A 57,671-nucleotide genomic window follows, 5' to 3' on the forward strand; every position below is an offset into this window, starting at 1 on the left:
GGCATCGACCGGTTGAATCCGCCGTTCGTTAAGGACATTCGAGTGTCCATTTCAATGTGATGACCACCGGCAGTAGTTGGCCGAAGCTTGCCCGACGCAGTCGGCCCGAGGCAAGCCTTGCGCCTGGTGTTGTCCTGCCTGGATCAAGCGCGCCGCAGCCGCAGTTTAACCACACAATCTTTCTACTTTCGACCCTGTCGTTGAGAACGATCTCCGATCGGAGAAAGAGGCTGTTTCTTTCGGGAACGGTGCATATCACGTTACCTATCTCGAGGTCGCGCGGCGCAAATATCTTCCGATCAACCGCGATGTCGCATTCTCCGCCGAGACTGCGCGCGTAGTCGATGAGTTGCCCCTGTGGCGTTCCTGCCGGAAAGCGCATCGTGAGAGCCTTCGAGACCTTCGCGATGAATTCTTCGCTGTCGCCATGGAAGTTGGTCTGGTCTGGTCCGGAAAGCGTTTTTGATGCAATGGCTTCCTGGTGATTGATAACGCATCCGCTGAAGCAAAGCAAAGTTATCGAGACAGGCACAATGAGCTTCCCCTGCCGTCGGAGTTCTCTGAACACAGCGAGACCTTTTATCGAATTGAATTCGTTTGTGAAGGGGGCAAAGCGTTCATGTGGATTCAGTGGTGCCTGAGGAAGGGCAACAAGTGCGCCGGAGTATAGCGCTATCCCGAGCATTGTCGGACTCGCCGCGTATGCCGTCAAAGTCTGTCGTTTGCCTTCGGCGAATCGGGAGGCAGGTTTCGGGCGGAAACGGACTGCGAGCTGGCCAGATTTCCGAGATGCGTAGAGGCCGGACTGGGTCATACTTGCCGTTTCCTTCAAATATCACCGTGACCGGTCCTCTGATCCTGACGGGTGCCAGCTGTCCCGGCTGCGCGAACGCCGTCGTCCTCCCGTTGGGCCGTTACCGCGCGACAACAGCAGGCCTGGAAGTACAGAACGACACCAGTCCTACGCATACGTGAAAACCGCGCCAGCATGCACCTCAAATCGGGCCTGGGTACGACGTCTGTACTTTGCCCAAGTACGACACTACTACTTTGCTCCTACATGAAAAATGTTGATAATTTAATTTATGTAAAATTTAGGACTGCGAATCGATATTAATTTTTCTCGATCTGACGAACATCGTCCTAATCTGAAGATATCCGATTTGGACTCAGGAAGGAAAATGCTCATGGGTGCGATACAGGATTGGCCAGTCGCCATCTTTGACTCCGCCGCATACATCCTGGTAGGCCAGGTAGCTCAGATGGAATTGTCTGCCGTCCCACAGCCATCGCGCATCCATCCCGCAGTCTCCCTTACCGCGAAAGTAATTCCGTATTGCGAGGTAGCCCCGTCGATTTGTGATCGCGAGTTGAGGGTTGGTATAAATCTTGATATCAGACCACTGAGGGCCAAATCCAAGCACTTTCGTCAGAGGCAAAATCAGTTGCTCCGATGAGTTCCCGTTCCGTGACGCAACGAAGAGCAGGGACCAGCCATTTTCCCATGTTTCGTCGCTTTGCCGGTAAACGCCCTGCGCGCACTGAAACGAAACCAGAACTTTTTCAGCGTTTAGGTCATCCACGTACGGCTCCTGAATTGGCTTGCATCCAGAGTCGGCCAGCACTTTTGCCTGACTAGTACGCACAATTTCACCGATCTGCCGAGCCTGTGGCTCTTTAATGGATCTAGGTACGACAACTGCCATCACATCTGGAATCGACACGCGTGGATAGCCAGGGCCCACTGGTAGCGGGCCTGGCCGGATGTATGCGGTTGGTCCGCCCACCCGGCCTTGGCGCTCGTCCATGCGAAGCAACGCGGCGACCATACCTTCCAACGGTATCGCCGGACTGCTGGATGTCCCGAAAGTAAGCGTCGAACCATTTCGCAGTCTAGCGATCAGTGCCCGGACTCCCGACTCTGATGCTACGAGAAACGACGTGATCGTGCCGCCGCCCTCGCCTCTTTCGCCAAAAGAGTTCACGGTTCCGATGCTGCTCAAACCTAGGGGCTGGTCATCGACTCTCAGGTCTTGAAACTTGAAGAGACCAACCGACACGGCCGATATCTCGACACGCCCCATGTCTTCCGCACTAGCTGATCGACTGATTTCGATTTGTGCCCTCTGGTCGGTTGTGAAACCCTTCGCATCACAGTTCAACTCGTTATCGCATGCGACCAGCCAGTTCTTGTAGCGGTCGTAGGAGGGGGCGACGCTATTGTCTGCCCGCACGAACGTCGCCGTCATGGAAAGCGCGGCACAAAGCACGACACGGACAACAGAATATTTGCTGGACATCGAGAAACTCTGTGAGTTGAATGGAAGTGTGTTCAGGCGAAATGGATTGGATTCGCTGCGGTCTATGTTTGTCTTATAGAGGAAACGATTTATTGCGCTCTGCGGTGACGTGATTCGGATTCCCATTCATTTCTCTCCCTGATCCGCCGGCGACAAATTATTAGCGCGACGCCGATACTCCCACATCGCACCACCCGCGATCAGCAGCAAAACACCCGCACCGATCAGCGTCACACGCTTGTGATGAGCGCGCAGGAAGCGCAAAACAGTGTGCTTCGTCTGCGTCAGGCGGAAATACTTCGCGGCGAGGAAATCCGGCGTGGCGCAGCGTGTGCCAAACGGGCCGCCGCCAAAATCCACATACGCGCCCCGCCCCACATACTGCTGATAGAAGTGCCGGGCGCGCGCCGTATCGTCGTTGAGGATCCACGCCGCTCCCTGACACAACACCGCCGCATAGGCCTGCGAGCGCGGCGGCAACAGGTCGGCGGCGTGCTGCACTTCATCGGCAGCGATGCCACGGTAGTGGTAACGCATGTACGGTTTGCTCTCGCTGGCCGCGTAGCGCACCTTCTCGCCATCGGTCACGAACGGGCCGCGCAACGCTGCTTGCGCGCGCGCCGCTGGATTGTCAGCGGGCTGTGGCAGATTGGCGTCCGGATCCGCGTCGGCGCCGAAAGCGTCAGTCCTGTCGCGGCCCGATCCGCCCTCGGACGAACCACCGACATCGGCATAATCGGGGTCCTGCTCGTAGCCCATCAACTCCATGCCGTTCTGCTTTGCAATCGTTGCGGCCTCGAACCACGCCTGCGCACGGGTGGTTCTGGACCAGCCGTGCTGCGCTGTGCGCAGCAGCGTGCCATAGCGTTGCGCCAGAGCGCGCAACTCACTCGGATGCACCTGCGGCTGGCCTTTGGCATCGTAGGTGACGCTCTGGTAACGCGGATCGCCATCCTGCGGGAAATACGGCAGCGCCTCATCGATACGGCCATCGCGCACGAGCCGGCGCGCGAGCAGATAGCGCAGCGTGTCGCCGGTTGTGACAGGCGCAGGCTGCGCGTTAGGGTCAGCGCCCGGCGCGGGCGGTTTCGATGTGCTCGCATGGGTATCGACGAAGGTTTTGAGTTCGTCGGTCGTCAGCACGCGCTCCGCGACATAGGCCATGTCGCCTGCGTAGTTGATGTCATAGGCGAGCGTAGCTTCGGCCTTCTGTGACGCGCTGTAAAACAGTCCCAGTGCCTCAACATATTGACCCCGCGCGAGCGTCAGCACGCCCCGCTCGCCTTCGATGAGCGACGCGCCCGCCGGCTCGACGCTCGTGTCGTTGGCGGGGAACGCCTGCGCCGCCGCCGCATAGGCCCGCAGCGCCCCGTCCGTATCGCCGTGACGCAAGGCCAGCTTCGCATGCACCCAGTTCGCGAGCGCGCTGTTCTGGCCGGTGAGCAGCTTTGAAGCCAGATCGTAGCGGCCGATGCGATACGCGAGCGCCGCGAGCTGATCCGTCCGGCCGATGTGTGTGAGTCCACGCGCGCGGATCGCCTCGACGAGCGCCGCGAGTTGCGGATTGGCTGTCGTCTTGCGACCGCCACGCGCGGCGTCGTTGTAACCCGAGGGCCCAACCGTGGTGTCCCAGCCGCCGCGGTATTCATTCGCACTCGCCGGGTCGCCGCTCTCGATGTCGCCGACGCGCGCCAGTGCGAAACTCACCAGCAGATGTTGTGCGACAGGATCGTCAATCAGCGCGCCAGCGCGTTGCGCATCGGCAAGCGCCCAGTCCGCGATGAACGTCAGCGACTCGACGCCGATGTTCGAGCCGCGCGCCGCCTGCTGCGCATAGAGCCCGATCGCGTGCTTTAGTCCGGCGGTGGGAATCGCCGTTGCGCACGGCGTCGCATTGACGAAGCTCAGCCAGTTGCAGGCATCGCCATTCTTCGCGTTGCGCAGGTCGAGCAGCGCTTCGTCGCCGTAGCTGTTGACGGCAATGCCCAGCGGATCCGGCACCCCTCGCAAGGCAAACGCACGTACCCGCGTGAACGCATCATGGGCAGCGCGCAGGGACGTCGCGCACGATGCCCCTACTCCGCATTGCAGTGCCTGTGTGCTCGCCAGCTGCGCCAGCTCGTCGGCCGCGATCAAGCCGACCTGCGCGCTCTGTGCCGGCGGCAGCGCCAGCACAGCGTCAAGGCGCGCGGCCGCGCGCCGGGTCGCCAGGGCGGGATCCGGGCAAGCGATTTTCGTCGCCGGCGTGGCATCGTCAGTCGCCGCGGGTGCCGTCGACGAGGCAGCCGATGCTGCGCTCGCCGCATCGGCAACGCACGCCTGGTCCGCCAACTTCAGATCGACCCGCGCAGCTGCTTCGAGCCGTTGCGCCTCCGGCACGCTCGCGCCCAGCGCGTAAGCCGCGTCGCCGTCGGCGGCATCCGCCATCCGCCTGAGCAACGCAATCTGCTGCACTGACAAGCCCTGCTCCAGCACCTTCGTCGTATCGATCACTCCGTTGTGACCGCCGTCTGTTCCTGGCGCGGGCAGCTTCAGTGCATTGTCGGGCGTCACGAGATGCGCGGCTTCGTAAGCGAAGGAATTCGACGGTGTGCCGAACAAGGTGGCCGTGCGGTTGTCCAGCAACTGCATCGGGAAAAACTGCCCGCACGCATAGACCAACGCGCCGCCGGCAACAAGCAGTGTGACGGCGCCGACTGCAAGCGCCGGCGTCTTAAGGTTCGACATGAAAGGTGACCTCGCTGGAAGGAACTGTGCCGCATTGCAGCCAGCCGATGTTGAGTTGATTACCCGCGCGCAGCAGGCCGGGTTGGGCGCGTCGCAGCAGCATGCCCTGCGCGTCGTAATCGAGCGCATAGCCGTTGATGCCGTCGCCCACCGTGCAGGCGCGTGCGAGGCGCACAACGCGCGGTAGCAGCAGATCGGCGTTGCCGCGCGCGACGAGCGACACGTCGTAGAGCCCGGCCTGCGTGGACGAATGCGCAATGACGTCGAGCCGCCCGGACAGCGAATCGCGCGCAAGCACCGCGCGCCACGTCGTAAGACTCCACGCACGTGTATCCGCATCGGTCGGCAACCGGAACCAGACGATGCCCGCGAGCCCACGCGGACGTTGGCTATCGAGATGTGCGACGAACGCCCGCACGACATCGGGCGAGGCGACAAGCTCATGCGCGACGCCGCCCGGATAGAGCGTGGGACGCTCACTTTCAATCGCGACGATGCGGCCATCGACGCCCCACGTTACGCGGGAACCATAAGCAGGCAGCGCCACGCGCCACGGCCGCGAGGTGCGCTGGGCGACCGCTGCGGCCCAGCGATACGCGCGCCCGGGATCGAACAGACCTTCAACGGGATTCATGACGGCGTGGAGTTGAAGTACGGCCTCATCGCTCGAGGCAAGCAGGACGTCCAGATCGGCGCTCTGGAGCCAGGTCGGCAGCGCAGTGATCGTCAGAGGGATCGCGCCATTCGTGCTGATTACTCTGCGCAACGTTTGCAGGAAACGCGCGTAATCGGCGAGGCGCGAGGTCGCGCAGTCGTAGTCGATCTCGACGCTGGCAACCGTTACGCCGTGCGCGCGCCACGCTGCGAGACGCTCGGCGATATCGGCGGCCAGCGCCGCGCCATCCCAGCGCTCGACGTGCCCATTTATGCGAAATACCGCTGTTACAGGGACGCTCAAGGCGGAGAGCACCCGCCAGTCCGGCGACACGCTCGACCACGTCTCACCCCCAGGGACGCCGTCGTATTCGGCAGCCAGGACGTGCCAGCCTTGTACAAGGCCCGTCGATTCCCGTAATGCATCGACGACAGCGGGCGTCCACTTGCGCTGCCAGAGATAGGCGTCGTTCGACAACCGCGCATGCACTTGCGGTTCCGACGCGTGCAACAGCGTAACGACGAGCCACGCAGCGAGCGTGCACGCAAGCAGTCCCACACCGACGCACGTGCGTCGCGACAGGATTCGCAGTGACTTCATCGCGTGCGGGGGGCAGGCCACGCGACGAGAGCAGCAAGCTGGATCATGGCGAGATCATTTGTTGTGAAGTAACGCGGTGAGAAGTGCCGGCGAGTCGATGGTCGTAGCGGCCCGGCTTGCCGCTGCGGAACCCTTCGGGATTGAGCGACCCGTCGCGCAGCCTGCTGATTTGCCATCGTGAATGTGCCTTCGTCACAGTCCTCGCGTAGCGATCGCTACACCGACAACCAGCCACTGTACGACGGCAATCACCACACTCCCTCGCAGCAGCCTGACCGTACCCCGCACCCGCATGTCCAGCGGGCGGCCTACCTTTGCGGCATTCGTCCAGCCAAGCGTGATCAACGCCTCGTCCAGCTCCGCCAACGACTCGTCGATCACAACGCCCTGCAGCTGTGCTGGGTCGGTCAGCACCGAGAACAGCCGCCGGTCAATGGCGATCCGCATGGCGTACCACAGGGCCGAGACTCCAGACACCGTACTGATGCTCACCAGCAGCGCGCACACCAGCGGCACCGCCTCCCAGCTCGCCGCAATCCAGCATCCCGAAGCCGCTGCGCAAAGCGCCACTGCGCTCACCCAGCACCCGGCGTCGAGTGCGCCACGTGCGGCGGCAATCAGGAACGGAAGGGACGGATCGCGGATCACGCTGCCCCCCTCGCCGCCCGGCGATCGATCCACGCCTGTAATACCGCAACGCTCCCCTCCGACCACACCGCGCACGGCTGTACGGCCCGCACAGCGGCGAACGCGTCGCGGGCATCTCGCAGGTCGCGTCGCATTGCCAGCCACGCCGCCGCGCACAATACACTGCGCCCGTAGCCGAGCGCGCAGCAGATGAGCAGGTCGTGGCCTGCCTCATGCAACTCTTCGAGCGCGGCAACCGCCTGCTGCAACTGCGAATACGACGGCACGACGAGATCAAGTTGCGGCGCGGACACATATGCGACTGACGCTTCGTCCTTCATCCATCGCGGCATCTCGGCGGTCAGATCGACGAGGCCGGTAAAGCCGTACCGCCGCAGACCACGTGAGGTCGGGGTACGGCCAATCGACACCTGTGCGTCGATCCGTACGGGCTGCGGCCGCCGAAACGTCCACACACGTGAATTGACGAATGCGCCCACGATCGTTGGTGCGAACAGCAGCAGCATGAACGGCGGGAAATGCCCCCGCGCATCCTTCTGGAACGCAGCCGGCACGCCACGCCAGTAGATCGATGCGACACATCCGAGCCCAAGCGCGCCCCAACCTGCGACGAGCGCCCAGCCGACCGAACCCGGCACGCAGGCGAGTGCGAGGCATGCGACAGCGAGTGCGGCAAGCGCATAGCGTCGCGCGAGCACACGGCTTTCTGCCGTTGACGCCCCATTGAGACCCGGTGACCGGCCACCGGCGTCGCGCAGCGGAAACAGGAACAGAGCGAGACAGCCGACCGCGGCACCGGTCGGCACATCGATTGCATGATGCTGCCAGGTTGTGAGCACCGATACGCCGATCGCCGTGAACCACAGATGCAGCACGACGCGCGCCGCCGGGTTGCGCAGATGCTTCGCGTAGACGGCCCACAGCACGACGAGCAGCCCGATGTGCAGGGACGGGGCCTGGTTATACGGCTTGTCGAAACCCATCAGCATTGTGAACAGCGCGCCCGCGACGCCACCCGCATCGGGTCGCTCAAAACCGAAACGCAGCGGCCACGCGATGAAACACACGACCGAGACCAACTGAACGGTCAGCAGACGCTTTACGTGATCGAGCAGATCGTCGCGTCGTACCCAGAAAAAGAACGACAGCGCGTACAGCAGATCGATCGACCAGTACGGCACGATTGTCCAGGGTACGAACGGAATCGCGTGCTCCCAGCCGAACGCGAACGTGGGCACCGAGGCACGTCGCGAAGCCAGCCAGTTCGCGAAGCCATAGGTCAAGAAGAACACCGCGCCCATCACTGCGAGCCAGCCGAACCGCAGCATGAGCGATGCTTCGCGCGCGCCGTCTGCGGCGTCACCGACGAAGCCACGCGCACTGCCACCGAGTTCGCTCATGCCGGGCTCACCCGCTGCGCAAGGCTGACCGTAAAAATGCCCATCGCGTCGATTCGCTGGTCAAGCTTACGGAAGCCCGCGCGCGCGACCAGCTCATCCATTTCGGCCTGCGAGCGGCGGCGCATCACCCAGCTTGCATCCCCGCGATGGTTGTTCAGCGCGCGGGCGATGAATTCGAGCTGCGGATGCCACGGCTGGCCGGTGTAGACGAGATAGCCACCGACTGGCACCGCCTGCGCAAGTCCGCGCAGCGAACGCTTGATCAGCGCGTTCTCGCCGAAGAGCTCGTAGAGGCCGGACACGATCGCAAGCGTCGGCCGGGGATCCAGTGCGGCGAGCGACGCCTCGTCGAATGCGTCGCCACGCTCGAAGCGCGCGATTGGCTCAAGGCCGCGCTGGGAAATCAGCGTCCTTCCCGCCTCGATGTTCGGCGGGCTGTAGTCGCGCAGCACGATGTCGTCCGGCGCAGCGCCATTGCGCGCAGTCGCCGACGCAATCGCGTCGAGCACATAGCGGCCATGCCCAGCCGCGATGTCGACGATCCTCACCGCGACGCCGTCGCGTTGCAACCGGCTAATAGCCACGCCAATCAGCTGCTCGAGGTGAATCTTGCGCTGACGGATGCCGACCCAACCCGGCGAATCAAGATAGGCGCGATCGATCAGTTTCCCGATCCCCAACCTTCCCTGCGGATTGTTGCGGTACACATAGTCGAGCGTCGAACCCGAATCGAAGCCGAGCTTCAGTCCGAGCGCGACACCGTCCGACAGCCAGCCGCCGGCCTTCAGCGAGGCCCGCGTCGCCGCCCAGTACGCTCGCGCGAACAGGTTCGCGGGTGGCCGCTTCAGCGCCGCGTACTCATCGTGGAAAGGGCCTCTCAGGTCGGCATCGGCGAGCGACACGCACGGGCCGGGCGCCTCGAATTCGCGCAGCACGAACGCCCGCAGCGGTACCAGCGCCTGTGCCCGGTCGCGCTCGCCGAGTGTGTCGTGGTAGAAACCCGGCAGCACGATGCGCTCCTTGCGCCCCGAACCGAGCTGCCCAAAGAAGCGATCCTGCGGGCCGCGATGGACGACCCAGTCGGCGCCCGAGATCAGCAGTTGCGTCGGCACGGTGATCGCAGCCGCATCGGCGACGATGCGTTTCGCAGTGTCATTCAGGTCGAGCAGCATGTTGACTGCGATGGGCCGCGTGATCAGCGGATCGGCGGCGTAGCTCGCGATCCGTTCGGGGTCGTGCGTGAGGAATTTCGGCTTCACGTAGCTGTTCACGTAGAACAGGCCGCGCAGCCTGTGCATCAGCCGCAGGCCAGGCCGCGCGAACGGCACGTACAGCTTGATGTGAAACGCCGGCGACGCAAGGCAGAGGCAGCGGATCGGCGGTGCGTAGTCGTGCGCCCACGTGGCCGCGAGCACCGCGCCTACGCTCTGGCCGACCACGGCCATATCCCCGATTGCGATGCCGTAAACGTCCCGAATATGCTCCACAAACGTCTGCAGATCCCGCACTGACGTGGCCACACCCGGGCTGTAGCCGCGCGCACCGGGCGAGTGGCCGTGGCCACGCGCGTCCCACGCGAAGAATGCGAAGTCAGGCAGATCGAGCTCGTCGACGAGATGCGCAACGCGTCCCGAATGCTCGTGGCCGCGATGCAGCAGCACAATCGCGCCGCGGCAGGTATCGTTCGTCGCGGGCCAGTGACGGTAGAACAGCTTTTCGCCATCGTGAGTGGTGAACTCCGCCTCGTGGGCAACACGTACGCTCATGCTCGCTCTCTCATTCCGTTGTTCGAATCAATCTCGCCTCGGTGATCATCCACCGGCTTCAGCGATTCCCGCCTGTGCACGTCGCACGGCCGTCAGGAGCGACAACACGATCAACAGACGCCACACCCACACCGCGATGACACCGACAGGCAAACCCACGCCGAGCCACAGGGCAAACGCACCGAGCGCGAGTGCCCGGTCGCTCTTGCCAAACGGGCCATCGTAGCGCCGGCTCGCGCCGGCGAGCGGGCCAATCAGCCCGGCGCATTCGACAACGATCGCGACCAGCGCGAACAGCCAGATATCGGGCGGCGGAAAACCAGGGGCGACGAGGAATGGCAGTACGAGCGCAACGTCAGACACAATGTCGCCGAGTTCATTCAGGTAGGCACCGGTCGTACTTTTCTGTCCGTGCTCCCGCGCGAGCATCCCGTCGATCGCATTGAGCGCCATCCGCAAGAATAACCAAATCGGAATTAGCAGGAAAAACCCACGTGCGATAAACCCCAGGCTCGCGAGTGCGCCGACGGCGAGTGATCCAGCGGCGGCAAACAACGTGACCTGGTTCGCGGTGACACCGCGCTCGGCGAGTGACCTTGTCAGCGGACGCAGCAGATTCTGGAATTTGGGTTTGAGTGTGTAGAGGCTCATTTCGTCTCGCACGTGCGAAATAACAGGTCTCGTCTGGCGATATCAGTCTTCTGGATTTATTCAATGGCCGTACGAAAGAAGCTACTATTATCGGCAATGCCATAGACGTCAACATCCTGGCAATACAAGATAAAGGACGTGTTTTCTGTCAAGATGCATTTTTATTGAGATGTGTTAAATATCGTCAAATTCACTGCGCTCGCGCAGAAAAGAATCGCCCGCAAAACAATCGGCTATTTCAGGCTACCGGTGTCGCGAAAATTGAATGCTGCGCGAACATGGGTCATCTCCACCCTGATTCACTTCATATGCGACGGGCCGCCTCGGCCCGCCTGTCAAACTACCACGCCTACCCATGAAACTCTGGCATGTCTGGCAACGCGACTCCCTGCTGATGATCGCGCGGGTCGTCGCTGGCGCCTATCCCGTCTGGCATCAGGCGTCGCCTTGTGCATTGCAGAAAATCTACTTCTCGAATCATACGAGCCATGTTGATACGCTCGCGATTCTCGCCGCGCTGCCGCGCGACGTGCGCGCCGTCGTGCGGCCAGTTGCCGCGCGAGACTATTGGGATAGCAGCACCCTCAAGCGGCATATAGCGCAGAAGCTGCTGAACGTCGTGCTGATCGACCGTCATCGCGAATCGGGTGGCGATCCGCTCGATCCCGTGCGCGAAGCGCTCACGCAGGGCCATTCGATCATTATCTTTCCGGAAGGCACGCGCGGTGCCGACGCGCTGCCGCAGCCGTTCAGGAGCGGTCTGTTCCATCTCGCGACCGAATTCCCGACGGTCCCGCTTGCCCCCGTCTATCTCGAAAATTTGCAGCGAATCATGCCAAAAGGCGCGATCTGGCCCGTGCCACTGATCTGCAAGGTGCACTTCGGCGCGAACGAAGCGCGCGGCGAAGAGGAAGACAAGGCATCCTTCCTCGCCCGCATGCGCGATGCGATCGTTGCGCTCGCTCCGGACCGTCAGGCCGGTTGAGTGCCGCACCCTTCCTTCTCATTCGAATCTCGATCATGCGAACACTTTTCTGGGAACTGGTCGCGGGCGTCACAGGCCTGCTAACTGTTGCGACCGTTATCGGCGCGCTCCTCGGCGCACGCAGTGGCGGCACAAATACGACCATAGTCAACCTGAACCAGCGTATCCGGGCATGGTGGGCAATGATCGCGGTGATGGCGATTGCGATTGGCCTGGGCAATACCGTGACGTACTTCGTGTTCGCACTGCTGTCTTACCTGACGCTGCGCGAATTCATCACGCTAACGCCCACAACGGCGAGCGACCACACTACCCTCTTCATTGCGTTCTTCGTCGCGATTCCCGTTCAGTACCTGCTTCTCGCGATCAACTGGTACGGCATGTACTCGATCTTCGTGCCGGTGCACTTGTTCTTCGCGATGTCGCTCGTGTCGGCGCTCACGCAGGACACCAGCGAATTCCTGAGCCGCAACGCGAAGATCAACTGGGCGCTGATGGTGTGTGTCTACGGACTGAGCTACGCGCCCGCCGTGCTGATCCTCGACATCCCCCATTACGCAGGCCGTAACGCGCTGCTGCTGTTCTATTTCCTGCTCGTCGTACAGATTAGCGACGTGCTCCAGTACGTGGTGGGAAAACTGTTCGGACGACGCAAGATCGCACCACGCCTGTCGCCTTCGAAGACAGTCGAAGGCTTCGTCGGCGGCGGCCTGCTCGCGACGCTGTGCGGCGCGGCGCTCTATCGCGTCACACCATTCACTTTTGGAGCAGCGTTCGGCATCTCCCTCGTGATCGTGATCGCGGGCTTCGTCGGCGGGCTCGTGCTGTCGGCCGTCAAACGCTCGCTGGGTACAAAGGACTGGGGCTCGATGATCGCCGGGCACGGCGGGATGCTTGACCGGGTCGATTCGATCTGCTTTGCCGCGCCGGTGTTCTTTCATCTTGTGCGATATCTGTACGTTTGATACCCAACGCATTGCACGCGCGCGCGACGGGGCGCAAGGCCTGGCATAACCCTTCGCGCTCGCCTCGAGTGAGGGCGCGCCATAGAGGCTGTACTGCGTGATAGCGGACGTGGCGTTCATCTCGCACTTGGCGCTTCCGGCGAACATGCGGCATCGACGTTCCGTAGTCGCGTGGCGCCTTCATCGCCTGTGAACGAGGCGCGCACCGCAGTCCGTAGCCGGTCGCAGGTTATATCCGGACCAACAGCCACCGCGGCGCGCTTTGAGCCGTATTCGTAGAGCAATTCGAACGCATAGGCCAACTGCCTGTTATCTTAATAGTGAGGTTAGAAATCGCATTGTCGGGTAAAACTTGAGCCTGACCGGAGGGCTGGCGACAGACCCGCACCGTTTTGCGGCGCGCCACATTTTGCGGCACGATATGCGTGTCATCGGGTCACAGTATCCCGCTTCAACTGCCCTTTCACTTTACATGACTGCCCGTTTCGAACTTGTTGCCCTCGCGCCGGCTGGCTGCGCGCCCGAGTCGCTTCCGCCGTCCGTGACGGCGCTGATCGGAGCCTGCTGGCCGGGTATGAGCCGCGCGCAGCTGGTCGATCGCGCGCGTCGTCTCTCCTTGCGAATCTCGTTGCGGCCGCGCCCGGATTTCGGCCCGGGCGGCGTGCGGCTGTATTCGCTCGTAATGGCTTGTGAGACACGCGCCGAGCTCATCGCCCACGTACGACGCCTTATACGTCGCCGCTGCGTTCGTCGCGCGAAGGCTTCCCTGCCGCCGCCGAAGGACCTACGGCAACAGGGGCTGTTCCTGTGAGGCGGAGTAGAGTCAGGTCGCGGCGTGGGAGCGGAATAAAAACGGGAGGCTGCCGCCTCCCGTATGATCATTTCTCTTCTGTGTCCGGATCGAGCCCAAATTGGGTCAAAATCGTCCGGCTCCGTTCAGTGCTGAGAGTTGCCGGATCGGTCGGCTTGACTGTCATCTGGCTCCGATCAAGGGGGCCGTCGAGCTTGTAGCGCACTGCCCGATGGCCTCACGCCATGCCCTCCGTTCCGAGTGATGTCGCCTCAGCGTTGACCAAGAGAGAAACTGGCCGCTTTCAATCCGCGCGCTGACAGGCCATGATCAAACCGGGTATTTTCTTTGTGATAGTGTACGCGTGAAAAGCGCGCAAGGATCGCTGTGAGGTATTCTGCCGCGCACGCGCTCGCGAATTCCGATCCGACGCATCGCGTGGGTCCCCACCCGAATCCAAGATGCATGGGCTGCCGATTTTCGTCAAACACATCTGCATTGGTGAACACTTTTTCGTCACGGTTCGCGGCGCCAACGTGCAGATATACGTGCGCACCCTTTCGAACCAAGTAGTCACCAATTCGAGAATCATCGAGCGCTACGCGACCACTTATCTGAACGGGCGAATCGTATCTCAAGGCTTCAGCGACGAGCGAAGCGAGATTGGGGAGTAACGATTTGTCGAAGCCTCCTTCTCTGGTCGAAAGATACCATAGGCAGTTGTAGAGTAGATATGAAACACTTTCGTGAGCGGCCACGTAGAGAAGGGCTAGGTCGGCTAGTATCTCTCCGTCGTTTGAGCGCGACAAACCGCGCGCCGTCGCCAGCCAGTCTGCTAAGCGATCGATTGCTTCCATGGCGGCAAGCAGATGTTCTCTCCCGGGCCGTTTCCCGTCGAAGAAGTATGTGGCAGTCACCGCGTCCTCGGTTACATACGCTGGGACCTCTGCACTTTGTAACACGAGGAGATTGGCACACTGAGCCGCAAACGGTCGCAAAGAGGTCAGGAAAACTTCGGCCGGTTCGTCAACGGGAAGAAGGTTAATCGATTTCGAGGCCACCTCTCGGATGCGATCGAGGCCGAGATCATGCCTCGCGTGGCCGGCGACTTCCAGGAGCCGCTGACGGCGTGCCACATAAGAGGAGCCTGCTGGCAAAAAAATGGACATCGCCTGCATGACTTCGTATCCCAATTTGGCTTGCCTGCTGCCGCGAAACAGATCGGATGGCAACGACAGACTTCTGCGCCCAAACTCGTCGATGCGTCGGGCAACGTCCTTGCAAATTTCGTAGCCGACAACAACGTGTCCATCAAGATATTTATCGAAAAACACGCCTTGTCCGTCGTCGAATGAGTGTAGTGTCTCGTAATAGATCCGTGAGTCGTAGAAGCCATTCTTTAGCGCCGTCAAAATGGTTTTCTCTTGCACATTGTCTCCTCAGATTCGGATCTGGCATTCCTCATCGAACGACTCTTCAATCGTATCGAACTTTGACGCGTTACGACAAACTCCCCTTCGAAGCGCTTGCTTGTGCCTTGGGGCCGCTAGTAAGAATGTGAACTTGGTGACCGTTGGCGATAACCAAGAAACAGCCAATGTTACTGTTTATTTGGCGTTGCGCAGTCATATTGTCACTCCGCGCTGCGCTGGACTCCACGCTCGCACTGAAAAATTCTAAAAGTTCCGACAGCGCTAGCTCGAGCGAAGCCGTGAAAAATATTGGCAGGTTCAAACTGTACACCACACGTAAACGCATCAAAGAATGCCTTACCCTGCTCAGGATAGGTGTGCAGCGACACGTGAGACTCGGCGAGGAGCAAAAGAATAGTCACTCCGCTTGGCTGGAATGCATGTCGGATGATACCGAGAACTGAAACACCCTCTGTGGTAGCCGCGTCTGTCAATGCCCGTTCAAGGGACGACAGATCATTCAACACCTCGGGGTTTGTATCCGATATGTCGGCAAAGACGTGGCGACCATAAGCCAAATACGAAAGTCCGTTCATTTAAACCTCAACCCGAATCTTGCCGAGATAGGCTACTGACGCAATCAGCAAGCCGGTAATCACAAGACTGCCACCGACAGGTAAAACCAGCGTCAACAATCCGGCCAAAGCACCAGATAGTGCCTCACTCGTGTTTGCCAGTGTAGAGAACAGACTGAAATTTTTGCCAACGTTCGCGTCGGTAGATAGATTCTGAATGTTGGTCGGCAAAATGACATCGGCAAAGGCACCCACGCCGCCAAGCAAGAAACATCCTGCAAAAATTGTTGGCATAGTGACCACACACGCTGGCAGGATTGCGAGTACAAAGCCATACATGCTCCAGTAAAGCATCAGATTGCGCGTATCGAACCGCAGTATCACTCTGCTACACACAACGGCGCCGGTCAGTGCACCAAAGGCGATGGAACTCATTGCATACCCGACTATGCTGTCTGAGTAACCGTTGCCCTTCAATAACGCCGGAATCAGGATACGCAAGGCCGAGCCGATGAATAGGATGCAAAGCGCAGAGTATCCAATCGTGACGAACAATTCACGCTTTTGTAACGCGCCGCGGAAATTTTGTCCAAAGTCGCCGTATAGATTCCGGATCGTCGGTCTCTTCTGGGAGAGAGATGCGCAATCGCGCACACGTGCCGTGATGGCACGCCAGACGCATAGCGTCGACAGCAAATAGGTCGCGGCGTCGATGACCAAAACGAAGCCCGGATTGCCAATCATCGCTAGCATGACGCCCCCGAGTGCCGGGCCGACCAGTCCTCCCATTTCAATGGCCATTTGTGTTGCCCCGTTGGCAGAAGGCAGGTGCTCGGTTTTTACGATCGTCGGAATCGTTGCCTGAAAAGCCGGCTGGAACAGAGTGCGGAACGAGGTCATTGCCATTCCGATCAGACCAAGTGAAACGAGGTCGACACGATCAATAGCGAGTAGCACGCAGAATAGTCCCGTCGTTATGGCACGAGAGAGATCCGCGAATATCATCAATGCGCGACGAGGCAGTCGATCCGATAATGCGCCACCGAGCGGCCCGAGCACCAGATACGGGATGAAGCGAAAGAAATAGACGATGCCTGCGAGCGCCACGTTGTTGTGTGCGGCGTGTAACACCGTGATGACGAATACGAACTCGTGAACACCATCACCAATTTGGGACATGGCATTGCCGACCAGCAAAACCGAGAATTGTCTTTCACGACGGAGCATTCCGATCATATGTCCTCCTCCTATCCCCCTTTTTCTTGCTACGCTGCAGCTAGGGGCATGATCGGATACAGCAGTTCTCGCTTCGAGAACTTCCGCCCCGGGTCCTTGAGTTTGTCAACGACCATCCCGTTCATCAGTAGTTGGTCTGCCGTTGGCATCAGGAAGTACATGATATTGACGTACCAATACCAACCAAGCTTGGTAAGCGAAATGGACGTATCATCTTCAGTGACGAATCCTTCTGTCCGCAGCGCGTCAAATTTGGCGAGCACTTCGGGATGAACTTGGTCCCAGACGACCCGTTGCTTCTCGATCGTTCCGTGATAGGGAAGCCGGAGGACAAGTGGGCGAGCGTAGTCGAGCGACACGTCGTGCTGGCTGACCACACTGGGAAACTCGCCACTGGCGATCTTCTCCTGATAGACCTTTCGGCTATGCGTGTTCGTCGTAACGTGTCCTATAGTCGAACTGATCGCGTTCACGCCGAAACCCAAGAGGTCAAGGTCGTGGTAGCCGTATACGTGTTCGTGATAAACGAATGAATAGGCGCTGCTCACGACGCTGGTAGTTGCCGGCGTCCGAACGTAGCCGTGGCCGTTGTGCGGCATGAATCCGGCGTGTCGCATGAACTGGTCGACGAGGAGGTTCATCCCGAATTTCCGCATCGCCGAGGTCGGCGCCGCCCCCCCATCGGACAGTTTCTTGTGCAACCCAATTTGGGTAACAATGTTGTCGATCGGGTAGATATCAATGTTTGTCGTGCCGAGTGCTATGGCATCCTGGAGGTCGGCGATGAGTTCTTCTTCATCCTGACCGCTCATGCCGTACAGGATATCGAACGTCTGGTAGGGGAAAGTTTCCTTGAGCAGCGTCGCGGCATTTCGGATTTGGTCTAGCGTGGCCGTCAAGTCGAATATTTCACGCCACTTTGGTGAAAACGTCTGCAAGCCGAAGCGTGGGTGAGTAACACCAATTTCTCGCATTGCTGCTGCACGTTCGGGCGTGAGACTCTTGACCTCGACTTCGAACGAGAATTCACGCAGCTGAGAGAGATCGAAGGTCGCGCGAATCAGTTCGCCGATCTCCTTGATTTGGTCGGGGTCTAACAGACTCGGAGTACCGCCGCCGAAGAAGATCGAACTCACCGGAACGTGCTTCAGATCAACCGCCTCGGCCCTCATCCTGATCTCGGAGAGGAGCGCGTGGAAGTACTGATCGATGGTAGAACGATCTGAATATTTTCCGCGGGTAAATGGGCAGAAATTGCAAATCGTGTCACAAAACGGGATGTGAAAATAGAGCGCTCGCGATTGGACGTGTTGTTGCGCGTTATGCCACACACTAGACGATGATATCGCGGACTGTTCCTTTCCTTGGTTGGGAAAGAAAAAGTTGTAGATTGGAAACTGACGATCAAACTTGATTAGCGATGTACCTGCCAGCAGCTTCATGTCGACTCCCGTGTTCGTCAGGAAGGAGGGGCGAGTGCCCCTCCTCTTTCAACGCCGGATTTCGGCTTACCAGAGGCCCATCTTCACCGGCATGGCTTGGACGTCTTGAGTTTCGAAGTAGCTGAGTACGTCTTCCATTCTGGACTCCAAAATAACAGAGCAGGATTCCCCCTGCGAGGATGCCAGATCAATTCCGGCATTCGATACCAGACCCGCTTCACTCAAAGCGGATTCTGCGTGACCTAGCTTGACATTGCCGTGTTGTTTCGGCGTGGCAAGACGCCGCTGAATCGCGTCAATTGGCAAGCTGATTTGTCTTGATGTGCGTGAAAGGACATGATTGTTAAGCGTGATTTAACTTTAGTACTGTTGCCCGTAACTGTAAATTGAATTGCGTGATTTTAGGAGTTGTCCGAAAGATAAATCTATCGTACGTTTATAGTTTTGGATAAAAAATATGTAATGAAATTGTATGGTTATACAGATGGCATTATTTGATGCAGTCTCGTTGGCCCACCGCAGATCAGGAGACGGCCCGGTAACGTGTTCGCGCTATTTTTAGCACGCGCTAAAAATAGCGCGCGGGAGTCGCAACCGACGACATGGAATGCCTGCTTTTGCGCTGGCAGCCGCTCGTGCCTACCTGCGATGGTCTGGCAGTCGTTCACCGGATGCCTATTCGCGCGAGCAATGATTCTCAGCCTCCCGTATTCGGGATTGGTTGAAAAGGTGTCGTTCAGACGAGCGCATCGTTTCTTCCGGATAACGCCGGATTCCCCACGTGGTGAAATCTGAATTGAAAAATCTCCTGATGGGCAGCGGCAGGGGTGATAACCAGTTGGCATACTTACATTCATTATCTTGACATCGATCCGTCCTGATCTAGGCTGACTGAGCCGGGTATTCACTCACCCGGTTTTCGGCCGATGATGCCGGCTAACACTGAGTGGCGGAATCGGAAAATCAGTATCTTGATATAAATCAACATTAATGCTGGTTTGATTAATGTCCGGATGCCGCGCTGCCTGCTGTCAATATTTTCCGTGTCCATATAGTTAGGCATCCTTCTTTTCAAGAAAGAGAGGTAATCATGACACTTTCACCGTTTCTGGAAGCGAACGATCTTCTGGACAGCGCAATCGTTAGCGGACCCAACGCCCTGTTCACCCAATACGCGTCACGAGACGACCAACCCGGCGACGTCAGTCACTTTCCGCCTTCTGAGGGAGAGCGCCATGAATGATCGTGCGAGAACGCGAGCCCCGTTCAAGTCCACATCACCCCGCGCCACCGTTCCGTCGGACACCATCCAGTCGTGGGTGAAAAGTCACACGGATACCTTCAACAACTGTCTCGGTCCGCATCAGTTCCAGATTCACAGCCCGATTTCGGGATGGTTGTGCGAAGGCATGGAGGAAATCCGGCGCTACCTGAAAGCGGGGCTCCCGTGGCCCCCCCGCCCCGGTCGTGACGTTCACTTTGACCTCCCATCGATAGGAGTAGGCAATGCCATCCGGTGCACTCGCCAGTACAGGATTCCTTACGGGTCCCGGAGACAACCTTGCTGCAATCGACGTGTACAGCGGCACGGCGGGCGGGATCATCAACTCGATCCAGAGCCTCGCCGCGAAGTACGACGTCAACCTTATCGGGATGCTGCGCTCGGGCGCCGCGGCGGCGAAGCTGCTCCCACTGGTTCAGGGTGTGGCCAACGGCCAGCTTCTCATGAACCCGCAGAACGCGATCGCGCGGATCCTGTCGGCGTCGAACACGCTGGTGCAGGCCACTTCAGGCGGCTCCGTCAACAGTGCATTTTCCGCACTCTCCTCTTCGATCCAGGCAAGCATTGGCACAGCGGCCCAGATGGTCGGAAGTGTGGAGGCGAGCGTGGGCAGCGTCGTGAGCGGCATCACCAATGGCGCAATCGGTGACATCCAGAGTCTGGGCAAACTCATCAACAGTTTCTCCGGATCGTCGCCGTTCATGCTGATCGACAACCAGGCGCTCGGCGGCGTAGCTGCGGGCGTGATCAACCAGTGTGCGAGTCTTGGAGTGTCGGGTGTCTTTGAATCGATGGTTAGCCAGATCACCAGTCCGACCGTCCTTTCAGCGATCGTCAAGCAGACACTTCCGGGTCTTGTACGCACGGGCGACCTCGCGAGTCTCAGGATCCTTGCGGCCGTGGCCAGCGCAGCGGGTATCTCGTCCCTGAATCCCTCCGCGATCTCGCAGTTCGTACAGACCTACAGCCGTACAGCGTACGGCTGTATCAACCAGGCGACACCCGCGCTGGACTCGTCGACATTCACGCAAATGCTGGCCGTCTTCGATGCCGCGGCCCCCTCCTGGAATTTCTGCACCCGCGCGAGTCAGGGCGTCAATGACAGCGCTATCGATCTCTCGTCAATCGTTGGCGGCACGAGTGATTTCACGAGCGCCCTCGCGGCCGGTGTCGCAAACACCACCGACGCCGACACCCAGCTCTACGGGATCGCTGTAACCTGTTCTGCGACGGACGTGGATTCGTTGCTTAAAAGCATGTACCCCAATTCGTACATTGATCCTGCGTTGCGCACAGGCGGTATGGCTGTTGATCCGTCCCAGGTCGACACTGCATCAGGCGTGAGCGCCGCCACGAGTACGACTGCAATCCAGTTGAGCCACGTGAGCAATACCGCCACCACCCAGTCCAGCGACCCGAGCTCTGCGCAGTCAGTTCCACCGCGAGCTACAGATCAGCTTCTGGTACTCCACCGCTACATACCCCTTTTTTTCCATACATTGCCTCATGAGTTCCTGGGATCCCACCCGTGCGTACCAGCTGGCCAGTTGCTCCAGGTCTCGATTCGACATGCCCGGCTTGACAATCTCGCTTGTGTCGCAGCCACCACCGCTGTTTATGGGCTGTGCACAAACGCAGGCAATTTCATCAGCCACCAGTGCTTTCAGGCTGCGTGGGTTCTGCGGATCAGGCCAATGCCAGCGTGTTCGTGGATCGAGGACACGCACCCCCGAGAAGCAGAACGTCGGGTCTTCTGCATCATTCAGCCTGTCAAAAAGTCTCAACGTCAACCACCAGCAAGCCCCCAGCACGCAAAATGCAACAAGCATGCGCACCACAACGACACGCCCCTTCATGCTCAACGCCCCTTTGCTTTCGCCCCATGCAGCACCTGGTCTGGCAGGGCGACGGCTTTGGGGCCTTGGAGAGGACGTAACCAACGAAGTTTCACGGTAGCGCATCAAGCTTGACCGTTATCAATCTCCATACGCCACTGTCATCACGCGCAGGTAAGCGCTCTCCGGCACACGGCTTTTTTTTCGACTAGTGGCGGCCACTTTCGCTATGTACCAGGCCGTTGTCGACGCGCAAACTGCACGTGACATAGATGATAGTCAATTGGCTGACACACGATCAGCAGGGACCGTGCCTTGCAACGTCAGTGAGATTTGCCGGCGAAGCAAGTGCGGTTCTTTGCATCCACCCGTTAGGAACGCCAGCTTGTCAGCAGACGAAACGTTACTTGCGCCGTTGGAAATTCTCGAGTTGACGACGGTTCTCATTCGTCACTACGAGATCCATCGTGGTCTATGGACACTGACTGTCAAATTCCACAGTAGCGTAACAATCTGAATTTCACACATGGCGGTGACGTGCGGGCACTTCCGTCTGCGATCATTGCAGTACGGGCAATCGTCCTGCAAAGCGTTGAAATCCCCGATGCGCTGACCGTTGACGCGAGCGCTGTAAACCCTCCCCGACACACTCCGTGACCCGAGAAGATGAAAAACTATCCCGCCACACACTTTGTTTTTCGCCATTATGGCCTTCTCCGGCACGGTGCCAGCCTTTGCTGCAGCACCAGACACTGTTCCAGTACTCAACGCGGCTCCAGGCAAGTCCATATGCCAGTTCGCTGCGGGGGCCACTGGCGTGGGTAGGGGTGCCCTCAAGAAACGGATCTTTTCGTACGCTACCAGTCACACCTTCCTGTTTGGCCTGTCCAGTGGTCATGTCATCGATGGCTGTCGTGGCGGCAACGGCACACCCTGGCTCAACCATGCCTGCGCGGCAACCTGCGAAGCCGTTGAAGAATCGGGCCGCGTGTATATCGAAGCAACGAGGCTCTTCCAGCCCGGCGAGGAGTGTTCATCGACTACGCGCGAGAGGTTCCGCCGAAAGGCACGACAGGGTCGCTCCTGAAGTACGCGGCCGCAGTGGCGCCAAGCGTTGCATCGACCGGTTGAATCCGCCGTCGACTACGGAAGTTCGGGATCCCGGCGCCTTACCAACGCGGTTTGTCGACCTCTGACTTTCGGCCATGAACAGTCATTAAAAGAGAAAATCTGAGCGTCCCATATCGGCTAAATCTCGGTCGGTCGTGGCGGCCTGGCCGGAGGGCCGCTCTCAGCGCGAAGACCAACTCGATGGCGGCGAGAGCTGACGTTCGTCGACGCCGGTTTGCGAATGTCACCACCGGAACTGCGGGTCCGGCAGCATTCTGAACCTAAGCGGCCCTGAAGAAGGTTGTCCTGCGACAGCAACGCCGGCACAAGTCCGCCGGTTTTGTCCCAAGAGAAGCGCGCCGAAGAGCGGCGGCACGAATCTCGATGTAGCATGGTTTCGCGCGCCCCGCACCAGCTTCGCTGGTGTGAAGGCATACTTGGCTCAGTCGATCGTTCAATAACATTATTACCTCGCGCTTCGTTGTGGTCGCGATCTACCTCATGGGATGACGCTGGACGGTTTTGGCGGGTGAACAGGTGGCCGGAACGGAACCACCGTTCTTAGTCGAGTGCCGACACTAAAATCGCGTAGCCACACGCAGGACGACGCCGCGCGGCCATGCGGTATTTGTCGCGGAAACGGCGTACAGACCTTTTAGCGTGATGATCCACGGACGCGCGTGAGCGACGAAGCTATACGAGATCAGCGGTCCGATCGCAACGCCGTCCGAACGCGCACCGCCATCAGGCACGTTGATGCCGGCTATCTTGTCGTCCTCAATCTGCTTGAATGCTGTGCCGGTGAATCCGAATTGCCAATGGCCCATGCGCTGGGTGATGGCGAAATCCACGTTGAGGAGGCGGCCGGTCTGGTAATGCGTCGAATGATTTTGCGTGTAGTTGTTGAACCAGATGCGCATGCTGAACTCAGTCGCGTCTCCCAGGCGCTCCCCGAGCAGGCTACGCACGTTATAGGTTAAGGCAATGTTCGGCGCGAAATCATAGAAGTTCGCGCTATTGTTGACGACGCGGTTCGGATCATACGTGCCCGTCGGAAACATGATCCCCAGTCCAGCCTGAACTGCGAGACCAAACGGAATGCGACTCACCTGGTTACGCGCGGAGTCAAATTCTTTTGAAGGGAAAAAGCGACTCCAGACGAACACGTCGGCATAACTGTCGTCGAGACCCGCTTTCGAGCAAAAGCGCGGCTGCTGTTCTAGCTGGAAGCAGCTATGCCCATAGGCAAGTGAGACGGAGGACGCGATGCTTCCGCCGAATAGATGCAGGTCATACACCCACAACACTGCGACACCGGCATCGAGGCTATGTCCGGACGCAGGGGTCGCACCCCGGCTCGTGGAGAACGAGAAGAAATTGATGGGAACGACGACCGCGGCGGCATAAACACCTGGTGGAGGAAGCAGCGCCTGTTGTATGTCCGTTCCACCAATTGGCCCGGCCGGGCGAATCGCCTCTGCAGCCGGACAGGTCACGCCGTAGGTCGAGATCCATGCAACGAAAACAAAGGTCGGCACGGCGCATAAAAATCGCATTGACAAAGGTGTGCTCCTCGTCGCGAAGCGTCGCGTTGAGCATTCAGTATTCAAACCAGTTTAGAAAAATGCAAGCCAGACGTTAGTTACGCATTTCAACCGTGCACCACGGTAGGTCGTATTGACAGCGTTTGCGCAATTTCACGCGACTACATCCGAGGCAATTCGAAAACATATGATTTTTCCTATCAGTTCCCGGTTTGATGTACTAACGTGATTGAAAGCATGCGGAGACCTTTCCGAAGGGCAGGCAGGACATGATGAATAGCAACCGCAAGAACGCGGCGCTCGGTGCGCATGTGCGCCGTCTTTGTTCAAGTGGCCTGAACCCCAAAGTTGTGATTCCGCCGGTCGTAGCCGCGCTGCGCGAACTTGTGCGCGCCGAATGGGGCTTCTTTTATTTCGCCGACGCCCAATTCGAACTCAGTGACGTCTACAGCGAGAATCCGGCGTTCTTCGACGTCCTGCCGCAATATTTAGCGGAGATCCATAATTCGCCGGCGCAGGACGTCCTCGGCGTGCGCTTCAGCGACGCAATGCGCCGAGGCCGCGGATACGGCAATACGGATTGGTATGGCCATGCTGTCTTCGAAGGCGCGGGCTATGAGTACATCATGCGCCCGCTCGGCATCCGCCACGCGTTGGAGCAAACCGCGTCGTATAACGGCAGGGGTTGGGGCGCCATTCAGTTACAGCGCCCGCCCGGAAGCCGTCCGTTCTCCGAGCATGACGAAGCAACGCTCGCGATCTTCCGCACCCATCTCGCGCACGCACTGACTGCGCCAGACACGCCGGTAACGGACTACGCTGCGAGCGGATCATCGGGTGTCCTTGTTACCGACGCGACAGGCAAGCTGCTGCTTGCGAGCCCCGAGGCGCTTCAGTGCGTCGCCCTCGCGAACGGCGGACCACCTGGCTTTTGTGGACGAGAACAAGTACCGCTCTGGCTGCGGGCACTGATCGCCAACTTCGTTGCACTTTGGAATGGGCAGGACAGGCCACCTTGCCTGATGGTACGGCGCAATTCGACGGGCCTGTTCCGCATCCGCGCGTATTGCTTCGATGAGCATGCATCGAATGGCGATCTCCCTACGATCGCGGTTCATGTCGAGCATTATCCGCCGCTTGCGTTGCAGGTCGAAACGCTTGGTTTCCGGTTCGGGCTAAGCGAACGTCAGAGAGATCTTTGCGGCGACCTTCTCGAGGGCCTGACTTACGCGGAGGTCTCGCGACGCAGGGCGATCCGCGAAAGCACGGTTGTCACCCATGCTCGCGAGATGTTCCGCAAACTCGAGATCCACGACCGCGCGGCACTCCACACGCGCTTCCCGTCGCTTGGGGATTCAGTGTTGGCCGAATAGCTTGTGACAATTCGCTCGGGGATATTTTTCGTCGACTGGACCGGCAGAATCGTGAGGCTGGATGCCGGCAGCGCGCGTCTGCTCGCCCTCGCCGACCGCGGAACCGAGGATGGCGCGACGGCGACCTCGTTGCCTGATTGGCTCGCACCGATTCTGCACGAGCTCGATGGCACTTCTGCGAGACGCCCCATTCCCCCCCAACCGGTCGAGCGCATCACGCCCGCCGGACGCTTCGTGGTGCGCGCCTATCCGCTGAAAGGCCTGCGCCCGACCCGCGAAACCGCCCTTATCTCCGTCTGCATCGATCACTATGAGAACGGTGCCGATGCGATCGATGCGATCGCATCACAGTACGGGCTGAGCGCACGCCAGCGGCGCGTGTGTATCGAAATTCTGAACGGCGCATCGTATGCGGAAATCGGTCGCGTGCTGGGTATCAAGGAAAGCACCGTGATCGATCACGCGCGCCGGATCTACGAGAAACTCGGCATCCATTCGCGTAACGCGCTCAGAAGAAAACTCTCGTAGCGTCATCTTTTCGTTTCCGCATGGCCGTTCGCATGGATATCCCCTGCGCAGGGGGGCCGAGCTATCGCGCACGCAGATAAGCTTGGCTCACGACTCGCACAAGTCGAAGCCAGTGAAGAGGACTGGCAAGGCGAGAAATGAATGAGGCGGACATCGTGAACGCAAGCAAAACGATGCAGGCCGTCGCGTGCGCCTGTCTGACGTGCGCTTCGCTGACGGTATGTGCCATGCATGCGGCAGAGGATGACGACATGCTGAGCGGTTCGTACGGGCCATACGTATTGCGGCCGCTGCCGTTTCCCTCAGTCAGTTTTCATCCATCCGGGCCTGCCGACCGAGAGGCATCGCCCGGCATCGTAGATAGCGCGCTCGCGTTGTGCATGCCCGATCTGTATTGCTCCCTCGCGCCAGACCCCGCATCCCGCGACGATGCTGCGTTCCAGCTTGCCCGGATACGCTGGCGGCCCCATGCAGAGCGATTGCGCTGAGAACGTTGTATCGAACGCTTCATCGCCGGTGGGCTTTGGACCTCTTTACTGCACCGCAAGGCCAATCGAACAGGCGCCCGCTTGCGGGCATCGATGACTGCGTTGTGGCCGTGCATCAGACCGCCGGCTAAGGAGAAGATATGGCCGCTGGACTACGTCGGCAATTATCGCTGTTCGGGGGCACGGCTTTGGCTGTCGGAATGGTCGTCGGGTCTGGCATCTTCGGTTTACCGGGCCTTGCGCTTCGGCTTGTTTCGCCGCAAGCCGCAGCGTTCGGATGGCTGGCGTGCGCGATCGCCTGCCTTCCGCTGGTGTGGATATTCGCTATTCTCGGCACGCGTGACGCCTCTGCTGCCGGCGTTTCGCGTTACGCGGAGGCAGCACTCGGAAAACGTGCGGAGTTCGCCGTCGCGGCCCTCATGTGCGGCACCTTTCCGCTTACCGTTCCCGCCCAGTCGATTATCGGCGCAAGTTATGCGCTTGTGGCCTTCGGGCTTCGTCCGGGCGCGCTCGTTCCCGTGTCGGCATCGATTCTGTTCATTGCGTTGGCATTCAATCTGTCCGGGATTCGCACGACTGCATTCGTCAATTCACTTTCGTTGATATTCATCGTCGCTGCCGTACTCGTGCTGAGCGTGTTGAGGCGCGCCGATCTCGACGCCGGCATAGCGTTGTGGACGCGTCCGGACTGGGCGGGCATGACGCTGTCACAGGTATGGAAAGCAAGCGCTTTGCTTTTCTGGGCATTCATTGGCTGGGAGAACGTCTCGTTCGGTCTCGAAGAGTTCCGCGAACCGCAGCGAACGATCAAGCGCGTTTATCTGCTCAGCTATCTCGTGGTGGTGGTGCTGTATTTCCTGCTGGCAGGGACCATAAACGGCGCATCGGTTGAAGGTGCGTCCGTGAACACGACGGACGGCATCGCCATACTCATTCCGTCACGCTGGCAACCGGCTTTCGCACTCATGACGCTTGCGATCATTCAGGCGACAGCCAACGCGTGGGTTTTCGCTGCCAGTCGTCTTTTCTACGCTGCCGGAAGGAGCGGTCTTCTGCCTGAAGTCTTCGCGCGCGTAGACCGTCAAGGCACTCCGCGCAACGCGATTCTGTTACTGGCCGCTTGCTTTTTGATTGTCCTGGCAGCGTCGACCGTTTTTCAGTTAGATGTACCGGATCTGCTGATCGTCGCCAACCAGAACTTCCTGGTGCTCTATCTGGTGTGTATCTTTGCTTTCTGGAAGACTGGACGCAGAGCACAGCGATGGCTTTTAGCTCCGCTCGCACTGCTGTCCAGCGGTTTCCTCCTTGCCGGCTTCAGCTATACGATTCTTTATCCGATTGCCCTGCTGATACTGGGGATGCTGTGTCAGTTCGTCACAGCGCCATCTCGACACCTTTCTTCGGAGGGGCCGTAGCGAGAGTGTCGGGAAAGTAGTTCACCTGGCCTAATTTTGTTACCTCGCAAACATGACGGACGATATAGCGAGCGCGAACATGTTCTGCGGTCATTGCATGGCAAGGCTATCTTGGCGGCCGTCCGCTCTGCGGTAGCACCGTCAGTTGGCTTAAGGGCCGCAATACGTTGGGTTATGCCTTTTGCGTGAAATGCGCGCTGCAGACGATCGTCGCATCCGACCGTAGGGCGCTGGACGGCCAGATGCGGCCGTTCGCCCGCACGCTCAGATGGCCATTCAAACGGCAGCTCCGTATCAATCAACAGACGTTCGCGCTGGCACCGGGGCGGAAGACTAGTAGACCACGTGTCCTTGAGAAACAGAAGCGTTTCTCCCCCGGGGCTTAGAAGCGTTTCATGGAGGAGGTTGGCCTCCCCGCCAACCCTTCTCGCAGAAGACCGAAACGCTTTTAGGAGGTGTGGCCTGGCGCGTAACCTATCAGCCTCGATCTCACCCGCGCCTGCCACCGATTTTCAGGTGCCAGGCGCTCGTTGACAGCATCGTTTAGTTCGTGTCGTCTACTGGTTTACATCCCGCATCTGGCACGCAATGCTTGTGCCGTTCGAAGTCACCGAGCCAAACAACGATGGGCTCACTTCACCTTCCCCTTCTGCCAGCGCCACAACGAACTGCGCCCGCCTCCCCGCGCCGCCGATCCATCGGGGCTGAGACAAGTCTTCCCTAGAACGCCATCCCTCGGAATACGCCGAGGACATGCTGGACGCGTCCCGCAAAGTGATGGCCAATCCAACACAGGACAATGTCAATCAGCTCTTGTGGGCGGAACAGCTGTTTGCCGTCTACTGCCTGCAAGGACAGCGACAAGCTTCTTTACCGAACCCAGGAAACCGTCCATCAACTCTCACGAGTTATCCAGGCATTCGAAGATCCAACAATCACAGTTGCGAAGCTCTGCCAACGCGCGTAGTGCCGCGTAACCAGAGGGCTGCCAGAACGAACACGACGCGAGCCTACCTGCGGATGGGTGGCGGCGATCCGGCCGCTGCCCCCCACATCTATGACCGCGCGCAGGCTGTTCGGCGCGTCGCGCACCGCGCAAGGCAGAATGCCGACAATCCCCTGAACTTTGCACTAGCATTGAATGGCTCAGAAACGATCTGCTCGATTTGAGACAACGTTCGGTAACTCGTAAGAGGTCGGTGTGTTCTTTACAAGGAATGGCAATGGCTAAAAAATTGATATTTATTGGTGATGACCACACTAAAGACGGATGCATTTTATTTGGCGTGCAAACACTGGGGCAACTCAAGCCCAACAGCTACATCCTCTTGCTGGAAGAAGAGGTGTCCAATGAGCCAATCAGGAAGGACGAATTCGAGGATACTCGCGCTATTATTATTAAAGATAAGATAAATAGCGCGGATGCGCTTGCGTTAGAGAATCTTATGGCCAACGCATATGCGGTCTATGGCTTTGACGGAAAAGGACCGGCGCTCAGTCTCCAAAGGCATGCTTCACAAAAGAAGAACATCACTGATTATGTGAATCATTTCAAAACTTACACTAACATTGAAAAGTTTATTGTTATCGTCGGTGATGGGCATCTGAATCAGAGATGGGTCAAATGGGAGCCTTTGCAAGAGGCAACCTATGGCGACGATATAGAAAACATGTACTCCGCCGCCTTGGTTCTGTATGCGACGTAGCTACAGAACAGCTCTTCCGGGGATTCCAGGCGAAGTAGCCGCTGGCATCCGGCTCGTTTGTAATCGTATTGCCGGTTTTTAGATGTCGCTGCTATCTGCGGGTATGGTGCCCACGACGAGATGACATCGATGAAAACATTCTGCCTGCTGTGTGCCGGTCTTCGGACCTCAGTTCCGGATGAGCTTCTCGCGCAGTTGCGCGCACTCCCAGTCTAAGTGACCAAAACGAACATTAGTGGATGCCTTCAGGTAAGCGGTGCAGAGTGCGTGAGTCCGCTGGACGACGGGCGAACAGTAATCGAGGAACCAGTCAGTTTGGAGATCGAACAATCGATGAAGATCCGCGTCGTCCGTCGGAAAGGGGCGCGCACTCTCTTGCTTGGCGATCACGCGTGAAGCATCTACAAGCTTGGCGCGCTCCAGCCAGTCGCATTCAGCGCTGTTCGAACTCGACCAGATCTGCGCCGATTCGATCAGGTGATCCGCGCGCATCCACACGCCTTCACGTGAGAATGCGAAGAGCTGGCCGACCACAAGGAAGCAGAGCAATTCTGTCCGTGCTTCGTCGTCAAGAGGTCTCAAGATGCGCCCAAGTAGTCTTTTGATGAGTTTTGTCGACAGGATAGTAAGCGATTCTGTTCATGTGGCCCGGCACACCAGGCATCTGTTTAACCGAAGCCAGACTCGGTATCAGTGTAGCTCGGCTGCGCCTCTCGACGACGGGAGTAGTTCGATGAGCGGCCACTCGTGGGCTGTAGTCGTAATGGCCGCTTGGGGTCGTCCACAGTCCGACGGCGGACGCACGGCCGGGTAGCTCACGCGCGACGGGACGACCGGCGGGCTTCCTATGAGCCGTCGTTCGTCTGCATCCGCACTCAGACATTCGGGCGGCTGCTTCGCTCAGTAAGCAACCGTCCCGCGGGCGCAATAGTTAGTTCGGGACAAGGCTGGGTGCGGCTGCCGCAACGTGTCCGATGATTGGTCGGGGTGGCAAGTTCGATCTTGCAATCCGCGAAGCTGCTGGAAACGTGAAGGAAACGATCGGCTCGCCTACCAGTAACGCGCGGTTGGAGGCCAAGACAGGCGAGTTGCGCGGCAAGGCGCGGTAGTGATGCGCGGATGCAACGGATCTCGCGCGCGATGGGCTGTCGGCGCACGGGCTTGCGGTGCTGCCGCGCGCAACTGCAATGGCTTGGTGCCTGGCGTGACGGTGCGGCGGCTTGCTCGGAGAACTGCGTGCGCCGCGTTGAACGCGTACGATGAGGGCGGCGCGAGTGCAATGAACGAGCGGAGCCTGACGTGAACACAACCGATGAGACAGGCAAGCGCGCGTTGCGCTTTGTTGCGGCGCATCCAGCGCGATTCATATTCCAGGTCTGCACCGCATTCCGTAAAAACCAGGGGCTGCTGCTCGCGGGCGCGATCGCCTATTACGCTTTGTTGTCAATCGTGCCGCTGCTCATTCTCGTTGTAATCGCGTTCGGTCACTTCATCGGCGAGCAGTTGCTGTTCGACACGCTCGGACGTCTGCTCGAATGGCTGATACCGGGGCAGTCAAAAACGCTCGTGCGCGAGCTCGCGACCTTTTTCGAGCATCGCTCCGTGGTCGGCTGGTACCTCGTCATCACGATGATCTTTTTCAGTTCGCTTGCGTTCACGGTTCTGGAGAATGCCCTGTCAATCATCTTCGTGCATCGCGTTGAGGTCCGGCGAAGGCACTTCCTGCTGTCGGCAATCCTGCCCTATCTCTTCAGTCTGTCACTAGGTATCGGTGTGCTGCTCGTGACGCTCGTCTCCAGCGGCCTGCGGGCTGTTGCGACCGGTAGCATCGATCTGTTCGGCCATGGGGTGTTACTGACTGGCGTGACCCGCGTCGTGCTATATCTGGGCGGCCTTGCGGGCGAGATATTCGTGCTAACGGCAATCTATTTTGTGATCCCGGCGGGACGCACGACACTACGGCATGCGGTCGTCGGCGCGGTCGCGGCCACCGTTCTGTGGGAAATCACAAGACGCGTGCTGGTTTGGTACTTCGCGAAGCTTTCGCAGGTGAACGTCGTCTATGGGTCGCTGACGACAGCGATCGTTGTGCTGTTCGGCCTCGAAGCGCTCGCGACGCTGATGTTGTTTGGCGCGCAACTGATCGCCGAATACGAGCGCCTCGATATGCGCGGCGACCCTGCAGCCGAGTCGATGGAAACGGGCTGACCAGCGGCGGCGCGTTGAGCATGCTCGTTGTGGCTTCAACCAATCGGCGCGGTGGCACCGGTTTTGGGGTGCCGATGAATTCCGCGAGTATTCGCTGTTGTACCGGCCACACTGCAAAGTGCGGTGCAGCTATGTCAAACGACTCTTAGCAAAACGGCTTTTCCAGGACGGCGGATTGCTCTGAGGAGTGTGAAATAAAGACTGCTTATCCTGTTTCGTTAAGAAACAACCATCGAGAAGATTTTCTCCCGAAAGAGACCCGACCAGACCTTGCGGTCAAGCACAAGCAGGACGAGATGATCTCTGCCCTGCCGGTACAAGGCACCCTCTTCCAGCCGCTGCACGCGCTCGAATGGCTTGCCGCTACCCATGCTCGTTTCGAGGAACAGGGGCCATTCGTCCACGCCCAGACCAAGATCCCTGGCCGGAATCGAATACTTCAGGAAGGAACGTGTAGGTTCAACGTCCCCCCCAATGAAGAATTTGAGGTTTACAGTTCACGATCAGTATTGCTCAGGGTGGTTGACCTAAGCGCGTTTGTTAGTCGCCGACCAGCTACACCCGACGCAAGCGTCCCGACAAATTGTTGCTCGATCGTCATCGCGGGCAGTTGTGCCCTCGGAAGCATGCATTGACGGACTACCAGTCTAAGAAGCTGCTCTGGGTCGGCTCTCGCCGCTCGTCACGCCTTCCGAGGTAACGTTAAGAGTCAGGACTTGCTATGGGTGGACGTCCTGCTATTGCTAACTGTGATGCTGCTGACCTTGCTGTGCATTTTCGCCTAAATGGCGATCTGGGCTGCGAGGTTCATGTTCCTGGGAAAGTTTTCCGATTTCGCCACTGCTCTGTACCATTCCGCGGTCAACTTCATCACGCTGGGCTACGGCGACATTGTCGTGTCAATGCAATGACACATGCGTGGCCCAATCGAAGCTGCCAACGGCATGTGCGGACCTCGGTGATGACGGCTGCGGTCATGGATGTGATCAAGTACCATCATGCCCGGCAGCAGGATGAGTAGCTGCGAAAGCAAGTACACGGCGGGCGCCGGGACGCCAAGCTGGGCCGTACCCGATACTTCGCGCCTCAGGTGGACCAGTGGCCTAAATGTTGGCCAACGTCGTTCGAAAAAAATCCGTGAAGGACCGGAGTTTGCAAGGCAGGCCGCTACCTCCCTGCATGCTGTAGGACCAAGGTCCAATTGACACCGAATCCGCGCATGACATCATCCATTCATCGTCTTTTCGGCCTGCTAGCGGGCATTGTGTCGAGCGGGCGCCATTTCGGTATTATGATTGACCGCGAACTAACACTCTCAGCCAATGCGTTCCAATCGCAGAACGAGGCTGAATGCGTCGACATGGATTGCACTATTGTTGCCGCATTGATTGGTCTTGTCTCTGCACCCTCTTCGGTCCGGGACTTGACGCTTTACAGGGCGCCGCGCAGCGACAGCTGATCGTGGTTTCAACCAGGCGCGAAGGAGAGTGACAATGGTCGAATCAAGAAACGGACTTTGGAAGCGGGCGGGCGCAATGCTGGCTACCGCCGGACTCATGGCGCTATCGAGCGCTGCTTTGGCCACCACCCAGTCGCAGCAGCGCCAACAAGGCAGGAACGTCAACCAGGCTGCCAAACAGCAAGCGCGAGCGGGCAAGGTCGACTGCCGGGCTGCAAACCAGAAGAGTAACTCCCAATGCCGGCAGGACAAACGCAACGCGAAGCAGGAAGGTCGCCAGCAGAAACGGGACATCAAGTATTAGCGCTGGTTGCGTGAGTATCCAGCAGCAGTGTGGTCGGGGCCTTGACGACGAGAAACGGCAACGCGACCGGAAACGTTCCCAGAACAACAAGCAGAAAGATGCCCAGCAGGCCGACAAAATCGCCCTGACGAAATTCGCCCGAGGTGGCAGCGTCGCGGCGGCCGCGAGGCGCACGCGGATCCGCTCAAGGTCGGCATCTTCGACGAGCGATGCCAGTTTCTCGGTCAATGCATCGCGCAACGCCCGTACGGCGACCGCCTTGGTCCTGCTCGCGCTTGACGGTCTGCGCGAGTTGCAGACGCTGCCCCCGATCAGCGAGCGTACGGACGAGATACATCACGGCGCCGGCGAGGCCCCACGCATGATTGCATCCGAGTGCGGCGAAGAACATCTTGTCCCCCTCGTCTTCGCCTGCGGTGACCGCCTTGATGGCGTCGACGAACGTCAGCGCCATGAACAGACCAAAACATATTTCGCAGACACGGTCGACCGTATTGAGAATTGGTTCGCGCCGTTCGGGTTCGACACGACCCGCCGGCATGATAGTGCTCATATGGCCTCGACTCGATGTAGACAACGAGACGTCGCGCTAGCTGCCAACGAGGGATGTTGGTGCGAGCTGTATATGAAAGAGTCGATAGTTCGGTACCCAAGTTTTGATGGACTGGCAGCGCCGGGGGGCAGCGCAAGGGCCCCAATGCCGGCTGGATACTGCCGCACGTCGGCCGCATACGGGAGTGGATGTTCGCAAGCACTTCACGCGTCGCCATATGACCGTTGCGCGTCCTGCGAGTCGCACAGTGTGCTTTCTCCGATCCTGAATTTAGCCAGTAGAGAGAATCCCCGGCAGCCGGCCATTCGACATCGATATGCGAGCTTTCCTATGATTGGACGCGTTTGCGCGTTTCAAACTTGCGATTTCCGCGTCCCGAACGGGGCGCTTTTTTTCCTGCACGCTTCCCCTGAAGACGGAGTCAACCATGCTCCACAATATACTGGCCGCCGCTCCGGCCATGATCCTGTGCCTGCTGTTGCAAGGCGTGGTGGTAGCCATCTGCCTGCGCCGGTACGCGCGCTTCCGGCGCAACGTCAAAAATCAAGACCTGCTATGGGTGGACGTTCTGCTATTGATAAGCGTGATGCTGCTGACCTTGCTCTGCAATTTCGCCCAAATGGCAATCTGGGCTGCGCTGTTCATGTTCCTGGGTGAGTTTTCCGATTTCGCCACTGCTCTGTATCACTCCGCGGTCAATTTCATCACGCTGGGCTACGGCGACATCGTCATGTCCAAGCAATGGCGCATGCTGGGCCCAATCGAAGCTGCCAACGGCATCCTTATGTTCGGAGTCTCGACCTCGGTGATGACGGCTGCGGTCATGGATGTGATTAAGTACCATCATGCCCGGCTGCAACAGGAGTAGCCACGAAAGCAGGCCTCAAGGCAACCGATGACATCAACGTGGCGATTTGTCGTGTCGCCGCGCCCCGAGCACCAGTCGTCAACAGGGCAATCCGACCATGGTCCTATTCAACTGTGTGTGCAGCACGGCTATGCTTGCGCCGATTTTTCGAGTTTGCGGTGCAAGTGCGCCACGCGCAATGCACGCTGCTGGCACATCGGACTCAACCACCATGAGCAGGCGATTCGCTCGCGGATGTCAGCCTGCACGTCCCTTTCGTGCTGACTCGTCACGTTGAGCGTATGAAAATTCCCTGCCCCAGTGCAATAGCTGGCGCGATCCCGTCCGACCGCATAGGCCAGCAGGCGGCCAAATGGCACCGCTCACCTGTGCAGTCGCGCAGTCATGCGCGTGAGGTTCCGCTCGCCTGAGCGGGCCTTCATGCGTGAATGCGTTGGTCAAGCTGTTGACCAGAGCCGTCAGTCGCGCAGTGGACCACCCTCACGACGGTGCCGCTTTGCACGGCGCACAAGCATGTTCATGCTTTCGACGAATGCGGAGAATGCCATTGCCGCGTAGATATAGCCCTTCGGGACGTGCGAGCCGAATCCTTCGGCAATTAACGTCATACCGATCACCAGAAGAAAACTCAGCGCGAGCATCACAATTGTTGGATTGCGGTCGATGAAACGCGACAACGGACCGGCTGAAAACAGCATCGCGGCAACAGCCACGATCACAGCAACATACATGATTGCCACGTGCTCGGTCATCCCGACTGCTGTCACAATGCTATCGATGGAAAACACCAGATCCAGCATCAGGATCTGCGCAATGGCTGCTCGCTCGGTGAGCGCGGAAAGCGCGGCGCCACTCGACTGATCATCCTCATCTCCAGAGACGTTATGGTGGATCTCGCTCGTCGCCTTCCAGACAAGAAAGAGGCCCCCGCTCAGCAGGACAAGATCGCGCCAGGAAAAAGCATGGCCAAACAGCGAGAGTGCAGGCTGCGTCAAACGCGTAATCCATGCCACCGTGCCAAGCAGCGCCAGGCGCATCACGAGGGCAAGGCCGATGCCAATCCGCTGGGCCCTCGGGCGCTGCGTCACCGGCAACTTGTTGGTGAGAATCGAGATGAATACGAGGTTGTCGATGCCGAGCACGACTTCCATGACCACGAGCGTCACAAGTGCAATCCAGGCAGCGGGGTCGGAAACGAGGGTGACGAGGGAGTTCATGGCTACGAGATTCTCCGAAGAACGAGTATCACGTCTTGTTCGGCTGTCTGCTGATTGCAAGGCTCCTTGCACTCGGGGAGCCGACTATTGAGCATCAATTGGGGGAAGCGGTTCGCCACAGTGCCTGCAATACGCTGCATCCACTTCGTGCCCTTCACTATGGCATCGCAGGCAGACGCGGGGATGCCGCCGTGGTTGGCGCGTCGCCGTCGCCACTTCGGCGCCAACCATGGCCGCCGGGAAGGCTATTACGCCATACCCCAGCAGTATGGCCAGCGAAGTGATGAATTGCCCGAGCGGCGTCTTCGGATGAATGTCACCGTAGCCTGTGGTGGTCATCGTAACCACCGCCCAGTACATGCTGACCGGGATGCTGGTGAATCCGTTCGATGGTCCCTCGACAAGATACATGACAGTGCCAAGAACCACGATCAGAATCAGCACGACGCCAAGGAATACCATGATCCTGTGCCGGCTCCTGACGAGTCCGCGCCAGAGAACCTGGGACTCGTTGAAGTAGAGAGGCAGCTTCACGATCCGGAAAATGCGCAGCATGCGCAACAACCTGACGTCGACAAGGACATGGAAGCCTGGCAAGAGTAAGCCAAGATAGGTTGGCAGGATCGACACGAGGTCAATGATGCCGAAGAAGCTCAGCGCGTAACGCAACGGACGCTCCACGCAGAGGAGCCGGACAATGTATTCGGCGGTGAACAGGAGTGTAAAGAACCACTCCAGAAAATCGAGGACCACGAGCTCACGGGCGCGAACAGCCTCAACACTGTCCAGCATAACGACTGCGACGCTGAATATGATTGCCGACAGCATCGCGGCATTGAAGCGGCGTGCGGCATCCGTCTCGGCATCAACCAGGATGGCATACATGCGCCGCCGCCAACCATGATCGGGTCTGCCAAAATCACGTTTAAGTGGGCGAACGACGTTCATGGTCGAGATCAAACCGCTGCGAGTGTGTACGCGACAGGCAACGAAACCGTCGCCACCAGTGCACGTACGAAGTAGCCGATCGCGAGCACAGTCAGCCGGCAGCGGTAATTAGACTTCATGTAGCGAAAAGCATGAAATATTACCGCTTATGGTGATTGCGTCTCGCCGTGCAATGAGTAACCGTGACGTGACTGCCGTCACAAGGTTCTGAATTGCATCTGAAAGCACGTCTCTCGCGCAATACAACAGCGCACCGTCAGCGGCCCATACGCCGGTCGTAGCTTTGCGAAACACGCTGGAGCAATGTGGGGTCTCCCTCGTCGCCCGAGTGGAACTGCACGACTACGCTACCGTCTGCTTGCTGGCGCACGCTCGCAGTCACGGTGGTGCCATCACGTCCACCGACGATGATTCCGCTGGCTGAATCCTGGGTCGTGATGGTTAGTCCTTCGTCGCGCATTGCGCCGGACGCGGCGGCAAAGGACCGGTCGAAACTGGCCGGGATCATGACGACGGTTCCGGCTGGCGCCACGTAGTAAGGGCATCCCGTGAGAAGCACGAAAGAACCAAGGAGGCTGACATTCAGAAGGCGCTTAAGAGCCGTCTGGCCGCCTATCGCTGGACCTTTTCGCATGATGCCCTCGCCGACGGTGCGAGATTGCCGCTTGCCACATGTGAGACTCATTGCATTCTCCCCTCGACGAAGAATGCATCGAGTGGATCTACGTCAATGCTGCGGTTCGCCATCGCCGCGTCGCTTGTACGTCTCATCGGCGCTCTCCCCGAGGGGCGTGCCCCGCGAGCCAGGCTGGTCATCGGGGCTGTGTGATGCGAAGTTGGGGGCTGCGGCTCTACCCCGGCCGTCGGGACCCGGAACGCGAGTAACGCGACACGTCCGGAAAAGGCCGCAACCGGACTCGTGAGGCCGTTGGACCGTGGACGCATCGCAACCTCGATCGAAGTAGCGGACATCCAGATTAGGGCCACTCGATCGACGGTGATATCGGACCTTCGTCCGATAGCCAGGCGCCAGGAAACTGACTCTGAGCCCCGACGCTTTGGGTGACGATCCGTTGCTCAAGCACGATGTATGGAGTGAACGGCCATGCAGGAAAAGAGCCGCCAATCTAGCGCCCAGGAGTGCAGCTACCGTACTGGGAGCTAGATTCCGCACAGCATTGGTTGCACGCCAAGGAAGCCGCCATTCCCAAGTCGACTGTATGTATCACCGGATGGCTCGACGCGGCAATACGCGTGAAGGGTCCCGCCGCCGGATCGCCTCCATCGGGCTTGACGATACTGCGTACGGCACGCACGCGATGCGTCGCACAAAAACGCCATTGATATACCGCCGAACAGGGAAACTTCGCGCGTTGCAGTGACTGCCATGCTCGCCGCACGGAGGTTTGCCGCCATCAGGCGTACGTCTGCTCTTTTCCGGAAACGCGCGCATCATGAGCAATGTACGTGGCCGCGCGCAGACATCTGGACGGTCGAGAGTCGCCGCGGGGCATAGGAGGACACCATGTCTTTCGCACCTATGTTCAGGCCGCCTTCAGCGGTCGCGCGCGGATATTTTCGAGTCGATCGGAACCGGCCACGACAGGCACGGGTCAGCCTGAAGAACACCGGTCGGCGCTCATGGCGGCGGCTGCGCTATCGCCGCACCGGCAAAGTAGCGGGCCCGTCGTTCGGCTACGCCATGATGTGAACGCCGCCGTCTACGTATAGCGTCTCACCGGACAGTCGTCGTGCATAGGGCGTCGCGAGAAACGCACAGGTATAGCCGACGTCCATGATATCCACCAGTTCGCCAAGCGGTGCACGTTCCGCCGCTTGCGTCAGCAGCAGATCGAAGTCCTTCAAACCGGATGCGGCTCGGGTTTTCAGCGGTCCCGGTGAGATGGCGTGCACACGAATCTGCTGCGGACCCAGCTCAAACGCAAGATAACGCGCGCATGCCTCCAGTGCCGCCTTGACCGGCCCCATTACGTTGTAGTTGGGCACCACCTTGTTCGCACCGTAGTAGCTCATCGCAAACATGGAGCCGCCGTTCTTCATGAGTGGCGCGGCGAGCCGGGCCATCCGCACGAATGAATGGCATGAAACGTCCATGGCTGCTGCAAATCCATCAGCGGAGCAGTTGAGCAGCCCGCCCTGCAAATCGCTCTTCGGCGCCCATGCAACGGAATGCACGAGTATGTCGAGTTGGCCCCATTCATTCGCGATGCGCGCGAATACCGCCTCCAGCTCATTTTGTTGTGAAACGTTCAGCGGCATGAAAACGGGCGCCTCGAGATGTTTTGCCAGTGGCTCGACGTAAGACCTCGCCTTCTCGTCGGCATAAGTGATCGCGAGATCCGCGCCCAGTTCATGGAACGCCTGGGCGCAGCCGTAAGCGATCGAATGCTCGTTGGCGATACCCGTGACCAGCGCCTTTTTTCCCTTCAGGACCGGATGTTCAGTGCTCAGGCTCATCTGTCTCCTCCCTTCGCAATCGGGCAGATTCACGCAATGCCCGCCACCTCCCGCGTGTGGCGGGCGATCATCAGTTCTTCATTGGTCGGGACAACCCATACGGCGACCTTGCTCGATGCGGTGCTGATGCAGGGGCCGCCGGCCGCGTTCGCGCCGCTGTCGATTTCCACTCCGCACCAGCGCACCTGTTCGCAAGCCCGGTGCCGGATCTCAGGCGAGTGCTCGCCGATGCCCGCTGTAAAAACCAGTGCGTCGAGCCCCTGCAGCGCGGCGGCGAGCGACCCGAGCTCGCGTGCGATTCGGTACGCGTACAGCTCGATGGCGAAGGCCGCACGCGCGTCGTCACTTGCAAGCAGCGCGCGCATGTCGCCCGATATGCCCGATACGCCCAGCAGCCCCGAGCGGCGGTAGAGCAAGTCCTCGACGCCCCGCGTATCCATTTTTAGCTCATCGAGCAGATAGAGGATCACGCCGGGATCGAGATTGCCGCTACGCGTGCCCATGGGCAATCCATCGACCGCGGTGAAGCCCATCGTGCTCGCGACACTCCGGCCTGCGTCCATCGCACACATGCTGGCGCCATTGCCGAGGTGCGCCACGACGGTGCGACCCTTCGCTGCATCGGGAGCAACGTCGGGCAGCATTCGTGCGATGTACTCATAGGAAAGGCCGTGGAAGCCATATCGCCGCACACCTTTCTGCGTCAACGCGGCCGGCAGCGCAAACGTCGAAGCGAGTGCAGGCTGTGTAGCGTGAAATGCCGTGTCGAAACACGCGACCTGTGGCAAGTCCGGGTTGCGCTCGGCGATGACACGAATCGGTTTCAGGTTGTGCGGCTGATGCAGCGGAGCGAGCGGCGTGAGCTTGTCGAGTTCATCCAGCACACCTGGCGTGACGGCCACGGGTTTCGAGTACGCCTGCCCCCCATGAACCACACGATGCCCGACTGCAACGACCTGGTTGCCGTCACGATGGCTGCGCAGAAACTGGGCGATGTAGACGACCGCCTCTTCATGCTCGAGGCTCGCGCCCCAATCCTCCTCTCCGGTTTGATTGCCCTTCCCGTCGAATGCGGCGAAATGCGGCGCCGAAAGCAGGCCTTCCATCTGGCCGCGCATGATGAGCGCCAGGTCCTCCGACTGGGCATCGAATGCGCTGAACTTGATGCTCGAAGAACCGGCGTTGAGAACGAGTATGACGTCGGCCATGGCGTCACCCCTTTACCCGCGCATCTTCCCTGCGCTTCGCGGCCACGAGCGACGCCACGGCACACGATGCAAGCCGCGTGACAACGGAATCCGCGCGGCTCGTCAGGATGACCGGCACCCTCGCGCCAAGCACAATGCCGGCTGCGTCCGCTCCAGCGAGGAAGGACAGACTCTTGGCCAGCATGTTGCCCGCCTCGAGGTCGGGCACCAGGAGCACATTCGCGCGTCCCGCCACCGGTGAATCGATACCCTTGATCCGCGCGGCTTCGGGATCGATGGCATTGTCGAGCGCCAGTGGGCCGTCGACCAGCGCGCCGGTTATCTGGCGGCGGTCGACCATCTTGCACAAGGCAGCGGCTTCCACTGTGGATGGCACCTTGGGATTGACCGTCTCCATCGCCGAAAGGATTGCCACCCGCACTTCGGGCAGCCGCAGCGCGTGCCCCAGATCGATCGCGTTCTGCAGAATGTCACCCTTCTCGGCGAGCGTGGGCGCGATGTTGATCGCAGCGTCGGTGATGATCAGCGCGCTCTCGTGGCGCGGCACATCCATAACGAAGCAATGGCTCACGCGGCGTTCCGTTCTCAGGCCGCCATCGCGGCTCACCACTGCGCCCATGAGTTCGTCCGTATGCAGGCTGCCTTTCATCAGCGCTTCGGCGCGCCCTTCGCGCACCAGTTCGACCGCCCTTGCCGCCGCGGCATGACTGTGTGGTGCGTCCTCGATCGCGCAGCCGGCAATGTCCAGGTGCTCGCGCGCGGCGATCTCTTCGATGCGTTCGCGCGGCCCCACGAGGATCGGGGCGATCAGACCAAGTTCCTTCGCCTGCAGCGCGCCTTCGAGAGAACTTCGGTCGCAGGGATGCACGACCGCGGTGGCCAGCGGCGGTAAGGACCGGCAAACGGCGATCAGCGCCTCATACTTCTCGTGTTCGCGATTCACGATGCCTCCTTGAGTCCGGGTGCCAGGCGGGAGGGCGGTGCTTCCGAAACCTGATGCACCGACGCCGCTGACCGTGGCGCGGTTGCACGCTCCAACGGCAGGCAAGCGCGGATCGAATCGAGCATGCTGAGCTGGGCTGGGGTCGGCTCCGTTGCCTGAACGCGCCTGTCAGCGAGAAGCTTTTCAGCCAGTTCCAGCAGCTTCTCCCGGTCTTTCCGGTCTCTTAGCAGATTCGGGAGCGTGGCCAGCGCCTGATCCGGCTCGTAATGCACGATGATTTCCTGCTCACCGCGCACACGCCTCCATTGGTCACCTGGAAGCTGGGGCAGATAGGCGGCATAGTCCTTTGCGAGTTCATGCCGCAGGTTCAGCCGCGCCAACGGAAGCGGCTCGCCGTGACGAGCGAGCAGGCAAGCGGCGCGAGCAAGCGCTTCTGTGTAGCCGCCCTCGTTGATCGACGCCAACGCATCCCTCACGAAGGGCAGATCACGCCGATCTCCAGATGCCTCTGCGGTTTTCGCTTGCGCTTGCTCACTTTGATCGGCGGAGAACAGATTCCCGTAGAGAGAAAAGAATGCGCCTTCAGTCATGGCGTCGCGCATCGCGCGATAGAAGTCGAGCGATGCACTGATCATTGCCGAGCCATAGTGCTCGAACTCCCTCAAGCGGGTGTCCTCGTGGGCTTGCGCATGCCGTTTCGCCCTGACCGCTTCCGCCGTTGGCCCAAGCCACGAGAGCCACGGGTTCATGTCCGAAAACATCCAGCGTTGCGCGCGCAGTGGATGGAACTGCCGCTGCAGGTTTGCTGTCGCGTCGTTCGACACGGCGCGTACCCAGGGTTGCAGGAATAGCTCATACGCGCGCTGATTCAACTCCGATACGCGCTTGACGGCCTCGAACGGCTGCTCGTCAATGCGCTCGAACCGGTTCAGCCGCGCGGCGATATCTTCGAGCCAATACTCCTGGAATGAGACGTCATACTCCGTCTTGCCGTCCTCGCCGGTGTGCTCGGCGATATGCATCCCGTAGAGACCGGGCGGGAACGCCTCGATCGCTTCGAGCACGGATGCGATCTCACGGTGTTCCTTCTTCGCGACCTTGCCCGAAACAAAAATGCCGAGATGGCCGATGCTCTGGTGCACGAGCCCGACAATCACCTGACCGCGCGCCTTGATCTCCTCCGTGCTTCCGTAGATGTCGGCGACCCAGTTGAATGCCTGCTGGGGCGGCGTGATGTTGTCGCCAAGCGACGCGAACAGGATGATCGGCGACTTGATCTGCCGTAGATCGAACGCCGCTCCATCGAGACCCCGAACCTCGCCCGACCACAGCTTGTTACCGACGAACAGGTTGCGCGTGATCCATTCGATCTCCTCACGGTTCATCAAGTAGTAGCCGCCCCACCAGCGCTCGAAATCAAGGAAGCGCGGTGGCTCCGTATCGATGTTGTCGAACAGGTGATAATACTTGTCCCACAGGCTGTTGGCGGGGTTGAGATTCTCGAAGTTCTGCACGAGATGTGCGCCGTCGAACTTGCCGTTGCCGAGATCCGCAGTCAGCGACGCGAGCCAGGTGCCGCCCAGCATCCCGCCGGAGTAGCGCATGGGATTGTCGCCCTCACCTTCGCTCCATGCGCCGCTCCAGTATGACATCGGAGCGCCATTGATGACGAGCGGCCCCGTATGGTCCGGGTCGGAGCTTGCCAGCATCATCGCGGCCCAGCCGCCCTGGCAATTTCCGATGATTGCCGGTTTCGGGCTGTCTGGATGCAGTTCGCATACCTTTCTGATGAACTGTTCTTCGGCCGCGCAAACGTCGAGCAACGTCTGGCCAGGCTCAGGGTCACGAAAGAAGATGATGAAATACACAGGGTGGCCAGCTTTGAGCGCAACTCCCGCCTGCGAATCGTCCTTGAAGCCGCCTATGCCGGGACCGTGGCCCGCACGAGGGTCGATGATCACATAGGGACGCTTGCTAACGTCGATGACCACGCCATCGGGAGGTAGCAGACGCACGAGCGCATAGTTGACTGGCCGAGGCAGCCTCCGACCATCGACCACGAGTTCATGACCGAAATGCAGGACCGGTTGAAGACCCTCGCGCGCCTGATCGACGAAAGCATTTCCGCGCTGGCGCAGGGTGTCCCAGAAGAGGACGGAACGCTCGGCCACATCCACTGCGTAGCGGTAGCCGGCCCAGGGGTCCAACGCCGTTGTCCATGCCGGATTGCCAGGCGCCGGCGCACCGTTGCCTCCGACTCGCCGCGCCGCATCCGCTAAACGCCGATTGAATTGCGAGCGCGCGACTTCGGAACGCTTTGCGAAAAGCCGGGCAACCCTGCTACCGACTTCCTGGCAACGTGCGTACTTATGGGCTACGTCTGTCATGGCATCACCTAGTCATTAGCGAACGAATGGGAAAAGACACGCCCTCTACCTTGAAGGTACAGGCAGACACAGGCGTCTGCGACGTGCTTGGAATGAGATGATCGGGGCGAGTCTCTCCTCAAACAGGCAAGCTATCTAAAGCAAATCTTCGGGAAGACAAGTCGTGATACCAAGCGACGACCCGAAAACGAGCACAGCCACCTCTTGACGACACAATGAAAGGAATACTTATAAATATTTTCGACAATGATTTCGTTTCAGCCGATGCCCACATGCACATGGATACGATCTCTTAAAACACTGGCAGATGCACGTGACAGATTCGTTACGGGGTATCCGGACGTCAACTTCGTAGCAGGTAGCGGCCGTTCGAGCATCGGTTGAGGTCGATAAGTCCTGGGTCCGGGCGGTCACTTGCCGGGGATAAGCCGTCTAGCGCTAGCGTTCACGTTTTGAAACGGAAAGCATTGTCATTCACAGGAATTGAAAAAATGCGTGTGGGAACGACAACGACATATGGAGCAGTAAATTCTCTCGGTGTCCTCCCCTCTTGGTGTCCTCCCCACTATAGTTAAGTCGCGAGGTTAAAATCGTCGTTGCGGAAGAGTGCTTCCCTGTGTAGAAGGCTACGAGAACCGTCAAAGGACGTTCGACATGAAAACGACCTGCATTGCTCTCGCTGCCGCTGCCACCGCGTGCGGCATGCTCGCCGCTTGCTCGGGGATGAGCCTTGATCCCAATGCCCTCGCGCAATCTGGCTCACAGGCATTTCAGGCCGCGTCGCTCACCGATGCCGATGTGCGCACGCTGTCCGACAAGTCGTGCGCACAGTTCGACTCGGAAAACCAGATCGCGGCCGCCGACAGCCCGTACACGCAGCGCCTGAACAAAATCGCCGCGCAACTTGGCAATAACATTAACGGCGTGCCCGTCAACTACAAGGTCTACATCACGAAGGACGTCAACGCGTGGGCGATGGCGAACGGCTGTGTACGCGTCTATAGCGGTCTGATGGACATGATGACGGACGACGAAGTGCGCGGCGTCGTCGGCCATGAGATGGGGCACGTCGCGCTCGGCCACACGAAGAAGGCGATGCAGGTCGCGTATTCGACGTCGGCGCTGCGCTCGGTGGCGACGTCGGCGGGCGGCATGACAGGCGCGATTTCTGCGTCGCAAATCGGCGACTTCTCCGAGAAACTGATCAACGCACAGTTCTCGCAATCGCAGGAAATGGCTGCGGACGACTATTCGTTCGATATCCAGAAGAAAAAGGGCTTGGATCCGTCCGGTCTCGTCACCGCGTTCAACAAACTCGCGAAATTTGACGGCGGCAAGTCGAGCATTCTGAGTTCGCACCCGGCGTCGGCGGCGCGCGCGCAACACATCCAGGAGCGGCTCGCGTCGAATAAGTAATGCGGCGGAAGGTGATCAGAATCTGGCGCTGTCGCGATATCCCGGCCGCGCCACTCGAAACCGGCCACGCCATGCGCATCGAAGACGTCGACCCAGTTCATTTCCGGCCGTTTGGAGCCGGGCCAGGCCTACTCGGCATCCGCGGCTTCGGTTGCGCCCTGGTCGTGGCCACTGCATGGCTTGGCGTTTCTTTTTGGTTGGCGCTGCCATGGGTGGCCGAACTTGCGGAAAAGATCGGCTCGGTATCCACATGGCTGGTCGTCGGCGGCATTGCGCTGGCGCCAGGGTTCATGAACGCCTTTCAGACCGCGACCCTCCTGCAACGTCCGAGCGGTCGCTACCGCGAACCCACTGCCTACCCCGCCCTGACAGTCCTGATCGCGGCGTATAACGAGGCCGGCCAGATTGCCAATGCCTTGCACTCTCTTCTAAGCCAGAAGTACTCTGCACGATTGGACATCATTGTCATTGACGACGGTTCTCAGGACGGAACCGCAACGATCGTACGCGAGACTTTCCCGGAAGTACGTGTGATCGTTTCGGCATGTAACGCGGGCAAGGCAGCAGCTCTCAATCGTGGACTTGCAGTCGCGCACCATTCTCTGGTCGTTACCGTTGACGGCGACAGTTGGCTACACGCCGATGCGCTCCGCTATCTGGTGCTGGAGTACTTGAACGGACCGGCCAATACCGCAGCGGTCGCCGGGGCCGTATTCGTAGGCAATAGGGACAGGAGTTGGTCGTCTCGCGTCCAATACTGGGACTACTTGCACGGCATTGCGGCGACCAAACGAACGCAGGCCGCCTATGGCGGAACGCTGGTCGCCCAAGGTGCCATGTCACTGTACCGTACCGATCTGCTGCGAGAAATCGGAGGGTGGCCACAGAGCCTTGGCGAAGATATTGTCCTCACTTGGGCGTTGCTGTCCCGAGGATACGACGTCGGCTACGCCGAGCGGGCGCTCTGCTTCACCAACGTGCCGGAAACTTTCGGCGGCTTGCTACGGCAGCGGGCTCGCTGGGCGAGAGGCATGATCGAGGCTTTCCGTCATCACCCGGGCATTCTGCGCCAGCGCCGAATCACAACATTTCTTGTTGTCTGGAACCTGCTTTTCCCGTGGCAAGACCTGGTCTTTACCTTCGCATTCATTCCGGGCCTGGTACTCGCACTGTTCGGCCATTACTGGTTGGTTGGTCCATTGACGCTGGCGCTGATCCCATCGGCCGGCTTTATCGGCTTCGTGATGTACCGGATGAGCGCAAAGGTCTTTCACCAGGCAGGCTGCAAGATAGCGTGGGATCCACTGGCGCTTGTCGTCTATACGCTGGCCTACGGACTCATCAATCATCCGGCCAGCTTGCGCGGCTACCTCGCCGAATTGTTCGGACAGGCGAAAACGTGGGGTACCAAATAATGGTCCTGCGTTTGCTGCCGGTGCTGCTCTTCGCGGTCGCAGCCAGCGCGGCCGCATACGATGAGGTGATTGACAAACGCCCGCCCGGACAGAGCCCAGACCTCTTCGAGTCGCCTGAGTATGCCCCCTTGGCCGGGATGACAACCGACTATTTCGGAACCCGCGATACGACGGGATTCGAACGGGATTCGCTCCGTCTTGGCGGAATGGTTCACTATGCATCCCGGTATGACTTTGTCAGCCTTGGCGTGTCTCGAGACGAATTCCGCCAGGGCGATTGGACTGGCATTGCTGACTCCGTTTTGATCGAAGGGCGGAAAGTCAATCAGCTTACGGCAGAAGGAATTACCGGCCGATTGGCGGTTACCACGACCGGGCATCCTCAATGGCACGGGGAGGTCACATGGAACGTACGCTTTGGAGAGCGTGGCGGTGTCGAGCTTATTGCGAATCGCGACGCTGTGGAGAGCGAAGCAGCGGTCCAGAATGGCATCCTCTCCAATTTCCTTGCGGCAAGCTTTGACTACGCGCCCACCGAGCACCTGACGATGATAGCCATGCCGACCTGGCGCCGATTTACCGATGGCAACCAGCAGCTTGGCGGGCGAACCTGGCTGATCCTTTCCCCGGTGCCGGAGAGCGGGATCGGCATCGAACTGAAGGGGCAGGGCTTTCATGGAAGCGGACAATCGCAGCAGCTGTATTTCAGTCCCGAAGAATACCGGAAGGCGGAGGCAGGACTGCGCTTGCGGCGTTCGTTTGGCGACTGGCGGGTTTATGCGTATGCCCGGTTGGGCCACGAATGGATCGATCACGACATTGACAAGCCGACGGCAGAATTTGGAATCACTGCCAGGCGCACCTTCAGCAATGGCATCACCGCAGCAGTGCAGTTCGCCTACAGCCGAAGCTCCTATTCGGATGCAGTCCAGAATCTCAACGAGAATTACGGGTGGCGCATGTTGAGAATCGTCGTCGTATTGCCACTCGATCGCCTTTTCGCGTCTTCTCAGTTACCCAATTGAAGTCTCGCCGTCGCAGCACGCGCGCCAGGTCTCTTTTTTCCTCCGGCTGCCCCCCCGGGCCCAACGTCGGTCACTGGACGGCCGGAGATGCCTGGAAGCTGACGTTGAGGCAGGACTGAAAGACTGCGATGGGTCGGCTCTCGCCGCCAGTCACACCTGCGACAAGACCAGTGCCGATACGCTTGTGTCGGCGCGTTTCGACACGTCGCATCCGGCAAATCACTGGCGCCAGTGGCTGAGCAGCGGAGATCATGCGCACGCTGCCTGCTACCTTGCAAAGCCGCTGGGACCGCACTTTACGGCGCCCAGAGATTCCTTCACTGGAATACAGCGCTCCAAGGCCGCCGCACTCCTCCAGGCTCTGCGGCTTTAGCACTCAGACTCAAGTCTCGAATCTTGGGAGATAACCCTTCATCGGTCGGATCGGCCCCATCTTCGTACCGACTTGACTGCGATACCGATACTTTGACCACTCGAACACTAAAGTTTCAAGCCAGACTGCCGTAAGGCCGGTTTGGTTTCAGGCGCTAAAACGTGCGGAGTGATATGAACAAGAGTATGAGAATTCTGGTGGTGGATGACTTTCCGACGATGCGCCGAATTGTCCGCACCATGTTGAGGGATCTGGGTTATACGAACGTCCATGAGGCGGAGGACGGCGTGATGGGGCTTGCGCATCTGCGTGCGAGCCCCTTCGATTTCGTGATTACCGACTGGAACATGCCTAACCTCAACGGGCTTGAGATGCTGAAGGAGATTCGCGCAGATGCAAGTCTTGCACATCTTCCGGTGCTGATGGTCACCGCCGAGTCGAAGAAGGAAAACATCATCGCAGCGGCTCAGGCCGGTGCGAACGGCTACATAGTCAAGCCGTTTCCCGCGTCCCTCCTGGACGAGAAGCTGAGCCGAATTGTCGAGAAAATGGGCAAGACTGGAAAGTGAAATGAATGAGCGTTAAGGCCTGCCATTGGCCGCAGGAATGTGCATGCCACCGCACATGTCGGCAGGCGTCGAATAAACCTTAACGGAACGTGCCGGCTGCATCGGACAGGACGCGGCCACTTACGGTCGTTCAGTCAGACTGCGTGCGCTTTGCTGGAGCGTCGCTAGTAGACCGGTAAAGCGACAACCAAAGTGCTGCGATTGACAAAGCGCGACAGACTACACGCAACCTGAGGACATGCTCATTGCAGCCGTAACGTTCAAGTTGCATGCCGGTGATACGCAATACGTGCGCACTTCTATCAGCATGGGCCTTCTGGTTGGACATATCACGCCAACCCTGGAGGACCCGGAAACCGGGCCTCACGCAGTCGGGCAGCTTAAATAAACCGATGCTCCGACGACTACAGCCGCGCAATTAAGCTCTTGAATTGAACAAAACGAATGACAACGTGGGTGGCACGCCACGCACCGGAATACGAGCTTCCGGCACGCGGCCTGTGGGTATTCGGCCAACCACTGAAGAAGACTGGGAGATCTTGAAAGGGATCTTCCTTGCTGCGCTGTCTGACAGTCCAACGGCGTTCGGTTTGCGTTACGCCACAGCGGCCGCGTATAGCGAGCAGCAATGGCGCGACTGCGCGTCAGCTCAAACGCAACCACTATACCTGGTAGCCTTGGAGCAAGGACATGCAGTCGGACTGATCGGAGACGGGATAACCCGTTCGCACGAATACCACTTGATTGCCATGTGGGTTCATCCGAAGCGGCGAGGCATGGGAATTGGGGGCCGTCTCGTCAATGCAATCCAGGCGCGCGCGATTGAACGCGGATATAGAAGAGTCGTATTGAGAGTCTCGCCAGAAAACGGCCGCGCTGCGGACCTCTATAGAAGGCATGGTTTTATATTCTTGCCGGAATGGGAAACACTCGCCGGTCAACCCGCGATCAACCTGCAAAAAATGGAATGGAGTAGCAGTCGCTGACTGCCATTACGATTCCGCTGGGAGCTTGATCGACCGTGTTCGGGTTGCTCAAGAGTCCGCTCAGGGTCGACTCACGCTTTTTGCATGAAGGCATCGGTCGTGATGCCACTATTCGATGGCTGCGCCGGCGTCGCTCAACGTTCGCGCGGTAGTCACGTGGCGAACCTCGTCTGCAACCTCATCCCACCAAGCCGCTCCTTCGCCGTCCACCGCGCTCGGGTCGATCGCCTTGCGATAGATCGCCTTCGCATTGTTAATGCGTTGGCAAATCGTCACCCTCTCGTCCCGAAGCGCGGGTCGACGAACATGCTGCGCAGTGCTGTGCTCTTTCCAGCATTGGAATCGCCTACTACGATCAGCATTCGCTCTAACTGTGGCAATTGACAGAGTGGTTTGTTCACCTGTTGTTTTCTGTTATCAGTGGTCGGTCGACGGTAATCGGGTCGCATTGGCGGTTCTCACTCGCCATTCACTATCGCCGCATCTGAACTGCTGCATCCAGACCTGCTTGAGCTCGTCCCCATCAACCACATCGGCGGCTACGATGACCCGCTTTTCGTAATGACCCAAGCAGCTGACAGTGATCGCACGCGAGGCAATGGCGTCACCCTCGAAGCGAAGCGCAGCAATCTCGACGAGCGGCTCTTCCTTCTCATTTCCCGCGTAGCCCTTCGATGCCCCGCGCACCGTAAGATCGTCAAACCATCGAACAGTCCAACTGCCGTCAGTTGCCCTTCGTTCGAGGACCACGTCACGAGACCACCAAGCTGCCTCGTGCGAGAGCTTCTGCTCCGGCTCTACCGGTTGCTCAGCCACCGCGGGACCTGCAGTCAAGACTGAGGCGAGCATAACCGCTCCAACAACCGATGCCTTCATCTTTCTTCTCGTTGTCCGTTGCAAGTGCGTTGATTACCCGTGAATCATTTTGCGAGGTCCGTGTTGTTGCGGCTGAATGGCGGCGAAGACGTGCGCCTCCTTCTGTAGCGCCGTCAGAATCTCAACGGTCTGGGCATACAGGTCGAGGCCAGCAACATGCACGAAAGTCTCATGCGAGCGCCCGATCGACGCAATCTGCTCTGAGCACACAAATACAGTTTCGCGGGCATCCCCCGCAATGACCGTGTCCTGAAGGATCTGCAACTGGTGAATGATCCGACCGAGGAATATGACTCCCTCGCTCTTTTGGGGAAGCGTCACTGACAAGCGTTCCAGGTCGTCAATCGTTTGACGCAGCAGCGATAAAGTCGCCCGATCCATTCTCGTCTTCTCCTTGTTTTTTTCCTCTTTCCGCGGTTGGTCGCTACAAAAAGTACCACTGGCAAATCTCCGAGATCCGTTGCCTTCTCTCGCCCAACCCTTCTTTATCGGCATCTGCGCACGAGTCTGTAGATCCAAACGACGAACCTTGTCAAAATCATGCAAAACGCATTCACGAGGATAGGTTCAGCGCGGCGACGACTCGCCACATTGTCCCGTGCGAAAACGCCCGTTACACCTCCTGGGCCGCCGGCACATGTTGACCGTACGCCGCCGAGGCCAGGCTATTCCACCTGTCCGAACCCCCATACTCGGGCGGGTCGCCTTCGGCCGCCCCATCAGGCAGTCGTCGGCGAAGACCCGCCGTTCGCCTGCATCCTCGGTCGGACGTTCAGGCCCAGCGTCAGGCGCAAGCGCGAAGAAATCTTTGTGAACTTTCCACCTTCAAGTCGCCGGGCCGCCCTGGATTCACCGACTTTCTCGGCACATCAATAGGCACTAAAAGACAGCGATCAGCGATGTTGCAATAAATTTTCTACCATAGGCGCATTAGCTATGGAAACGTTGCTACTCGCGCGCACCCGGCAATTGAGACCGGCGGAAGCGATGCTGGCATACGACGATCGCCTGTTGGATACCGGCGCTGTAACACGTGGCCCGCCCGCCATGGACGGCAAGGGAGTCGAGATGTCTCACGAACTCTACATCCAGGCACTTAGCGCGATGTTCCTGTTCTGGAATGGGGCGCGCATCCTCACGTACCTTCCGACGATCGGCAAACTCCTCGCGAGGGAAGCAGACATGCGCAGCCACAGTCTGTTGAGCTGGGGCTGCTGGGCTTTCAGCAATGGCACATTCGCACTCATGCTCCTCGAAATGAGCCGGGGAATCCCGAATGGGATGTTTTGGATGAATCTGGCCAATACGCTGATGTGCGTCATTGTTTCGCTCATCATCCTGTTCAGGCGGTTTCCGCGCCTGCACACAGGTGCAAGTAAGGTCTATCGAAACATCAGACAAAATGAGTGGAAACCCGAAGCCGTGTCTGGACAGTTGGGGCTGCTGCATCTAGGCGGACGCAGCCTGGCTGGGGGCGCCAATCTTGCGGTTGATCCTGTCCCCACTACACCGCCTATGCGACTCGGACGCCTTGCACTTTGGGTTGCGCCGGCGAGCGTAGTGGCGTTCGGGGCCGCGGGTGCCGTCACGTATGATCTCTGGTCCGACCATGATCAGAACGCTGGCGTCGAATCAAACGCAAGCGCACGACAGGCGTTCGGGATAATCAGACCGGCATCGCCGATCCCACAAGGGTCTTCGTCCGCTCAGGTCTCGCCAGCAACAGCAGTTCCTGCTCGCGCAACCGCAATCGCTCGTGCGGAACTCGCCCCACCTACGCCTTCCACGTCGCCTGGCCGCAGCGCGGCACCTTCCCGCGACGGTGCTGCACCGCGGATGGCCACAGGGCGAGTGGGTAAGGCCGGCAACGTCGCGGCCCAGAATCGCGGGCATTGGGCGTCGCGCTTTATGACAAGCTTGCGGCAAGCGCTCGGCATCCCCCGATCAACATCGCCAAAGCGACAGACACTTGCGTCCGGCCATGGCGCACCACCAAGGTCGGCCTCTGCTCGTGGAACTGCGGTTGGCCGTGCTGAGATCGTCAGGCGTGTCCCTTCCCCTCCGTTCGATCACGGCGCTGCACAACGCCGGGATTTCCCGGCACCGCGCGTCGCTACAGGTTGGCCCGGTACCGCGGACGATTTCGCCACGCAGAATCGCCGCCGTTCGGTGCAACAGGTTCCCGTCGATGAAGCGCGGCCAGGCGACGTCGTCGAAGCGGCCCCGGTCGTGTACGCTGCGCCTCCCGGTGTGTACGTGGGGCCTCCGGTTGTGTACGCGCAAGCGCCCGTCGCATACGGCCGCGGCTATGGGGGTGAGTACTGGGACCATCGGCAATGGCACGACAACGGCCGGCACAAGGGCTGGAAACATCGCCAGCATGATGATGCCGAAGACGATTAGTGCCTGTCACACGGCAAACCGCCTGCGTATTCACCAGCGGCCATCTGCCCTCCGCAATTTTTTTTGATGCGCCTTGTCCGTCAGCAAGACGTGCGAGCGTCATTATGATGGCGGCACGATGTAATTCATCCGCCTCAACCCCATGACGGAGGCTCAAATGGAATACCTCTTGATGATCTATTCGCAAGAAAACGGCTGGAGCCAGATGACCGACAGTGAGCGGCAGCAAGGCGTCGCCGCTTATCACGCGTACACCGAATCGCTCCAGAAAGCGGGGGCGCTGGTGGGTGCCAACCGGCTGCAGCACACGAATACGGCCACGACCGTGCGGTTGGTCGACGGCAAGCCGCAAGTGCTCGACGGACCGTATTCCGATTCGAAGGAGCAACTCGCGGGTTACTACCTGATCGACGTGCCCAACCTGGACGCGGCGATGGCGTGGGCGTCGCGGTGTCCCGGCGCGGCTCACGGCATCATGGAAGTGCGCCCGGTCTGGACCGCTCCGTACGATGCGCCATCTGCTGCATGAGCCAGTCCGGCGGCGGCCGGCACGCTGACGCCGCCGCACATTCCATTGCCGAGGCAGTCGCGCGCCGCAGTTATGGCAAGCTCGTCGCGCTGTTGGCGATGCGTACGCGCGACGTCGCCGCGGCCGAGGACGCACTCGCCGACGCGTTTGCGGCAGCACTCGCGGACTGGCCGGAGCACGGCTGCCCCGCAAGCCCCGAAGCCTGGCTGATGACCGTTGCGCGCCGCCGGGCGATAGATGGCGCACGCCATCGCCATGTCGGCGACACAGTGGTGAACCAGCTCGCGATCCTCGCAGATGAGATCGACGAGTGTGAACCCGGCGCGTTGCCCGACCGGCGGCTCGCGCTGCTCTTCGCATGCACACACCCCGCACTCGAGGCCGCGATTCGCACGCCGCTGATGCTGCAGGTCGTGCTGGGCCTGGAAGCGAAGACGATTGCATCCGCGTTTCTGATGTCTCCCGCCGCCATGAGCAAGCGCCTCGTGCGCGCGAAGACCAAGATCCGCGAAGCGGGCATTCCGTTCAGCGTGCCCGAGCGTGAGGAACTGCCCGGCCGGCTCGACTCGGTGCTTGAAGCTGTCTATGCCGCGTATGCGGAAGGTTGGACGGACCCGGTCGGCGGCGATACCGAACGGCGCGATCTAGCCGACGAAGCGCTGTATCTTGCGCAATTGCTCGTCGAACTGCTGCCCGAGGAAGCCGAGACGCTGGGTCTGCTTGCGCTGATGCTGTTTGCGCAGGCGCGGCGCGATGCCCGACGCGATGCAGCCGGCGATTACGTGCCGCTGTCGGCTCAGGACCCGGCGACATGGAACGCACCGATGATCGACGCAGCCAACGCACTGCTGCGGCGCGCGAACGCGTTTAATTCAATCGGTCGCTTTCAACTCGAGGCCGCACTGCAGTCGGCACATGTGCATCGCTGCCGATCGCATTGCCCGAACTGGGACGAGATCGTGCAACTCTACGACGGGCTGCTCGCCATAGCAGCTTCGCCCGTGATCGCGGTGAACCGCGCACTCGCACTGGCGGAGCGCGACGGCGCACAGGCGGCGCTCGACGCGCTCGCGCCGTATGCGAACGATCCGCGGCTGACTGACTACCAGCCATACTGGGCGGCACGCGCCAATCTGCTCGCGCGTGCCGGCGCTACGACCGATGCGCTTGACGCGTACGATCTTGCAATCGGGCTCGAGCGCGATCCGGCGGTGCGCCGGTTCCTGCAGCGCAAGAAACTGGAGCTTGCATCGGCGAGCAGCTAGTAACGCGTGGCTATGCGAACGCCCGCAATGGAACGCTTGACACTACAGATCATTTTTGGAGTTTGAGCGGCCGCGCCGACTGTTTTCCCCGGCTTGCCCGCGCGTCTCCCGCGGACCGGCCAGGCGGTCTATCATAATGGTGCTGCATTCATCAGCGCAGGAGCCCATCATGATCTCCCATCCGTTGGCCGCGCCGACCGGCACCGCTCCCGACACCGCGCGCCCTTCCGCCGGCACGACTCGCCAGCCCGATCGCCCATCCGGTCCGACGGGCCTGCAAACTCCGGCTCCCGACGACCTGCCAGACGCCAACGCGGCCGAGCCCGAGGCTCACGAGCATCTCCCGTCCAGAAGCGACGACAACTGATTCGGCACCGCCGTGCCGAGGCGCCGTGGCGCGAGGCTCCGTCGCTTGGCGTGGGCCTGTAATATCCACCTGCAACACCCGCCCGCCACGTCCTCCCGCGAGGACCGGCGGGTTTCTGTTGGTGCTCCCCAACCGGACAATTTGCCCGGGTCAATCAGTGACAGCTTCAGGCGTGGGGCCGCAATCGGCGGGGAATTGCGCCCTCGGTCTTCGTGTATAAATGAGGCTACCCAAGACAAACGGAGCCCGCCGTGGCCGAAACCCCACCGTCCACCTCAAAGCCAGTTACCGAAGGCGCGCGCACTTCGGTCTCGCGTCCTGTCAGGCTTTGGGCCCTCTGCGGCGGCATCGGCCTTTTGCTCGTGAGCCTGCTGGTGATCTTCGCCCCTGATCGGGAAAAACTGGATGAACGGGCGCTGAGCGGCCTGGGATTTTTCACGGGCGCATGCGATGACCGTGGCGATTCAACTGCCACACCCGAGTCGGGATGCCTGGCATTGCGGGCAAAACCGACAGTGACAACGTCTCAGCTCGCCGCCGCGGTCCCCCACCTGGCCAAGCTTCACCTGAAACTCGAATTGAGTCTGGCGGGCAGCTCCGTTGATAACATCGACTCGCTGAAAGAGCTGGATGATGTGGTATCGCTCGACCTCACGGGCACGCCGGTCTGGAACATCGACGTGCTGAAGGGAATGCGTTCCCTGAAAAGACTCGTGATACACCGCACCCAGGTCCAGAACATCGATGCGCTTCGAGAATCGACCAGTCTCCAATTGCTCAATCTCTGGGACACCCGCGTTTCGAATCTCGAAGCACTGAGGGACTTGACTGAGTTGCGCCAACTCGACCTTCGGGATACGCAGGTTCGGGACCTCGAAGCGCTGGCGAAGCTACCTCGTCTGGAAGCACTCAAACTGGGTGGCGCGAGAAATGTCAGGGACATCGAGCCACTCGGTCAATTGACCACGTTGATAACGCTCGATCTCAACGAGACGCAAGTCGAGCACCTCGATCCCTTGAAGAATCTTCACGATCTTCAGGCGCTCTATCTCGCGAACACGTCTGTTCGTGACATCGATGTGCTGATGGGCATGCCACACCTGAAGACGCTCGTGCTCGACGGCTCCAAAGTCGAGAATATCGAGGCGGTGCGGGGATTGCGCGAGATGGAAACACTCGTTCTTGCCCGCACGCCAGTCACGAACATCGACGCACTGAAAAGCCTGACTGGCCTGCAACGGCTCAATCTCTCCGACACCCGCGTCGAGAACATTGATGCGCTGAGCAATCTTACTGCCCTTCGAACACTCAATCTCTTTCGCACCGACGTTCAAGACATCGACGCGCTAAAGGGACTGAAGGGGCTACAAGAGCTCTATCTCGCGAATACGCCAGTCAAGGACGTCGATGTACTGAAAGGCCTGACCGGGCTGCGGGAGCTCGTTCTCTATGGCACCAAGGCCCGGAATGTCGATGAACTCAAAGCGGCCTTACCAAACACTCGAGTTGTATGGTGATCACCCGGTTTGCCCCGCTCGCACGACTCGAACTAAACTACGATCAAGACTTGTGTCGAATACCTGGGATATCTAAATGCCTCAACATTGTTAGTGCACTCAGGCACTCTGGAGACCGGTCGATCAGCACGGCACCGGACTACGACGGGCCGCCCGCGACCACCCTGACCCTGCGCGATGTGTTGCGCTCCAGTCTCATGTACAGGTTCGCTGCCACGATACCGAAGACGATGTGAACGAACACGCTCGCCAGGTTGCGCCCCTCTGCGAACCACGGAAAAAGCCGTGTCATGCCGTAGAAATTAATAAGATAAACGGCTACAGCGAATGCGCCACCCGCCAGCGAAGCCATCCCCATGCTCGAGTCCAGGTCGAATGACGTCATGACCAGACCGAGGGCAAGTGCGAACACGATGGCAAGGGCAAAATGCACCACAAAGGCCGCGAGCACGATGCCAGGCGAGAATGCTTGCGGCGATTGCAATGCGCCTCGTCCCAGAATGATCGCGGCGACCATGCGTGGGGGCTCCAGCAGACTGCCGCCAGTCGTCAGTGCCATCAGGACGACCCCTAACACCAGGAAGACAGTGCCGGCGATGACGCCTGCCAGCACGGCGGCCCGACAGTCGAGCTGGCCGTGTGTGAAATGATGGAAATCCATGTGAAGGTGCACAATTTGTCTCCTGATTGATTCGGAGAAAAGTTCAGCAAAAAACACCTTCAAATCAGGCGTGCTTCTCACTGAATTCGTTGAGCGGCACAGGCTGCTTGAGCGGATCGAAGTCGGCCCACCGCCCTTGTTGCCAGCAGCCGGTCGCGCGTTCGATCGCCGCGCCTCCCGCATCGCACAGCACCCGTGCGGCGTCCAACTGGCTGTCCGGCGACACGTGTACGGCCACCAGCACGCCGGATTCACGGGTTTCT

General features: G+C 59.5%; 51 protein-coding genes and 1 pseudogene (1 of these 52 running past the window's edge). 25 read left to right on the top strand and 27 right to left on the bottom strand.

From position 1 onward, the window contains the following. Positions 1-28: 28 nt before the first annotated feature. The 8 genes from U5A65_RS38800 to U5A65_RS38835 all read right to left on the bottom strand — a co-directional run bounded on the left by U5A65_RS38800 (position 29) and on the right by U5A65_RS38835 (position 10,747). Entirely contained in the window at positions 29-814 is a 786-nt protein-coding gene (locus U5A65_RS38800) for a hypothetical protein (RefSeq protein ID WP_321949525.1), read from the bottom strand. Between the two features lie 355 nt (positions 815-1,169). Then, positions 1,170-2,426: a DUF1176 domain-containing protein gene (locus U5A65_RS38805; protein WP_321949526.1), complete on the bottom strand. Its 1,257-nt coding sequence runs from the start codon at positions 2,424-2,426 to the stop codon at positions 1,170-1,172. Next, positions 2,427-5,027: a hypothetical protein gene (locus tag U5A65_RS38810; protein ID WP_321949527.1), complete on the bottom strand. Its 2,601-nt coding sequence runs from the start codon at positions 5,025-5,027 to the stop codon at positions 2,427-2,429. It lies immediately after the preceding gene. After that, positions 5,014-6,240, bottom strand: coding sequence for a DUF3142 domain-containing protein (locus U5A65_RS38815; RefSeq protein WP_321949528.1), 1,227 nt, complete (start codon positions 6,238-6,240; stop codon positions 5,014-5,016). Before U5A65_RS38815 ends, U5A65_RS38810 begins: the two co-directional genes overlap by 14 nt. Positions 6,241-6,474: 234 nt before the next feature. Continuing rightward, the gene (locus U5A65_RS38820; RefSeq protein ID WP_321949555.1) at positions 6,475-6,927 is read right to left on the bottom strand and encodes a hypothetical protein; all 453 of its coding nucleotides are present in this window, start codon (positions 6,925-6,927) and stop codon (positions 6,475-6,477) included. Next, positions 6,927-8,330, bottom strand: coding sequence for a phosphatase PAP2/dual specificity phosphatase family protein (locus U5A65_RS38825; RefSeq protein WP_321949529.1), 1,404 nt, complete (start codon positions 8,328-8,330; stop codon positions 6,927-6,929). Before U5A65_RS38825 ends, U5A65_RS38820 begins: the two co-directional genes overlap by 1 nt. Continuing rightward, entirely contained in the window at positions 8,327-10,096 is a 1,770-nt protein-coding gene (locus U5A65_RS38830; RefSeq protein WP_321949530.1) for a bifunctional alpha/beta hydrolase/class I SAM-dependent methyltransferase, read from the bottom strand. The genes U5A65_RS38825 and U5A65_RS38830 overlap by 4 nt, the downstream gene beginning before the upstream one ends. A 45-nt stretch (positions 10,097-10,141) precedes the next feature. Continuing rightward, entirely contained in the window at positions 10,142-10,747 is a 606-nt protein-coding gene (locus tag U5A65_RS38835; RefSeq protein WP_321949531.1) for a CDP-alcohol phosphatidyltransferase family protein, read from the bottom strand. Between the two features lie 355 nt (positions 10,748-11,102). On the opposite strand from U5A65_RS38835, the gene U5A65_RS38840 reads away from it, so the two are divergent. Together U5A65_RS38840 and U5A65_RS38845 are read left to right on the top strand one after the other, a co-directional pair. Next, positions 11,103-11,732 (top strand): lysophospholipid acyltransferase family protein, encoded by a 630-nt coding sequence (locus U5A65_RS38840; protein ID WP_321949532.1) that lies wholly within the window; start codon positions 11,103-11,105, stop codon positions 11,730-11,732. A 35-nt stretch (positions 11,733-11,767) separates the two neighbouring features. Beyond that, on the top strand, positions 11,768-12,697 hold the full coding sequence (locus U5A65_RS38845; protein WP_321949533.1) for a phosphatidate cytidylyltransferase: 930 nt from the start codon (positions 11,768-11,770) through the stop codon (positions 12,695-12,697). A gap of 1,062 nt (positions 12,698-13,759) precedes the next feature. On the opposite strand, the gene U5A65_RS38850 is transcribed toward U5A65_RS38845, so the two are convergent. The 4 genes from U5A65_RS38850 to U5A65_RS38865 form a co-directional block, all read right to left on the bottom strand. Then, entirely contained in the window at positions 13,760-14,917 is a 1,158-nt protein-coding gene (locus tag U5A65_RS38850; RefSeq protein ID WP_321949534.1) for a cytochrome P450, read from the bottom strand. A 203-nt stretch (positions 14,918-15,120) separates the two neighbouring features. Next, positions 15,121-15,495: an adenosylmethionine decarboxylase gene (gene speD, locus U5A65_RS38855; protein ID WP_321949535.1), complete on the bottom strand. Its 375-nt coding sequence runs from the start codon at positions 15,493-15,495 to the stop codon at positions 15,121-15,123. Then, the gene (locus U5A65_RS38860) at positions 15,496-16,710 is read right to left on the bottom strand and encodes an MFS transporter (protein ID WP_321949536.1); all 1,215 of its coding nucleotides are present in this window, start codon (positions 16,708-16,710) and stop codon (positions 15,496-15,498) included. It abuts the gene before it with no gap. Positions 16,711-16,739: 29 nt separating this feature from the next. Next, on the bottom strand, positions 16,740-18,152 hold the full coding sequence (locus U5A65_RS38865; RefSeq protein ID WP_321949537.1) for a coproporphyrinogen-III oxidase family protein: 1,413 nt from the start codon (positions 18,150-18,152) through the stop codon (positions 16,740-16,742). Positions 18,153-19,658: 1,506 nt separating this feature from the next. On the opposite strand from U5A65_RS38865, the gene U5A65_RS38870 reads away from it, so the two are divergent. Then, the gene (locus U5A65_RS38870; protein ID WP_321949538.1) at positions 19,659-21,404 is read left to right on the top strand and encodes a hypothetical protein; all 1,746 of its coding nucleotides are present in this window, start codon (positions 19,659-19,661) and stop codon (positions 21,402-21,404) included. Between the two features lie 571 nt (positions 21,405-21,975). Next, the gene (locus U5A65_RS41055; protein ID WP_415766420.1) at positions 21,976-22,356 is read left to right on the top strand and encodes an SET domain-containing protein-lysine N-methyltransferase; all 381 of its coding nucleotides are present in this window, start codon (positions 21,976-21,978) and stop codon (positions 22,354-22,356) included. A 601-nt stretch (positions 22,357-22,957) separates the two neighbouring features. Here U5A65_RS41055 and U5A65_RS38880 read toward each other — a convergent pair. Then, positions 22,958-23,935, bottom strand: coding sequence for a transporter (locus tag U5A65_RS38880; protein ID WP_321939956.1), 978 nt, complete (start codon positions 23,933-23,935; stop codon positions 22,958-22,960). A gap of 257 nt (positions 23,936-24,192) precedes the next feature. Here U5A65_RS38880 and U5A65_RS38885 point away from each other — a divergent pair, with 257 nt between their 5' ends. The 5 genes from U5A65_RS38885 to U5A65_RS38905 all read left to right on the top strand — a co-directional run bounded on the left by U5A65_RS38885 (position 24,193) and on the right by U5A65_RS38905 (position 29,433). Then, positions 24,193-25,296, top strand: a complete 1,104-nt coding sequence (locus U5A65_RS38885; protein ID WP_321949539.1) for a helix-turn-helix transcriptional regulator — start codon at positions 24,193-24,195, stop codon at positions 25,294-25,296. A gap of 3 nt (positions 25,297-25,299) precedes the next feature. After that, positions 25,300-25,824, top strand: a complete 525-nt coding sequence (locus tag U5A65_RS38890) for a helix-turn-helix transcriptional regulator (protein ID WP_321939946.1) — start codon at positions 25,300-25,302, stop codon at positions 25,822-25,824. 628 nt (positions 25,825-26,452) lie between these two features. Then, positions 26,453-27,727, top strand: a complete 1,275-nt coding sequence (locus tag U5A65_RS38895; RefSeq protein ID WP_321913424.1) for an APC family permease — start codon at positions 26,453-26,455, stop codon at positions 27,725-27,727. Between the two features lie 753 nt (positions 27,728-28,480). Beyond that, positions 28,481-28,897: a hypothetical protein gene (locus U5A65_RS38900; RefSeq protein WP_321939945.1), complete on the top strand. Its 417-nt coding sequence runs from the start codon at positions 28,481-28,483 to the stop codon at positions 28,895-28,897. A 53-nt stretch (positions 28,898-28,950) separates the two neighbouring features. Then, the gene (locus U5A65_RS38905; RefSeq protein WP_321949540.1) at positions 28,951-29,433 is read left to right on the top strand and encodes a hypothetical protein; all 483 of its coding nucleotides are present in this window, start codon (positions 28,951-28,953) and stop codon (positions 29,431-29,433) included. Between the two features lie 168 nt (positions 29,434-29,601). On the opposite strand, the gene U5A65_RS38910 is transcribed toward U5A65_RS38905, so the two are convergent. Further along, entirely contained in the window at positions 29,602-30,015 is a 414-nt protein-coding gene (locus U5A65_RS38910) for a hypothetical protein (protein WP_321913426.1), read from the bottom strand. A gap of 717 nt (positions 30,016-30,732) precedes the next feature. Between U5A65_RS38910 and U5A65_RS38915 the strand changes: the two genes are divergently transcribed. After that, the gene (locus U5A65_RS38915) at positions 30,733-31,641 is read left to right on the top strand and encodes a YihY/virulence factor BrkB family protein (RefSeq protein ID WP_321949541.1); all 909 of its coding nucleotides are present in this window, start codon (positions 30,733-30,735) and stop codon (positions 31,639-31,641) included. 218 nt (positions 31,642-31,859) lie between these two features. Here U5A65_RS38915 and U5A65_RS38920 read toward each other — a convergent pair whose 3' ends face one another. Then, entirely contained in the window at positions 31,860-32,045 is a 186-nt protein-coding gene (locus U5A65_RS38920) for a hypothetical protein (RefSeq protein WP_321949542.1), read from the bottom strand. Positions 32,046-32,450: 405 nt separating this feature from the next. Between U5A65_RS38920 and U5A65_RS38925 the strand changes: the two genes are divergently transcribed. From U5A65_RS38925 to U5A65_RS38935, 3 genes are all read left to right on the top strand, one after another. After that, the gene (locus tag U5A65_RS38925; RefSeq protein ID WP_321913655.1) at positions 32,451-32,552 is read left to right on the top strand and encodes an ion channel; all 102 of its coding nucleotides are present in this window, start codon (positions 32,451-32,453) and stop codon (positions 32,550-32,552) included. A gap of 308 nt (positions 32,553-32,860) precedes the next feature. Beyond that, complete coding sequence (locus U5A65_RS38930) at positions 32,861-33,100, top strand: hypothetical protein (RefSeq protein ID WP_321949543.1); 240 nt, start codon at positions 32,861-32,863, stop codon at positions 33,098-33,100. Between the two features lie 34 nt (positions 33,101-33,134). Then, the gene (locus tag U5A65_RS38935) at positions 33,135-33,404 is read left to right on the top strand and encodes a hypothetical protein (protein ID WP_321913429.1); all 270 of its coding nucleotides are present in this window, start codon (positions 33,135-33,137) and stop codon (positions 33,402-33,404) included. Positions 33,405-33,588: 184 nt separating this feature from the next. On the opposite strand, the gene U5A65_RS38940 is transcribed toward U5A65_RS38935, so the two are convergent. Further along, the gene (locus U5A65_RS38940; protein WP_321949544.1) at positions 33,589-33,957 is read right to left on the bottom strand and encodes a hypothetical protein; all 369 of its coding nucleotides are present in this window, start codon (positions 33,955-33,957) and stop codon (positions 33,589-33,591) included. A 427-nt stretch (positions 33,958-34,384) separates the two neighbouring features. Between U5A65_RS38940 and U5A65_RS38945 the strand changes: the two genes are divergently transcribed. After that, the gene (locus tag U5A65_RS38945) at positions 34,385-34,825 is read left to right on the top strand and encodes a potassium channel family protein (RefSeq protein ID WP_321913430.1); all 441 of its coding nucleotides are present in this window, start codon (positions 34,385-34,387) and stop codon (positions 34,823-34,825) included. Positions 34,826-35,283: 458 nt separating this feature from the next. Here the strand turns inward: U5A65_RS38945 and U5A65_RS38950 are convergent, their stop codons facing one another. From U5A65_RS38950 to U5A65_RS38960, 3 genes are all read right to left on the bottom strand, one after another. After that, a complete protein-coding gene (locus U5A65_RS38950; protein WP_321949545.1) occupies positions 35,284-36,042 on the bottom strand; it encodes a TerC family protein in 759 nt (252 codons plus the stop codon). 84 nt (positions 36,043-36,126) lie between these two features. Further along, entirely contained in the window at positions 36,127-36,990 is an 864-nt protein-coding gene (locus U5A65_RS38955) for an ion transporter (RefSeq protein WP_321949546.1), read from the bottom strand. A gap of 256 nt (positions 36,991-37,246) precedes the next feature. Then, positions 37,247-37,675, bottom strand: coding sequence for a hypothetical protein (locus U5A65_RS38960; protein WP_321939936.1), 429 nt, complete (start codon positions 37,673-37,675; stop codon positions 37,247-37,249). Between the two features lie 519 nt (positions 37,676-38,194). Here U5A65_RS38960 and U5A65_RS38965 point away from each other — a divergent pair. Further along, positions 38,195-38,372: pseudogene (locus U5A65_RS38965) on the top strand (integrase); the annotation flags it as partial. 313 nt (positions 38,373-38,685) lie between these two features. On the opposite strand, the gene fabI reads toward U5A65_RS38965, so the two are convergent. Genes fabI through U5A65_RS38985 form a run of 4 tightly spaced genes read right to left on the bottom strand, consistent with a single transcriptional unit; the run spans position 38,686 to position 44,006 of the window. After that, positions 38,686-39,468, bottom strand: a complete 783-nt coding sequence (fabI, locus tag U5A65_RS38970) for an enoyl-ACP reductase FabI (RefSeq protein ID WP_321913434.1) — start codon at positions 39,466-39,468, stop codon at positions 38,686-38,688. A 29-nt stretch (positions 39,469-39,497) separates the two neighbouring features. Then, the gene (locus U5A65_RS38975; protein WP_321949547.1) at positions 39,498-40,676 is read right to left on the bottom strand and encodes an acetate/propionate family kinase; all 1,179 of its coding nucleotides are present in this window, start codon (positions 40,674-40,676) and stop codon (positions 39,498-39,500) included. A gap of 4 nt (positions 40,677-40,680) precedes the next feature. After that, positions 40,681-41,619 carry a phosphate acetyltransferase gene (locus U5A65_RS38980; protein ID WP_321939932.1) on the bottom strand — a complete coding sequence of 313 codons (939 nt, stop codon included), beginning with the start codon at positions 41,617-41,619 and terminating at the stop codon, positions 40,681-40,683. Next, positions 41,616-44,006: a DUF3141 domain-containing protein gene (locus tag U5A65_RS38985; protein ID WP_321949548.1), complete on the bottom strand. Its 2,391-nt coding sequence runs from the start codon at positions 44,004-44,006 to the stop codon at positions 41,616-41,618. Before U5A65_RS38985 ends, U5A65_RS38980 begins: the two co-directional genes overlap by 4 nt. A 654-nt stretch (positions 44,007-44,660) precedes the next feature. Between U5A65_RS38985 and U5A65_RS38990 the strand changes: the two genes are divergently transcribed. The 5 genes from U5A65_RS38990 to U5A65_RS39010 all read left to right on the top strand — a co-directional run bounded on the left by U5A65_RS38990 (position 44,661) and on the right by U5A65_RS39010 (position 49,790). Next, positions 44,661-45,422 (top strand): M48 family metallopeptidase, encoded by a 762-nt coding sequence (locus tag U5A65_RS38990; RefSeq protein WP_321913438.1) that lies wholly within the window; start codon positions 44,661-44,663, stop codon positions 45,420-45,422. A gap of 11 nt (positions 45,423-45,433) precedes the next feature. Continuing rightward, the gene (locus U5A65_RS38995) at positions 45,434-46,837 is read left to right on the top strand and encodes a glycosyltransferase (RefSeq protein WP_321949549.1); all 1,404 of its coding nucleotides are present in this window, start codon (positions 45,434-45,436) and stop codon (positions 46,835-46,837) included. Continuing rightward, positions 46,837-47,862, top strand: a complete 1,026-nt coding sequence (locus U5A65_RS39000) for a hypothetical protein (RefSeq protein WP_321939928.1) — start codon at positions 46,837-46,839, stop codon at positions 47,860-47,862. The genes U5A65_RS38995 and U5A65_RS39000 overlap by 1 nt, the downstream gene beginning before the upstream one ends. A 546-nt stretch (positions 47,863-48,408) precedes the next feature. Next, on the top strand, positions 48,409-48,804 hold the full coding sequence (gene cheY / locus U5A65_RS39005) for a chemotaxis response regulator CheY (RefSeq protein WP_321913441.1): 396 nt from the start codon (positions 48,409-48,411) through the stop codon (positions 48,802-48,804). A 431-nt stretch (positions 48,805-49,235) separates the two neighbouring features. Next, positions 49,236-49,790, top strand: coding sequence for a GNAT family N-acetyltransferase (locus tag U5A65_RS39010; RefSeq protein ID WP_321949550.1), 555 nt, complete (start codon positions 49,236-49,238; stop codon positions 49,788-49,790). 417 nt (positions 49,791-50,207) lie between these two features. Here the strand turns inward: U5A65_RS39010 and U5A65_RS39015 are convergent, their stop codons facing one another. Beyond that, the gene (locus tag U5A65_RS39015; RefSeq protein ID WP_321913443.1) at positions 50,208-50,666 is read right to left on the bottom strand and encodes a hypothetical protein; all 459 of its coding nucleotides are present in this window, start codon (positions 50,664-50,666) and stop codon (positions 50,208-50,210) included. A gap of 33 nt (positions 50,667-50,699) precedes the next feature. Continuing rightward, entirely contained in the window at positions 50,700-51,047 is a 348-nt protein-coding gene (locus U5A65_RS39020; RefSeq protein ID WP_321913444.1) for a hypothetical protein, read from the bottom strand. A 555-nt stretch (positions 51,048-51,602) separates the two neighbouring features. On the opposite strand from U5A65_RS39020, the gene U5A65_RS39025 reads away from it, so the two are divergent. From U5A65_RS39025 to U5A65_RS39045, 5 genes are all read left to right on the top strand, one after another. Continuing rightward, complete coding sequence (locus U5A65_RS39025) at positions 51,603-53,069, top strand: hypothetical protein (protein ID WP_321949551.1); 1,467 nt, start codon at positions 51,603-51,605, stop codon at positions 53,067-53,069. A 157-nt stretch (positions 53,070-53,226) separates the two neighbouring features. Then, entirely contained in the window at positions 53,227-53,598 is a 372-nt protein-coding gene (locus U5A65_RS39030; protein ID WP_321913446.1) for a YciI family protein, read from the top strand. Further along, entirely contained in the window at positions 53,595-54,863 is a 1,269-nt protein-coding gene (locus tag U5A65_RS39035) for an RNA polymerase sigma factor (protein WP_321913447.1), read from the top strand. The genes U5A65_RS39030 and U5A65_RS39035 overlap by 4 nt, the downstream gene beginning before the upstream one ends. Positions 54,864-55,032: 169 nt before the next feature. Continuing rightward, positions 55,033-55,230: a hypothetical protein gene (locus U5A65_RS39040; RefSeq protein ID WP_321913448.1), complete on the top strand. Its 198-nt coding sequence runs from the start codon at positions 55,033-55,035 to the stop codon at positions 55,228-55,230. A 251-nt stretch (positions 55,231-55,481) separates the two neighbouring features. Beyond that, entirely contained in the window at positions 55,482-56,747 is a 1,266-nt protein-coding gene (locus U5A65_RS39045) for a leucine-rich repeat domain-containing protein (RefSeq protein ID WP_321949552.1), read from the top strand. A gap of 139 nt (positions 56,748-56,886) precedes the next feature. Here the strand turns inward: U5A65_RS39045 and U5A65_RS39050 are convergent, their stop codons facing one another. Both U5A65_RS39050 and U5A65_RS39055 read right to left on the bottom strand, forming a co-directional pair. Beyond that, positions 56,887-57,408 carry a hypothetical protein gene (locus tag U5A65_RS39050; RefSeq protein ID WP_321949553.1) on the bottom strand — a complete coding sequence of 174 codons (522 nt, stop codon included), beginning with the start codon at positions 57,406-57,408 and terminating at the stop codon, positions 56,887-56,889. Between the two features lie 64 nt (positions 57,409-57,472). Then, positions 57,473-57,671, bottom strand: the final stretch of a protein-coding gene (locus tag U5A65_RS39055; RefSeq protein WP_321949554.1) for a glycine zipper domain-containing protein. The gene runs 344 nt beyond the window's last position; the window shows 199 of its 543 coding nt (coding positions 345-543); its start codon lies off the right edge, out of view; the stop codon is at positions 57,473-57,475.

This window comes from Paraburkholderia sp. J10-1, from assembly GCF_905220165.1.
Taxonomy (GTDB): Bacteria; Pseudomonadota; Gammaproteobacteria; order Burkholderiales; family Burkholderiaceae; genus Paraburkholderia.

Bases quoted from the DNA above. Each gene is read 5' to 3' on its own strand.
- U5A65_RS38800 (WP_321949525.1), bottom strand. From the start codon at position 814: ATGACCCAGTCCGGCCTCTACGCATCTCGGAAATCTGGCCAGCTCGCA.
- U5A65_RS38805 (WP_321949526.1), bottom strand. From the start codon at position 2,426: ATGGGAATCCGAATCACGTCACCGCAGAGCGCAATAAATCGTTTCCTC.
- U5A65_RS38810 (WP_321949527.1), bottom strand. From the start codon at position 5,027: ATGTCGAACCTTAAGACGCCGGCGCTTGCAGTCGGCGCCGTCACACTG.
- U5A65_RS38825 (WP_321949529.1), bottom strand. From the start codon at position 8,330: ATGAGCGAACTCGGTGGCAGTGCGCGTGGCTTCGTCGGTGACGCCGCA.
- U5A65_RS38830 (WP_321949530.1), bottom strand. From the start codon at position 10,096: ATGAGCGTACGTGTTGCCCACGAGGCGGAGTTCACCACTCACGATGGC.
- U5A65_RS38835 (WP_321949531.1), bottom strand. From the start codon at position 10,747: ATGAGCCTCTACACACTCAAACCCAAATTCCAGAATCTGCTGCGTCCG.
- U5A65_RS38840 (WP_321949532.1), top strand. From the start codon at position 11,103: ATGAAACTCTGGCATGTCTGGCAACGCGACTCCCTGCTGATGATCGCG.
- U5A65_RS38845 (WP_321949533.1), top strand. From the start codon at position 11,768: ATGCGAACACTTTTCTGGGAACTGGTCGCGGGCGTCACAGGCCTGCTA.
- speD (WP_321949535.1), bottom strand. From the start codon at position 15,495: ATGAACGGACTTTCGTATTTGGCTTATGGTCGCCACGTCTTTGCCGAC.
- U5A65_RS38860 (WP_321949536.1), bottom strand. From the start codon at position 16,710: ATGATCGGAATGCTCCGTCGTGAAAGACAATTCTCGGTTTTGCTGGTC.
- U5A65_RS38865 (WP_321949537.1), bottom strand. From the start codon at position 18,152: ATGAAGCTGCTGGCAGGTACATCGCTAATCAAGTTTGATCGTCAGTTT.
- U5A65_RS38870 (WP_321949538.1), top strand. From the start codon at position 19,659: ATGCCATCCGGTGCACTCGCCAGTACAGGATTCCTTACGGGTCCCGGA.
- U5A65_RS41055 (WP_415766420.1), top strand. From the start codon at position 21,976: ATGGCCTTCTCCGGCACGGTGCCAGCCTTTGCTGCAGCACCAGACACT.
- U5A65_RS38880 (WP_321939956.1), bottom strand. From the start codon at position 23,935: ATGCGATTTTTATGCGCCGTGCCGACCTTTGTTTTCGTTGCATGGATC.
- U5A65_RS38885 (WP_321949539.1), top strand. From the start codon at position 24,193: ATGATGAATAGCAACCGCAAGAACGCGGCGCTCGGTGCGCATGTGCGC.
- U5A65_RS38895 (WP_321913424.1), top strand. From the start codon at position 26,453: ATGGCCGCTGGACTACGTCGGCAATTATCGCTGTTCGGGGGCACGGCT.
- U5A65_RS38900 (WP_321939945.1), top strand. From the start codon at position 28,481: ATGCTGGACGCGTCCCGCAAAGTGATGGCCAATCCAACACAGGACAAT.
- U5A65_RS38905 (WP_321949540.1), top strand. From the start codon at position 28,951: ATGGCTAAAAAATTGATATTTATTGGTGATGACCACACTAAAGACGGA.
- U5A65_RS38925 (WP_321913655.1), top strand. From the start codon at position 32,451: ATGTTCCTGGGAAAGTTTTCCGATTTCGCCACTGCTCTGTACCATTCC.
- U5A65_RS38930 (WP_321949543.1), top strand. From the start codon at position 32,861: ATGACATCATCCATTCATCGTCTTTTCGGCCTGCTAGCGGGCATTGTG.
- U5A65_RS38935 (WP_321913429.1), top strand. From the start codon at position 33,135: ATGGTCGAATCAAGAAACGGACTTTGGAAGCGGGCGGGCGCAATGCTG.
- U5A65_RS38940 (WP_321949544.1), bottom strand. From the start codon at position 33,957: ATGAGCACTATCATGCCGGCGGGTCGTGTCGAACCCGAACGGCGCGAA.
- U5A65_RS38945 (WP_321913430.1), top strand. From the start codon at position 34,385: ATGCTCCACAATATACTGGCCGCCGCTCCGGCCATGATCCTGTGCCTG.
- U5A65_RS38950 (WP_321949545.1), bottom strand. From the start codon at position 36,042: ATGAACTCCCTCGTCACCCTCGTTTCCGACCCCGCTGCCTGGATTGCA.
- U5A65_RS38955 (WP_321949546.1), bottom strand. From the start codon at position 36,990: ATGAACGTCGTTCGCCCACTTAAACGTGATTTTGGCAGACCCGATCAT.
- U5A65_RS38960 (WP_321939936.1), bottom strand. From the start codon at position 37,675: ATGAGTCTCACATGTGGCAAGCGGCAATCTCGCACCGTCGGCGAGGGC.
- fabI (WP_321913434.1), bottom strand. From the start codon at position 39,468: ATGAGCCTGAGCACTGAACATCCGGTCCTGAAGGGAAAAAAGGCGCTG.
- U5A65_RS38975 (WP_321949547.1), bottom strand. From the start codon at position 40,676: ATGGCCGACGTCATACTCGTTCTCAACGCCGGTTCTTCGAGCATCAAG.
- U5A65_RS38985 (WP_321949548.1), bottom strand. From the start codon at position 44,006: ATGACAGACGTAGCCCATAAGTACGCACGTTGCCAGGAAGTCGGTAGC.
- U5A65_RS38990 (WP_321913438.1), top strand. From the start codon at position 44,661: ATGAAAACGACCTGCATTGCTCTCGCTGCCGCTGCCACCGCGTGCGGC.
- U5A65_RS39000 (WP_321939928.1), top strand. From the start codon at position 46,837: ATGGTCCTGCGTTTGCTGCCGGTGCTGCTCTTCGCGGTCGCAGCCAGC.
- cheY (WP_321913441.1), top strand. From the start codon at position 48,409: ATGAACAAGAGTATGAGAATTCTGGTGGTGGATGACTTTCCGACGATG.
- U5A65_RS39015 (WP_321913443.1), bottom strand. From the start codon at position 50,666: ATGAAGGCATCGGTTGTTGGAGCGGTTATGCTCGCCTCAGTCTTGACT.
- U5A65_RS39020 (WP_321913444.1), bottom strand. From the start codon at position 51,047: ATGGATCGGGCGACTTTATCGCTGCTGCGTCAAACGATTGACGACCTG.
- U5A65_RS39025 (WP_321949551.1), top strand. From the start codon at position 51,603: ATGGAAACGTTGCTACTCGCGCGCACCCGGCAATTGAGACCGGCGGAA.
- U5A65_RS39030 (WP_321913446.1), top strand. From the start codon at position 53,227: ATGGAATACCTCTTGATGATCTATTCGCAAGAAAACGGCTGGAGCCAG.
- U5A65_RS39035 (WP_321913447.1), top strand. From the start codon at position 53,595: ATGAGCCAGTCCGGCGGCGGCCGGCACGCTGACGCCGCCGCACATTCC.
- U5A65_RS39040 (WP_321913448.1), top strand. From the start codon at position 55,033: ATGATCTCCCATCCGTTGGCCGCGCCGACCGGCACCGCTCCCGACACC.
- U5A65_RS39050 (WP_321949553.1), bottom strand. From the start codon at position 57,408: ATGGATTTCCATCATTTCACACACGGCCAGCTCGACTGTCGGGCCGCC.